Raw genomic sequence first — 53,646 nt, 5'->3', positions numbered from 1 at the left:
CGATGCGGCGTGCGGCTTCGAGAAAGATGGCCGGCTGCGGCTTGCCGGGCAGGCCCTCGTCGCCGCCGACGATCGCCAGCGGCGCGGGGTCCGGACGCAGGTGGGACATCGTGAAGGCGATGTTGTGCTTGTCGCCGGCGGTGCCGACCGCGACCTTCAGCCCACGCGCGACCGCGGCCCGGTTGAAGGCGCCGAAGCCCGGCACTTCGCGGAAATGGGCGCCGAAGAGCTCGCGGTAGATCGATTCCTTGTGGTGGGTGATCTCGGCGCTCTCGGCCTCGCTCACCTCGCGGCCCATGAGCTCGCAGGCGCACTCGAAGGCAGTGCGGCCGGTGGTCTGCCGCATGAACTTCGGGATGTCGATCTCGACCCCATGGCGGATGCCGTACTCGATCCATGCCTTGGCGTGCCAGGGCATGGAGTCGACCATGGTGCCGTCCATGTCGAAGATCAGGGCTTCCACCTTGCGGGTCGCGGCCTGCATCAGACGCCCTGCTTCAAGGACGCTTCGATGAAGGCATCGAGATCGCCGTCCAGCACCTTCTGCGTCGCCGAGATCTCGACGTTGGTGCGCAGGTCCTTGATGCGGCTGTTGTCCAGCACGTAGCTGCGGATCTGGTGGCCCCAGCCGACGTCGGTCTTGCTGTCTTCCAGCTTCTGCTGCTCTTCCTGGCGCTTGCGCATCTCGTGGTCGTACAGGCGCGAGCGCAGCCGCTTCCAGGCGACGTCGCGGTTGCTGTGCTGGCTGCGGCCGTCCTGGCACTGCACCACGATGCCGGTCGGGATGTGCGTCAGCCGCACCGCCGAGTCGGTCTTGTTGATGTGCTGGCCGCCGGCGCCGCTGGCGCGGAAGGTGTCGGTGCGCACGTCCGACGGATTGATGTCGATCTCGATCGAGTCGTCGATTTCCGGGTAGACGAAGATGCTCGCGAAGCTGGTGTGGCGGCCGCCCGAGGAGTCGAAGGGCGACTTGCGCACCAGCCGGTGCACGCCGGTCTCGGTGCGCAGCAGGCCGAAGGCGTAGTCGCCCTCGACCTTGATGGTCGCGCCCTTGATGCCCGCGGTATCGCCCGGGGTCTCGTCCTCGATCTGGGTCTTGAAGCCCTTGCGCTCGGCGTACTTCAGGTACTGGCGCAGCAGCATGCTGGCCCAGTCGCAGGCCTCGGTGCCGCCGGCGCCGGCCTGGATGTCGACGAAGGCGTTCAGCGGATCGGCCGGGTTGTTGAACATCCGGCGGAACTCGAGCTGCTTGATGTCGGCTTCGAGCTTGGCGGCGTCATCGGCGATCGCCTGCAGGCCGTCCATGTCGCCGTCTTCCTTCGACATCTCGAACAGCTCGGTGTTGTCCGACAGGCCGCTGGTGAGCCGGTCGAGCGTGACCACGACGTCGTCGAGCGCCTTCTTTTCCTTGCCCAGCTCCTGGGCCTTCTTGGGGTCGTTCCAGACGTTCGGGTCTTCGAGCGACGCGTTGACTGTCCTCAGTCGTTCAGCTTTGGCATCGTAGTCAAAGATACCTCCGTAAATCGACCGTGCGGGCGCTCAGGTCCGCGAGAGTTGCGCCGATTTGGTTGATTTGCTCTGCATCCATGGGGTGTCCTGATGGTGTTCGGGGGAAACCGCGTATTTTCTCATGCCCGGCATGGCCGGGTCCGGGGCAGGGGGAGCGCGCTCAGGCGGCGGTGAATTCTTCGATCAGGCGGGCCACGGCGGCGGGCTGGTCGTGGTGCAGCATGTGGCCGGCGTCCTCGACCCGCGCGATGCGGGCGTCGGGCACGCTTTTCAGGCGCTCGTGGTACTCGTCGAGCGTGTAGCGGCCCTTCCACCATCGGCCCAGGCTGTCGTCCGACGCCTCGACCGCCAGCAGCGGGGCCCGGATGGCGGCGTACAGCGCCAGCATCTCGTCGACCCGGAACAGGTTGGCGTTGATGATCTTGTGGGCCGGGTCGCCGAGGATCTCCCAGCGCTGCTCGCCCTCGGCGGTCGGCCGCGCCGCCGACCAATGGGCGGCCAGCCAGTCGGCCTTGTCCTGGCTGAGGCGCGGGTTGGTCTTCATGAGCCGGCGCGCCACGCCGTCGACCGCCGGGTAGGCGGCCAGCGCCATTTCGCCGCGGTGCAGGCGCTTGATCTCGTCGATCCACTTGCCGAAGCGCTCGGGCGCCTGCTCGGGCTTCAGGACCGGCATGCCGAAGCCTTCGAGGTTGACCAGCCGACGCACGCGCTGCGGCCGGACGCCGGCGTACTGCATGACCGCGTTGCCGCCCATGCTGTGGCCGACCAGGTCGACCGGGGTGTCGCCGGCGTAGTGGTCCAGCAGCCAGTCGAGATCGGCCAGGTAGTCCGGCATCCAGTAGTTGTCGACCGTCCCGCCGTCGGTGAGTCCGAAGCCGCGCCAGTCGGCGGCCACCACGAAGCGGTCTTCGGCCAGCGCGTCGACCACGAACTGCCAGGAGGCCGCGACGTCCATCCAGCCGTGCATCATGACCAGCGGCGGCCGGTCGGCCGATGGCCGGCCCCACAGGCGCACGTGGTAGCTCAGGTGGCGGACCGGGACGAATTCGCTGCGGGAGGGGCGGAGGGCTTGGTACATCGAATCCGATGATAAGGACCCCGGGCGGGCGGCGCAGTCGACTGCAAGACAGGCGTTGCATCCACCCTGTAGCATTTCGGCCATGCAAAAAATCCAACTCGGTCAGAGCGACCTCCATGTCACGCCGATCTGCCTCGGCACCATGACCTTCGGCGAGCAGGTGGACGAGCCCACCGCCCACGCGATCCTCGATCGTTCCCTGGAACGCGGCGTCGACTTCATCGATACCGCCGAGATGTACGCGGTGCCGGCGCGCAAGGAGACCTTCGGCGCCACCGAAACCATCATCGGGAACTGGTTCGAGAAAAACCCGGGAGCGCGCCAGAAACTCGTGCTGGCGACCAAGGTCGCGGGCCCGTCGCGTGGCATGCCGTGGGTGCGCGAGGGCAGCGGCATGACGCCGGCCGACATCGCCGCCTCCTGCGAAGCCAGCCTCAAGCGCCTGAAGACCGACGTCATCGACCTCTACCAGATCCACTGGCCCGAGCGCCATGTGCCGGCCTTCGGCCAGCTCTACTACGACCCGAAGCGGGAGACCTCGACCACCCCGATCCACGACCAGCTCGAAGCGCTGGGCAAGCTGGTCAAGGCCGGCAAGGTGCGCGCGATCGGCCTGTCGAACGAGACGCCCTATGGCGTGCACGAATTCGTGCGCCTGGCCGAACAGCACGGCCTGCCGCGCGTGGCGACTGTGCAGAACGTCTACTGCCTGATCAGCCGCGCGGCCGAGAACGGGCTCGACGAGACCATGCACCGCCTGGGCGTGTCGCTGCTGGCCTATTCGCCGCTGGCCTTCGGCCTCCTGACCGGCAAGTACGACCTGGGCGGCACCGAGGGACCGGACGCGCCCAGGGGCGCCCGCATCTCGAGCTACGAATCGGTGCGCAAGCAGCGCTGGGGCCGTCCCGATGCGCTGAAGGCGGCGCGTCGCTACAACGCGCTGGCCCGCGACCACAGCCTGACGCCCGTGCAGATGGCACTGGCCTTCTGCTACACCAAATGGCAGGTCGCGAGCACCATCATCGGCGTCACGTCGGTGGCCCAGCTGAACGAAGACCTGGACGCCTGGGGCACCACGCTGTCGCCGGAGCTGCTGGCCGAGATCGACAAGATTCGGTGGGAAATGCGGGATCCTGCTTCCTGAGACCTTGCGGGACAGACCAAGAAACTGCGCAGCAGTTTTTGCTCTGTCCTCGACCTGCTGAGACCTTGCGGGACAGACCAACAAACTGCGCAGCAGTTTTTGCTCTGTCCTCAACTGACTAGAGTGACCCGTGGCCAAAAAACCCCACGTCTCCGAAACCCCCGCCACCCAGCTGCTGCGGGCGAACGGCATCGCCTTCAGCGAGCACCCCTACGAGTACCTCGAGCATGGCGGCGCACAGCACAGTGCCGAGGTGCTCGGCCTCGACCCCTTCACGGTGGTCAAGACGCTGGTCATGCAGGACCAGGACGCCAAGCCGCTGATCGTGCTGATGCACGGCAACCGCACGGTGTCGACCAAGAACCTGGCGCGCCAGATCGGCGCCAAATCGATCGAGCCCTGCAAGCCCGAGGTCGCGAACCGCCACAGCGGCTACCTGGTCGGCGGCACCTCGCCCTTCGGCACGCGGCGCGCGATGCCGGTCTACATCGAGTCGACCATCCTCGACTTGCCGCGCATCGCGATCAACGGCGGACGGCGCGGCTATCTCGTGGGCATCGACCCGCAGGTGTGCCTCCAGTTGCTCGGCGCCCAGCCGGTGCAGTGCGCGCTGGCAGAATAGCCGGCTGCCTCGAACGGAGGCGCCCGGAGAAACCGTGAGTTCCTACATCCCCTCGTTGATCGCGATCGTCCTGTCCTACCTGGTCGGCTCGCTCTCGTTTGCCGTGATCGTCAGCAAGTCGCTCGGCATGGCCGATCCGCGCAGCTATGGCAGCAAGAACCCGGGTGCGACCAACGTGCTGCGCTCGGGCAACAAGGGCGCCGCGCTCGCGACCCTGCTGCTCGACGCGCTCAAGGGCTGGCTGCCGGTGTTCCTGATCCACCACTTCGGCGCCGCCCTGGGCCTGGGCGCGGGCACCGCCGCGGTGGCCGGCCTGGCGGCCTTCCTGGGCCACCTCTATCCGGTGTTCTTCGGTTTCCAGGGCGGCAAGGGGGTGGCGACCGCCGCCGGTGCGTTGGTCGGCATCGAGCCGCTGCTGGGCCTGGCGACCGGCGTCACCTGGCTGATCATCGCGGTCTTCTTCCGCTACTCGTCGCTGGCTTCCATCGTGGCCGCGTTCTTCGCGCCGGCCTACTACCTCATCGGCGGCCAGATCGCCTGGCCGCTCGACCTCGCGGTGCTGCTGGTGCTGGTGTCGATCAGCCTGCTGCTGGTCTGGCGCCACCGGGAGAACATCCGCCGACTGGCGGCCGGTACCGAGTCCAGACTCGGTTCGAAGAAAACATAGCAACCAACAAGGACACATCCCATGGCCACCCTCCAGCGCTTTCACGTCGGTCCGCGCCTCAGCGAGACCGCGGTCCACAACGGCACGGTCTACCTCGCCGGCCAGGTGGCCGACGACCTGTCGCAGGACATCCGCGGCCAGACCGCGCAGGTGCTGGCGATGGTCGACCGCCTGCTGGCCGAGGCCGGCAGCGACAAATCGCGTCTCCTGATGGTGCAGATCTTTCTTTCGGACATCACCGACATCGTCGCGATGAACGAAGTCTGGGACGCCTGGATCCCGGCCGGAAACACGCCGCCGCGCGCGACCGTGCAGGCCGCGATGGCCAAGCAGGGCTACAAGATCGAGATCGTCGTCACGGCTGCGGCAGCCTGAGTCAGAACCGCTTTTCCAGCACCATCTGGTCGGCATCGCGCCGCATCGAGAAGCGGCTGATGAAGCTGTTGCCGAGCAGGATGTAGGGCATGGGCTCCGGCGAGACGATGGCGTCGACGTCGTAGACCTCGACGTCGCCGACCCGGACCGAACCGAGCTTCACCCGATAGCCCTGCGACATGCCGTTGGCCGTGTTCATGCGCACCGGCTGGCCCTTGCTGAAATCGAGCCCGATGCGCTGCGCGTCGGCGGCCGACAGCGCGATGGTGGTGGCGCCGGTGTCGAGCATGAAGTTGACGGACCGGCCGTTGATGGCGCCCTGGGCCATGAAGTGCCCGCCGCTCGACGCCGGCAGCACGATGCGGGTGCCGCCGCCGCCCGCAGGCCCGCCGCCGCCGATGCTCACCGGCGTGTCCATGCGCAGCCCGACCCGCTTGCCCTCGGCCTCGACCGTGGCCTGCTCGCCCTGCAGCGAGACCAGCTTGACGCCCTGGAAGCTCTCGCCGATGGCCAGCGTCTTCGGTGCGCCGCCGTTCACGATCAGGATCGCGCGGCTGCCGATGGTGCCGGTCAGCGTGACCGACTGGGCCTGCGCCAGGGCGCAGGCTGCCGCGAACAGGAGTGCGAGCAGCGGCTTTTTCATGGGAGGGGATCAGTCTCTGAAGTTGTTGAAGCTGAGCGGCATGTCGGGCACGTCCTTCTTGATCAGTGCCATCGCGGCCTGCAGGTCGTCGCGCTTGGCGCCCGTGACGCGCACCGCGTCGCCCTGGATCGAGGCCTGCACCTTGAGCTTGCTGTCCTTGATCAGGCGCTGGATCTTCTTGGAGGTCTCGGTCTCGATGCCGCTCTTGACCTTGATGACCTGCTTGACCTTGTCGCCGCCGATCTTCTGGACGTCGCCCTTGTCGAGGAAGCGGACGTCGACGCTGCGCTTGGTCAGCTTGGCGCGCAGGATGTCTTCGACCTGCACCAGCTGGAACTCGGCGTCGCCGATCATGGTGATTTCCTTGTCCTTGAGCTCGACCGAGGCGGCGGTGCCCTTGAAGTCGAAGCGCGTGCCGATCTCTTTCGCGGTGTTCTCGACCGCATTCTTGACCTCGGGCAAGTTGGGTTCACAAACGGTGTCGAAGGACGGCATGGATGAAAGGCTCCGGCAGCAACAAAAAAGAAGGAAAGGGGACCGCGCACGAGTTCGCGCGGTGTGCGAATGCGACAATTCTCCCATGATCGTGGAGCACAACGTACCGCTGCAGCAGCACAACAGCTTCGGCATCGTCGCGCGCGCCCAGCACCTGGCGCGCATCAGCGGCGAGGCCGACGTCGCGGCGCTGCTGGCCGACGCGCAGTGGCGCGACGCGCCCAAGTTCGTGCTCGGCGGCGGCAGCAACATCGTGCTGACCGGCGACGTCAAGCCGCTGGTCCTGAAGGTCGAGATCAAGGGCCTGCGGCTGGTCGACGAGACGCCCCGGGCCTGGATCGTCGAGGCCGGCGCCGGCGAGGTCTGGCACGACACGGTGCGCTGGACGCTCGAGCAGGGCTTCCCCGGGCTCGAGAACCTGGCCCTGATCCCCGGCACGGTCGGCGGCTCGCCGGTGCAGAACATCGGCGCCTACGGGGTCGAGCTGCAAGACCGCTTCGAGTCGCTCGACGCCATCGACCTGCAGACCGGCCGCGTCTTCACGCTCGATGCGGCGCAGTGCGCCTTCGGCTACCGCGATTCGGTGTTCAAGCACGCGGCCAGCGGCGGCAACGATTTCGGGCTGGCGGGCCGGGCGCTGATTACGCGGGTGCGCTTCCGGCTGCCCAGGCCCTGGAAGCCGGTGCTGGGCTATCTGGACCTCGAGCGAAAGATGGACGAGACCGGCAATTTCCAGCCCGAGCCGATCGAGGTCTTCGACTGGATCTGCGCCATCCGCCGCGCCAAGCTGCCCGACTGGCGGGTGCTCGGCAATGCCGGCAGTTTCTTCAAGAACCCGACCGTGACGCCGGAGCAGTGCGCCGACATCATCGCCCGCGACCCGAAGATCGTGCACTACCCGATGGCCGACGGCAGCATCAAGCTGGCGGCCGGCTGGCTGATCGATGCCTGCGGCTGGAAGGGCAAGTCGGTCGGCAACGCCGGCGTCTACGAGCGCCAGGCGCTGGTGCTGGTCAACCGCGGCGGCAGCGCCAACCCGGTGACCGGCGGCGAGGTGATGACGCTGGCCAAGGCGATCCAGACCAGCGTCTACGAGCGTTTCGGCATCCGGCTGGAACCGGAACCGGTCGTGGTCTGACGACCACGACGGCCCGACTCACTTCGTTTCGTCGTTCTTGAGTTGGGGCAGCGACGCACCCTGCGTCGACGACAGCAGGCCGGTCTGCGTGTAGATCGCCAGCTTGGCGCGGGTGTCGACGATGTCCAGGTTGCGCATCGTCAGCTGGCCGATGCGGTCCAGCGGGCTGAACGGCGCGTCCTCGACCTTTTCCATCGACAGGCGCTCGGGCGCGTAGGTCAGGTTGGGGCTCACGGTGTCGAGGATCGAGTAGTCGTTGCCGCGGCGCAGCTCGACCGTGACCTCGCCCGTGACCGCGCGCGCCACCCAGCGCTGGGCGGTCTCGCGCAGCATGATGGCCTGCGGGTCGAACCAGCGGCCCTGGTAGAGCAGGCGGCCGAGGCGGCGGCCGTGGTCGCGGTACTGCTCGATCGTGTCCTCGTTGTGGATGCCGGTCACCAGCCGCTCGTAGGCGATGAACAGCAGCGCCAGGCCGGGCGCCTCGTAGATGCCGCGGCTCTTGGCCTCGATGATGCGGTTCTCGATCTGGTCGCTCATGCCCAGGCCGTGGCGGCCGCCGATGCGGTTGGCTTCGAGCAGCAGGTCGACCAGGCTGGCGTACTCGACGCCGTTGAGGGCGACCGGACGGCCTTCCTCGAAGCGGATGCGGACCTCTTCGCGCTTGACTTCCACTTCGTCCTTCCAGAAGGCGACGCCCATGATCGGCTGCACGATCTTCATGCCGCTGTTCAGGAACTCGAGGTCTTTGGCCTCGTGCGTGGCGCCCAGCATGTTCGAGTCGGTCGAATAGGCCTTCTCGGTCGACATCTTGTAGGCGAAGCCGGCCTTCTGCATGAACTCCGACATCTCCTTGCGGCCGCCGAGCTCGTCGATGAAGGTCTGGTCGAGCCAGGGCTTGTAGATCTTCAGCGCCGGGTTGGTCAAGAGGCCGTAGCGGTAGAAGCGCTCGATGTCGTTGCCCTTGAAGGTGCTGCCGTCGCCCCAGATGTGGACGTCATCTTCCTTCATGGCCGACACCAGCATGGTGCCGGTGACCGCACGGCCCAGCGGCGTGGTGTTGAAGTAGGTCAGGCCGGCCGTCGTGACGTGGAAGGCGCCGGCCTGCAGGGCGGCGATGCCTTCGGCGGCCAGCTGGGTGCGGCAGTCGACCAGGCGCGCCTTCTCGGCGCCATAGAGCATCGCCTTGCGCGGAATCTCGTCGTAGTCGGGCTCGTCGGGCTGGCCCAGGTTGGCGGTGTAGGCGTAGGGAATCGCGCCCTTGTTGCGCATCCAGTGCAGCGCGGCGCTGGTGTCGAGGCCGCCGGAGAAGGCGATGCCGACCTTCTGGCCGGCGGGAACGTTCTGGAGAATGGTGGAAGACATGCGCTGGATTCCGTTCAGCCGAAGTGGCAGATGTAGCTGTAGGGCTCGCCGCTGACGCGGATCTGGAAGCTGGAGTTGCCTGGCACGCTGAACTTCTGGCCGGCGCCCGAGGCCACCCATTCGGTGCTGCCCGCAAGCAGGTACTCGCACTGGCCGCCGGCACCTTCCATGGTTTCGGGCGCGCCGGTGTTGAAGGTCAGGGTCGACGGCAGGATCACGCCGACCGACTTCTTGCTGCCGTCGGCCAGCGTGAGGTTGTGGCTCACGCATTTGCCGTCGAAGTACACGTTGGCCTTGGTCGAGACCGTGGCGCTCAGGAGGGATTCGGTAGTGCTCATGGGTAGAAGGGCCTGGCATTGCCTGCGTCGCGGCAAGCAAAAGGCGCGTTCTGAGGAAACGCGCCCGGTTGGGTTGGCAAAGCCGTTGATTTTAGGCTTGCCGGCCGGCCTTCCGGCCCAAGTCAGGGATCAGCGCCAGCGGCCGCCCCAGCCCCGCGAGTAGCCGAAACCCAGCGAGATGCCGATCGGCGGGTAGGCGTAGGCGGGTGCCGGGTAGTAGGCCGGGGCCGGGTAGTACACCGGTGCCGGCTGCACGTAGACCGGTGCCGGCGCATACACCGGGGCTCCCTGGGCGTAGAGCGGGGCCGGGGCGGGCGCGCCGCCGCCCGACACCACCAGGCCCGGCTCGGGCACGACGTTGCTCCAGTCCTGCGGTTGCTGTTGCTGCTGTTGCCCGTACTGCTGCTGCCCGTACTGCTGGGGCGCCTCGACCGGACCGGCCGCCATCTGCGGCTGCGGCGCCACCGGCGAAGGGGTGGCGACGCCGTAGGCGCTCGAATCGACCCAGATGCTGGCACCTGGCGGGTTGCTGACCCGGGTGTTGTACTGGCGGCCTGCGTATTCGTAGGTCACGTTGTAGCGGATGACGCCGTTCGATTCGGTCACCGGCGAGCTCGTGATCACCCGTGCCTGCACCTGTTCGGCCTGGGCCAGCGTGCCGAAGCCGGCCAGCGCGGCCAGCAGCGACAGGGCGGTTGCGGTGCGTGCGCTTGTCTTGTTCATGTCAAATCTCCTGGATTCCCGGGGGGCGGGGCGCCCTCGCCAAAACGTTGGAGGCGTTCGGGCCTCGGCGGTTCCAACCCTTTACAAAGCGTGGCTTTTCCACTGGGCGGCGTCGAATCCAGTTGTAACGTCTCGCCCCGATCCCCAGTTGACCACCGGCCGCTTGATCAGGCTCGGGTTGGCCAGCAGCACCGCGCGGGCCGACGCGGCATCGACCACCGCGGCGCGGGTGGCGTCGTCCAGCCGCCGCCAGGTGGTGCCGCGGCGGTTGACCAGCGCCTCCCAGCCCGGTGCGGCCAGCCAGCGGTCGAGCTCGGCCTCGGGCACGCCGGCCTTCTTGAAGTCGTGGAAATCGTAGGCGATGCCATGGTCGTCGAGCCAGGCGCGGGCGCGCTTGACGGTGTCGCAATTCGGGATGCCGTAGAGGGTTGTCATGCGGCGATGATGCCCGCGGCGCCGGTCGGCGACAATTCCGGGCTCCATGAAAACCCTAGAAGACTGGTTGGCGCACGCCGAGCGCCTGCATCCCAAGAACATCGAGCTCGGCCTCGACCGGGTCCGCGCGGTCGCGCAGCGCCTGGGCCTGGCCTTCGACTGCCCGGTCATCACCGTGGCCGGCACCAACGGCAAGGGCTCGACCTGCGCCATGCTCGAGTCGATCCTGACCCATGCCGGCTACCGCACCGCGGTGTTCACCTCGCCGCACCTGGTGCGTTTCGAAGAGCGGCTGCGGCAGGTCGGCGAAGCGGTCGACGCCGGCGTGCTGGCGCCGTTCTTCGAGCAGGTGGAGCAAGGCCGGGGCGACGTCGCGCTGACCTACTTCGAATTCACCACGCTGGCGATCCTGCTGTGCATCGCTGCCAGCAAGCCCGACGTCGCGATCCTCGAGGTGGGGCTCGGCGGGCGGCTCGACGCGGTCAACATCGTCGATGCCGACTGCGCGGTCATCACCAGCATCGACCTCGACCACATGGAATTCCTCGGCAACGACCGCGAAGCCATCGGCTTCGAGAAGGCCGGCGTGATGCGCCCGGGCCGGCCGGCGATCGTCAGCGATCCGGTGCCGCCGCAGAGCGTGGTCGACCATGCCGAGGCGATCGGCGCCGACCTCTGGCGCGTCGGCCGCGACTTCAACGTGATGGGCGACCAGCAGCAATGGGGCTGGAGCGGCCGCGGCCGGCGCTACAGCGGGCTGGCCTACCCGGCGCTGCGCGGCGCCAACCAGCTGGTCAACGCGGCCGGGGTGCTGGCGGCGCTCGAGTCGCTGCGCCAGCGGCTGCCGATCACAGCCCAGGCGGTGCGCAACGGGCTGGCGATGGTCGAGCTGCCGGGCCGCTTCCAGATCGTCCCGGGCGAGCCGGCGCTGGTGCTCGACGTCGCCCACAATCCGCATGCGGTGGCGGCACTGGCCGAGAACCTCGACGCGATGGGCTTCTATCCGACCACCCACGCGGTGTTCGGCGTCATGGCCGACAAGGACCTGGCGCCGATGTTCGCGCGCATCGGGCCGATGATCGACCGCTGGTACTTCACCGACCTGCCGACCGCGCGGGCGGCCAAGGCCGACGACCTGATCGTGCGCTGGCAGGCCCAGAACAAGCGCAGCGACGTCTCGGCCAGCGTCCACGGCGCACCCATGGAGGCGCTGCAGGCGGCCATCGATCGCGCGGACCCCGCTGATAGAATCGTGGTCTTCGGATCGTTCTTCACCGTGGGTGGTGTGCTCGAGCACGGAACACCCCGTCTGGGCGCCAGGCACCTGGCTCCCGGCTCCTGAAACAGCCTGATTTCCGGCGCCTCCTGCTTCCGATTCTTCTCGTTTCAACCGCACGCTGCACCCCTCAGGAAAACGAATTTCATGGCGTTCTTCAAGTTCCGCACCCGCGGTCCTCAAGGCAACGAAGGGCGAAACACCGTCGCCGCCGCGCCGGCTGAGAGCATCGAGGCGATGCGCCGCCGGGCACGCCACCGGCTGCTGGGCGCGGCCGTCCTGGTGCTGATCGGCGTGGTCGGTTTCCCGCTGCTGTTCGACACCCAGCCACGCCCGATCTCGGTCGACATCCCGATCGACATTCCCGATCGCAACAAGGTCAAGCCCCTGGCTCTGCCGACGCCCGCGACCACCGCCGCACCGGGCACCGACAAGCCGGTCGCCGCCGCGCCCGCCACTGCGGGCTCCGGCGGCATGATCACCGAGGCGGCCGACGGCAGCGAGATCTCGCCGGGCAAGCTGGCTGCCGCGACGCCGGCCGCCGAAGCCGCGCCGGAGCCCAAGGCGGCCCCCAAGGCCGAGGCCCGGCCGGACCCGAAGCCCGAACCCAAGCAGAGGCCTGAAGCCAAAGCCGAGCCCAAGCCTGAGCCGAAACCCGAGTCCAAGCCCGCCGCGCCGAAGCCGGCCGCCGCTGCCGACGACGCTGCCCGGGCCCGGGCGTTGCTCGAAGGCAAGCCGACCACCGTGGCGGCGGCCGCCGCCGCGGCCACCAAGCCCGCCGACGACAACGGCCGCTTCGTGGTCCAGGTCGGCGCTTTCGCCGATGCGGACAAGGCCCGTGAAGTGCGCCAGAAGCTCGAAAAATCCGGCCTCAAGACCTACACCAGCGTCGCGAAGACGGCCGATGGCGAACGCACGCGTGTGCGTGTCGGCCCCTTCGCCAGCCGCGCCGAGGCCGACCGGGCCGCGGCCAAGGTCAAGGGCTTGTCTTTGTCGGCCGCCGTCCTCAGCTTGTAGGCTCGCGCAGCGACGTGGCCACGCTCGACTGGATCGCCGTCGCGCTGCTCCTGGTGTCGATGCTGCTGGGCTTGGTGCGCGGATTGGTGTTCGAGGTGATTTCGCTGGCCGGCTGGGTCGTGGCCTTCGTGGCGGCGCAATGGCTGGCCGAGGACGTCGGGCGCTGGCTGCCCTTCGGCGATCCGGCCGCGAGCTGGCGCTATGCGGCCGGCTTCGTGCTGGTGTTCGTCGGCGTGGCGTTCAGCGTCGGCTTGCTGGCGGCGCTCACGCGCAAGCTGGTCGCCGCGATCGGCTTGCGGCCGGTGGACCGGATCCTCGGCGGCGTGTTCGGCGTGGCGCGCGGCGCGGTGGCGATGCTCGCCGTCGCGGTGGTTGTTCATTTGCTGGCGTTGAGCGACAGTGCCTGGTGGCACGGATCGCGCAGCGCCATTGTTCTCGATGCGGCATTGCAGGGCCTGAAACCCGCCTTGCCAGATAAGTTGGCAAGCTACCTGCCCTGAGAGGATCGCTTCATGTGTGGAATCGTCGGCGTTGTCAGCAACGCTCCCGTCAATCAACTGCTCTACGACGCCTTGCTGCTGCTGCAGCACCGCGGCCAGGATGCCGCCGGCATCGTGACGCTGCTGGAGCGCAAGTTCTTCATGCACAAGGCCAAGGGCATGGTGCGCGACGTCTTCCGCACCCGCAACATGCGCGGCCTGCCGGGCGACGTCGGCCTGGGCCAGGTGCGCTACCCGACCGCGGGCAATGCTTACAGCGAGGAAGAGGCCCAGCCCTTCTATGTCAACGCGCCCTTCGGCATCGTGCTGGTGCACAACGGCAACCTGACCAACGCCCACGCGCTGCGCACCGAGCTGTTCTCCACCGACCACCGCCACACCAACACCGAGAGCGACTCCGAAGTGCTGCTCAACGTGCTGGCGCACGAACTCGACCGCGCCACCCGTGGCGGCCTGCTCAATTCGGCCACCGTGTTCGAGGCGGTGCGCAACACGCAGCGCCGCCTGCGCGGCTCCTACGCGGTGGTGGCGCTGATCGCCGGCCACGGCCTGCTGGCCTTCCGCGACCCCTACGGCATCCGGCCGCTGGCCATGGGCCGCGGCGCCGACGGCACGGTCATGGTGGCCAGCGAATCGGTCGCGCTAGAGGGCTCGGGCCATGTGTTCGAGCGCAACATCGCGCCGGGCGAGGCGGTCTTCGTCGACCTGCAGGGCCAGGTGCATTCCGAGCAATGCGCCGACTCGCCGACGCTCAATCCCTGCATCTTCGAGTTCGTCTACCTGGCGCGCCCGGATTCGGTGCTCGACGGCATCTCGGTCTACCAGGCACGCCTGAACCTTGGCGAGACGCTGGCCAAGCGCGTGGTCTCGACCGTGCCGCCGAGCGAGATCGACGTCATCATTCCGATCCCCGAATCGAGCCGGCCGAGCGCGACGCAGTTGGCGCATCTGCTGGGCGTTCCTTACCGCGAAGGCTTCGTCAAGAACCGCTATGTCGGCCGCACCTTCATCATGCCGGGGCAGGGCGTGCGCAAGAAGTCGGTGCGCCAGAAGCTCAACGTGATCGCCAGCGAGTTCAAGGGCCGCAACGTGCTGCTGGTCGACGACTCGATCGTGCGCGGCACCACCAGCCGCGAGATCGTCCAGATGGCGCGCGACGCCGGTGCCCGCAAGGTCTACCTCGCGAGCGCGGCGCCGCCGGTGCGCTACCCCAACGTCTACGGGATCGACATGCCGACCAAGGACGAACTGGTCGCGCACGACCGCACGGTCGAGCAGATCCGCGAACTGATCGGCTGCGACGCGCTGATCTACCAGGACGTCGACGCCATGAAGCGCGCCATCGGCTCGCTGAATCCGAAGCTCGACGGCTTCGATGCCTCCTGTTTCGACGGCGTGTATGTCACGGGCGATATCGACACCGAAGCCATCTCGCGCATGAACGGCAACCGGCCGCGCATCGAGGAGACCGGCGAAGACTCGTCGCGCCTCGCGCTGCCCAACCTCGCCGAGTGAACCCGTGACGACCGATCGATCCCTGCCCCCCGGACTGCACCGCGACACGCTGGCGGTGCGCACCGCGCTCGAGCGCAGCCAGTACGGCGAGAACTCCGAGGCGCTGTTCCTCACCAGCAGCTTCGTGCAGCCCGACGCCGAGACCTCGGCGCGCCGCTTCGCCGGCACCGAGGAAGGCTTCACCTACACCCGCACCTCGAACCCGACCGTGGCCAGCTTCGAGCAGCGCCTGGCGGCACTCGAAGGCACCGAGGCCGCGATCGGCGCCTCGAGCGGCATGGGCGCGATCCTCATGATGTGCATGGGCCTGCTGCGTGCCGGCGATCACGTTGTGTGCTCGCGCTCGGTGTTCGGCTCCACCTTGAACCTGATCGGCCGCGAGTTCGGCAAGTTCGGCGTCGAGACCACCTTCGTCTCGCAGACCGATGTCGCCGAATGGAAGGCGGCGATCCGCCCGACCACCAAGCTGCTGTTCGCCGAGACGCCGACCAATCCGCTGACCGACGTCTGCGACATCCGCGCGCTGGCCGACCTGGCGCATGGCGCGGGCGCGTTGCTGGCGGTCGACAACTGCTTCTGCTCGCCGGCCCTGCAGCGGCCGACCGAACTCGGCGCCGACCTCGTGATCCATTCGGGGACCAAGTACCTCGAAGGGCAGGGGCGGGTGCTGGCCGGTGCCATCTGCGGTTCGTCGAAGCTGATCAACGAAGTGTTCGGGCCGGTGGTGCGCACCGCCGGCATGGCGCTGTCGCCGTTCAACGCCTGGGTCGTGCTCAAGGGCCTCGAGACGCTGGGCATCCGCATGCAGGCGCATTGCGCCGGTGCGCTGGCGCTGGCCCAATGGCTGGAGACGCAGCCGGGCATCGCCCGCGTCTACTACCCGGGCCTGACCTCGCATCCGCAGCATGAACTGGCGATGCGCCAGCAGTCGGGGCTCGGCGGCGCGGTCGTGTCCTTCGACGTTCAGGGCGACGGCCCCGAAGCGGCGCGTGCCAACGCCTTCCACGTGATCGACAGCACGCGCGTGCTCAGCATCACGGCCAATCTCGGCGACACCAAGACCACCATCACCCATCCGGCCACCACCTCGCACGGGCGCCTCACCGAAGCCCAGCGGCAGGCGGCCGGCATCGGCCAGGGCCTGATCCGCGTCGCGGTGGGCCTCGACCATATCGACGACATCAAGGCCGACCTCCTGCGCGGCCTGAGCACCCTGGCATGACACAGAAGACCCGCACCCGTTTCGCACCGTCCCCGACCGGATTCATCCACCTCGGCAACATCCGCTCGGCCCTCTACCCGTGGGCCTTCGCGCGCTCGACCGGAGGCGATTTCATCCTGCGCATCGAGGACACCGACGTCGAGCGTTCGACCCAAGCCGCCGTCGACGTGATCCTCGAAGGCATGCAGTGGCTGGGCCTCGATCACGACGAGGGCCCGTTCTATCAGATGCAGCGCATGGACCGCTACAAGGCGGTGCTGGCCGAGATGCAGGCCGCGAACCTGGTCTACCCCTGCTACATGGGCATGGCCGAACTCGACGCGCTGCGCGAGAAGCAGATGGCCGCGAAGGAGAAGCCGCGCTACGACGGCACCTGGCGGCCCGAGCCCGGCAAGACCTTGCCGCCGGTGCCCGAGGGCGTGCAGCCGGTGCTGCGCTTCCGCAATCCGCAGGGCGGCGTGGTGGCGTGGGACGACAAGGTCAAGGGCCGCATCGAGATCGGCAACGACGAACTCGACGACCTCGTGATCGCGCGCCCTGACGGCACGCCCACCTACAACTTCTGCGTCGTCGTCGACGACATCGACATGGCGATCACGCACGTGATCCGCGGCGACGACCACGTCAACAACACGCCGCGCCAGATCAACATCTTCCGCGCGCTCGGCAAGGAGCCGCCGGTGTATGCGCATCTGCCCACCGTGCTCAACGAGCAGGGCGAGAAGATGAGCAAGCGCAATGGCGCCAAGCCCGTGACGCAGTTCCGCGACGAGGGTTTCCTGCCCGAGGCGATGGTGAACTACCTCGCGCGCCTGGGCTGGAGCCATGGCGACGACGAGATCTTTTCGCGCGCGCAGTTCGTCGAGTGGTTCAACCTCGACCACCTGGGCCGCAGTGCGGCGCAGTTCGACGAGACCAAGCTGCGCTGGGTCAACGCACAGCACCTGAAGGCGATGGCCGACGATGCGCTGGCACCGCTGGTGGCTGCCCAGTTGCACAAGCGCGGCATCACGGCCGACGAGCGCCTGCCTGCGATCTGCGGCCTCTTCAAGGACCGGTGCGACACGACCGTTGCGCTGGCCGGATGGGCTGCTGCGTTCTATGCCGACGTGCATCCGAGCGATGCCGATCGCGAACAGCATATTTCTGCTGCGGTGCGCCCGGCAATCGCCGAACTTGCGGATAAACTATCGGGCGTCGCTTGGGACAAGGCAGCGATCGCATCAGCCATCAAGGAAGTGCTGGTTGCGCAAGGTCTCAAGATGCCGGCATTAGCCATGCCGGTGCGAGTGCTCGTGATGGGCACGCCGCAGACGCCTTCTCTCGATTCGGTACTCGCGCTTTTTTCTCGCGAAACTATTTTGAAGAGATTGAAGGAGGCCTGATTTTCAGGCTATAATTTGAGGCTCGACACCCAGGGGGGTATAGCTCAGCTGGGAGAGCGCTTGCATGGCATGCAAGAGGTCAGCGGTTCGATCCCGCTTACCTCCACCAACATGGTGTCGAGTTGGAGATTTTGAAGAAACAAGCGCTGATCGCAGCGCGGTTCCTAAGGTTTTGACCCTATCGTCTAGAGGCCTAGGACACCACCCTTTCACGGTGGCTACCGGGGTTCGAATCCCCGTAGGGTCGCCAGTTTCACTGCAAGGTGAAGCAGGCACAAGTCGCAGCACTTGGCTCCTTGATGGAGTGAACGTTGTCTACCAGGAGTGGTAGTTCAGTTGGTTAGAATACCGGCCTGTCACGCCGGGGGTCGCGGGTTCGAGTCCCGTCCACTCCGCCAGATAAAGGCCCTTGTGAGTCAATGACTTGCAGGGGCTTTCCTCTTTCTGGCGCCGCGCGCGCTCACAGCGCCTTCAGCCGCAAGCGTCCATCCGCCGTCTCGAAGGTATCGGCGCCGGTCCTGTTGACGCTGGCGCCCGTCGTGAGCCGGTATTCGGTTTCGGCCTGTTCCACCCGCTCGCGCTCGACGCTCGCAGCGCCCGGGTCGACGAGATCGACATATTTCACGACGACGTGCCGCTTCCCGACCTGGTCGGTGACCGAGATGCGTTCCGCCGGCGTCTTCTTCCTGCTCGGCATTGAGGCCTCCTTTGCTGCAATGCAGCAATTTTGGCGGTGAATCATGACGTCGTGTGTAGGCAAAGCGCGCAGCGCGCATCCCTAGGCCTGGGGAGACGCGGAGGGTGCAACTGTCTCGTGGTTGAAGCACAATGAGCGGATGACGTGCGTGCGCACTATCGATGCCGTGACGGAGGCGTTGGACCGGGGTCCCGGTGCGGCGCTCGCGTACCTCAACGATGGCGTGCCGCATCGCTTCAGCGCCGTCTACCGGTTTGCCGGGCCGCTGCTCCACAACGTCCTGCTGCACGACAAGGCGGGTCGGATCCGGCCTGAGTTCCTGGCCGTCGTTCCGTTCAGCCGCAGCTACTGCCAGTATGTGGTCAGGGAAGCCGCCTTCCGCACCGACAACTCGCTTGCCGACCCCCGCCTGTTCGGCCATGCGCTGAGAGGCATCGTGGTCTCCTATCACAGCGTGCCCATGCTCGACCCCGTGTCCGGCCACCTGTGGGGAACGTTGTCCCATTTCGACATGCGCAGCCTGCCGCTCGCCGACGAGGAGTTCGAACTCCTCAAGCAGGCGGCCACGGTGCTCGCGCCGGTGGTGATTGCCCTCTGACGGGTCTTCTCGAGAGCGGCAAGGTCAGCAAGGTGGCGGTCACGCCCTGATCCTCGGATCAGCCGGCCCGTGCGTTCTCGTGGTGCGCGGCCAGGTGGGACCGGTCGTCGAGCGTCGAGAAGACGAGTGCGAAGGCGATGCCCACCAAGGCGCCGAGCACGGTGTCGAGGACGCGCGCCATCGGCATGCCGCCGCTGACGGAAGGCGCCGCGAGCGAGGTCATGAGCAGGGCCATCGGCGTGACGCAGATCAGGCCGAAGACATAGTTGAAGCCGATCACCAGTTCGGTGATGAACTGCAGCACGATCACGGCCGCCAGCAATGGCCAGAACGTTGGCTGGCTCTCGAGAATCCCCGACGCCAGGGCGGCGCCGATCACGGTGCCGACGGTGCGCTGCACCGCGCGATGCATCGTGATGTGCAGGTGGCTGCCTTGCAGCACTGCCGTGGCGCCGATCGCCGCCCACGCGGGATGCGGCCAGCCGGCGGCCAGGGCCAGCAGCGCGGCGCTGGCCGCGCAGAGCGCGATGCGCCCGGCTGCGTTCCATTGATGCAGCAGCGGCCGCTCGCTGCCCGGGGCCGCGGCCATTGGCGCGTCGGAACGCAGCCGGTCGGTCGCACGGCAGATGCACCAGGCGACGGCGGCGCCCGCCGCTGTGAAAAGCACGCGCTCGACGACGGTTCGCCACGCATCCATGGGCCCGACGGCGGCGCAGGCCGCGAACACGAAGATCACTGCGCCGGGGGCGCCGAGCCGCCAGTGGTTCGTCAACCAGGTCAGCACCCCGGCGAGCAGCGCCAGGCAGATCAGCATCGTCGCCGGCGTGGCGCCGGCGATCGAGGCCAACGACAGCGCGCCGACCGACGCGGCAAGGAGCAGGCCCGAGAGCAGCACGACGGACATCCGTCGGCCGGCGGGTGCGAAGCGCCCGAAGAGCGCCGCCAGGGCACCCAGCGCGGGAAAGCCTTCCATGTGCGCCCATGGCGACAGGTGGGTGGCGGCCACGGCGATCAGCACCGCCAGGGAGGTCTGCATGCCGGCCACCGCGGCGTTGCGCAACGAGGGCGGCCTCGCGACCGCGAAGCTCTCGCGCAGGCGCGCCGGTGCCAGCAGGCGGCCCAGCGATGCGCGGCGCGTGCGGACGAAGTCGTGAGGTGCGTGCATGGGGTGTCTCAGCTCATGGCGGCGATGCGGACCTCGATCCGCTCGAACACGCGCAGCACGACCTGCGCATCCTGCGCGTCGACGTCGGCCAGCAACTCGGATTCGATGGCATGCAGCCGCTTGCGGATCGATGCCACGGTGCGTCGACCGGCGGGGGTCAGGTGGACCACCTTCACGCGGCGGTCGACCGCGTGCGGACGGCGCTCGATCAGCGCCCGTTCGACCAGGATATCCAGCAGGCGCACCAGGCTGGAGCCGTCGAGGCCGACCGCGGCGGCGAGATCGCTTTGCGAGATGCCGCTGCCCAGTTCGTGCAGATGCATCAGCGGCGCCCAGGTGGCATCGGTCAAACCGACCGCCGACAGCCGGGAATCGAGCGCCTGTCGCCAGCGCCGCGCCAGGCCCACCAGGCGGATACCGATGCGCTGGTGCGGGTCGAGGGGGCTTTCGTTCTTCATGGAAAGCATTCTATCAAAATCATTTGAATGCAAACTAAACGGAAAATGATGGTCGGGAAACCGGCAACGCACGGCGGATGACGTCGCCTTCTAGCCGCCGACGGCGACAAGCTTGAGCACCTGCAGGAATGCGTCGGCCGCCGGCGACAGTGATCGCTCCCGCCGGAAATGAACGCCGATCACCCGCTCGATGGTGGGTCGGATGAGCCGCTGCATCACCAGCTTCGATTCGCGCGCCACGATGGATGGAGGCACCACGACCACGCCGAGGCCGTTCGCCGCCAACGCCACGGCCGTTGCGAGCAGGGAGACCTCATGCGCAATCTTGAGCTCGACCCCGGCTTCCTGCGCGGCGGTTTCGATACGGCCTCTGATGCCGTAGCCCGAGCGGACCGTCACCAAGGGAAGCGCGCTCAACTGCTTCCATGTCATCGGGATGCCGCCGGGGAACGAGGCCGAGGGGAGGGCGGCCGCGACCAGGGTCTCGCGGATCAGCACCTCCTCACGCAGGCTGGATCCGGATCCCTCGAGCGTTCCAACACCAAAGTCCACATGATTGGCTTCGATGGCGCTGGCAAAGTCCGCCGGCCCGACTTCGTCGATCTCCAGGCTCACGCCCGGGTGCTGGTCCAGAAACTTGCGCATCGCCGGAGGCAGCAAGGCCTGGGCGACGGCGGCGGTGGCCACCACGCGAACCCGGCCTGCATGCAGGCCGGCCAGTTCGCTCATCGAGGTCGACAGACCTTCCATTTCCGCCAGCGCCCGCTGGGCATAGCCGATCGCGTGGCTCGCGGCATCGGTCCGATGTACCGCCCGGGTGTGGCGATCGAACAGGCTCACGCCGAGCTTCGTCTCCAGTTCGCGCAGCAGCATGGTGACTGCGGGCTGCGTGAGGGAAAGCTCCTGCGCCGCGGCAGAGACGCTGCCGGTGTGATACACGGCCACGAAGGCACGCAGCTGCCGCACGGAAGGAAAGGAAGATAAGGGTTGCTTATGAATCGCCATAGAAGGATTCATTTTCCAACGAAAGGCCGTTGGCCTCTAATTGATGGCCCTTGCTGACCAACAACCGGCAGTTCCCGGCATCGACCGTCGGCCTGCTAAAGAGACATTTTCATGAACAGACGCAACGCGATCATCCGACTGGCAGGCTCCGTCGCCGCAGCCACGGCGGCGGCCAACGTATGGGCGCAGGGAGACAAGCCGATCACGCTCGTGGTGCCCTATGCCCCGGGCGGCACGACCGACTTGCTCGGGCGCATCCTGGCCAAGGAGATGGCTCCCCTCCTGGGCACCACCATCGTCGTCGAGAACAAGCCGGGCGCAGGCAGTGGCCTGGGGGCGACCTATGCCGCACGCGCCCCGGCCGATGGCCGCACCCTGCTCGTGGCGACAAGCACCACGCTGGCGATCAATCCGTGGCTCTACAAGCGTCTCGGCTATGACCCGATCAAGGATTTCGCACCCATCGGCATGATCGGCTCCGTACCGCTGGTCGCGGTGGTGAATGCGTCGGTGCCGGTTGGATCGATCGCGGAACTGATCGCCCTGTCGAAAGCGCAGGCGGGCAAGTTGAGCTATGGGTCGGCCGGAAGCGGCAGTCCTCAGCACCTCGCCGTCGAGATGTTCAAGTCCGCCACCGGCGCCGATCTCACCCACGTTCCCTATCGCGGCAGCGCGCCCGCGATGACCGACCTGCTCGGCGGGCAGATCCAGTTGATGTTCAGCGACATCCCGCCGGCGCTTGCGCATGTACGCGGGGAACGACTGCGGGCGTTGGGCGTCACCTCGCCCAAGCGGCAGATCGCGATGCCCGAGGTGCCCACGATCGCGGAGTCTGGCGCTGCCGGCACCAAGGACTTCCAGGCAGTCGCCTGGCAAAGCCTCGTGGCGCCGGCGGGAACGCCGCCGGAGTTGATCGCAAGGTTCGCGGTCGCCCTCGAAAAAGTCATGAAGCAGCCGCAGGTCCAGGAGCGCCTTGCCGCCGAGGGCGTCGAGGCGGCAACGCTGCCGCCGCAGCAACTCGCCGCGTACCTGAAGTCCGAGACCACGCGTTGGGGTGCGGTCGTGAAGGCGTCCGGCGCCACGATGGACTAGGGCGTGTTCACGCCCTATAGCACCGCGAGCATCCTGTCGATCTCGGCCGGCGTGCCGATGCTGATGCGAACCCAATCGGCCAAGCCGTAGGCCGTGACCGGGCGCACGATCAGGCCGTGCTTCTCCAGCCTGCTGGCGAACGCGGCCCCGCCGCCGACGTCGGCCAGGATGAAGTTGGTGTGGGACCCGATGCATCGATACCCCTTCGCGCCCAGGCCGCTGATGAGCGCGCTGCGGCCCTGGTCGGTCATCGCAACGGTCTGTTCGATGAACTCCACATCGTCGAGCGCCGCTATTGCGGCCACCTGCGCGGCGTCGGAAATCGTGAATGGCGAGCGGACCCTGCGCATCACATCCGAGAGGCCCGATTGAGCGATTCCATAGCCGATGCGCAATCCCGCGAGGCCGTAGGCCTTGGAGAACGTCCGGGTGACCACGAGATTGGGATGCCGGCGCACCCACGCCACCGAATCGCCACGAAGATCGGCAGGCATGAACTCGAAGTACGCCTCGTCCAGCAGCACGACGACGTGTGCGGGTACGCGGTCCAGGAATGCCCCGAGCGCGTCGGGATCGACCACGGTGCCGGTCGGATTGCCGGGATTGGCGATGTAGACAAGGGCCGTCGATGGGTGGATCGCGTCGGCGAGGCCCTCGAGGTCGACGCGGAAATCGGGCGATGGCACCACGGTCGACGTTGCCCCCAGTTTTTGCGCGGCGTTCACATAGGCCTGGAACGAATACTGCGAGTACGCCGTCGAGCGCCCGGGCTGCAGCAAGGTCGAGGCCAGGTTGCCGAGCACGCTCTCGGAGCCGGCGCCCACCACGATCCAGTCACGGGGAACATCATGGAACGCAGCGATCGCGTCGGAAAGCGCCGCACAGTCGCTGTCCGGATAGCGGGAAAGATCGATCGCGGCGCGCGACAGCGCGGCCAGCGCCTTCGGACTGGCGCCCAGAGGGTTCTCGTTCGACGCGAGCTTGACGATGCGGTCCTCGGCAATGCCCGAGCGAGCTGCTACCGCGGAAATCGGAAGACCTGGAACGTAGGGCTTGAGCGCGGCGACGTGCGCCGGATAGGAAATCGGTGAGTTCATCGTCCAATGGTCTTTCAGATCGATATACATTGGCTAGCGCACCTCGCGCTTCGCGATCGCCTTTGGCGATCAGGATCCACGACCTACCCTAGTGCCATGCGACTGCAGCAACTTCGCGATCTTCTGGCCGTGGTGTCCCACGGCGGCTACCGGGCCGCAGCGCGTGCCCTGGACGTCTCGCAGGCCGGCCTCACGAAGAGCGTCGCGAAACTGGAAGAGGAGCACGACATCGTCCTGATCGAGCGCACCTCGCAAGGCGTCGCGCTGAGCGCCGCGGGCGAGGAGTTCGTCTCCTACGCGCGTGCCGTCCTCCAGGAGGCGGACCGGGCGGAGGCGTGGCTCAACCGCGACAGGCGGCCGGTGCCCAAGCAGGTCAAGGTCGGCGCTTCGGTCGAGCCTTCGCTCAGGCTCGTGCCTTCGGTGTTGAAGGACTTCCGCAATGCATTTCCGAAGACGACCATCCACCTGACGCAGCGCTCTTCGAGCGAGCTCGTTGCGGCCGTGCTCGACAACCGGCTGGATTTCGCGGTGATGAGGCTCCCGCAGGACGTGGTCTCGGACGACCTGCAGGTACAGCCGCTCTACGCGACCGCCGCAGCCATTATGGCGCGCCGCGGGCATCCCCTCCGGGACGCCACGAGCGTGAGCGAACTGGTGGATTCGCACTGGATCGTGGTTGGCGATCCTGCGCGCCCCGGGCATCAGGACGAGAGCATCCAGGAACTCTTCCTGCAGCATCGTCTGGGTCGGCCCCGATTTGCCGCCGTTTCCGATTCCGTGTTCGGTGCCATTTCGATGCTGCTCGAGTCGGACTGCGTCGCGCGGCTGCCCGCGCAGTTGCTGCGGCATCCGCTCACTGCGGGCAGTCTGATCGAGATCCCGGTGCGCGAGCAGTCGATGCTCGTCTACCAGATCGGCATCGTGTCGAAGGCGACCCGCCGGCTCAGCCCGGAGGCGGCCCAGCTGGTCGCGATGCTGCGTTCCTACGCTCGCCTGACAGGGGTCCTCGAACGGGACGGCGTCAGTCGGGCTTGAAGCCGGAATCCCTCACCACAGGCGCCCACTGCTGAAGCTCGGCGGCCTGCAGCCGGGTGAAGTCCGCCGAGTCGAGGTAGGCGGTCTGGAGCACCAGCTTGTTGAGCTTTTCCTTCACCTCCGGGTTGGCGATCGCCTTCGCCATCGCCTGGTCGATCCGGGCGACCACCGGCGCGGGCGTCTTCGCGGGCAGGAAGGCACCGAACCAGCCTTCGACCGGGGCCATCTTGATGCCTTGCTCGGCAAGCGTCGGAATATCCGGTGCCAGCGAGTAGCGCTTGTCGCTGAAGATGCCGAGCACGCGGATCTTGCCGCCGCGCTGTTGCTCGATCTGGTCGACGAGTGCGTCGATCGCCACCGGCAGATGGCCGCCGATCAGATCGGTGACCAGGGGTGCGCCGCCCTTGTAGGCAATGTGCGTCCACTCGATGCCCGTCGTCTTGCCGAATTCCAGCCCGGCGAAGTGCGCGAGACCGCCGGCGCCCGAGGTCCCGTAGTTCGCGTCCTTCGAGCCCTTCATCGCCGCGACGAGCTGGGGTGCTGTCTTGAACGGGCTCGTGGCAGGCACCGCCAGGCCCATCGGAAAGCTCGACAGGCGCGACAAGGGGATGAAGTCTTCCATCACCTTGTAGTCGAGCTGCCCCTCGTACACGAGCGACTGGATGGTGGTCAGGGCATTGGGTGCGATGAGGATCACGCTGCCGTCCGCGGGCGATCGCTTGAGCTGCGACGCCGCGATCCGGCCGCCGGCGCCCGGCCTGTTGTCGACGACCACCGTGGCCTTCAGTTGCTCCTGCAGCGGCTGCGCGATGAGACGCGCCAGCGTGTCGGCGCTTCCGCCCGGCGGGTACGGAACGACGAGCTTGATCGTCGGAGAAAGCGCCTGGGCATGCGACACGCCGGCCAAGGCGACGAGGGAGAGACCACAGGCAAGCAGAGCGCGCCGAGCAGAGTTGGGCATGACGACTTTCAATGAGTTGGACCTTCGAGATGCTGTCGGCAACCGGCGCAATCTCCAAACCGATATCCCGAATCGCGATTCCTTTTGGTGATCGGATGTCGGGATCGGTCAGAACGAGATGCCGGCGCGCCTGAGCATCGTGTCGAAGATGACGCGGTGGACTTCGCCCTTGCCGGCGACGCGCGTCTCGGGCACGGTGCGCAGGATGGACTCGGGGATCGACCGGTTCGGTCCACTCGCGGCATCCGACGCGAGTTGGATCTCGCAGGCACGCTGCAGGACCCACAGGCGGTTGAAGGTGGTGGGGATGTCGGGGCCGACCACCAGCAGACCGTGGTTGCGCAGGATCAGGTGGTTGCGCTTGCCCAGCGACTTCACGAGGCGCGGCTGCTCGTCGAGATTGGTCGTCACGCCCTCGTAGTCGTGATAGGCCACGTCGTCGTACAGCATGGCGCTGTAGAAGTTGTCGTGGCGCAGTCCCGATTCCTTGGAGGCTACCGCGCAGCCCGCCGTCGTGTGGACATGCATGATGCAGTGCGCATCGTCGCGCGCGGAATGGATCGCGCTGTGGATGACGAAGCCCGCGCGGTTCACCTGTCCGGTGCTCCCGGCGCGGGGCGCACCATCGACATCGATGCGCACGAGGTTGTCGGGCGTGACTTCGGCGTAGTGCAGGCCGAATGGATTGATGAGGTACTCGGGCTTCCCCGCCTCTGGCGTGGGCACCCGGACCGTGATGTGGTTGAAGATCAATTCCGTCCAGCCGAGCCAGTCGAACAACCGGTAGCAGGCGGCGAGGTCTCTGCGGATCTTGGCTTCTGATGGCATCGTGATCATTCGTGGTGATTCGGATCGGTAAAGCAGCCGCGCACGCGATCGACAAGGGCGAGGGCATCATCCGGGCTGCGGTCGCCGCGCCATGCGACATGCTGGTCCGGCCGCGAAAGCACGAGCGCGTGGCGATAGGCGTCGGGCACCTCGTCGCTCTGCGCATCGAGCACGGTCAGCGGCAGGCCCCTGCGGGCAGCGGCTTCTCGAAGCGGACCGGCGTCGGCCGTCGGGTCGAAGCGCAGCAGCGTGTATTCCGGTCCCATGGCGTCGTAGAGCGATCGACCGTCGGCCAGCCAGAAGTGCGGCGTGCGGCATCCCGGCGCGGTGGATGGCGTGAACCGGTCCATCGCATACGAGGGTGCAGCCTCGCCGTCGTAGGCGATCAGCGGCGACGCGTCGTAGTAGTAGCCGAAGTTCAGGCCGGCGCAGCAATACTGCTTGACGTTGAGGTCGTACAGCGCCTGTCCGGCGACCCTGCGGGCTTCCTCGCCGGCGGGGCCGGGTGCCTCTATGCCGGCCGGCACGCCTTCACGCTCCTTCTGGAGTGCGATGGCGTGATTCATCGCGAACTTGGAGACCTGCTCGGTGATCGGCTGGCGCTCGGCTTCGTAGGCGGCGAGCACGCCTTCTGCGGCCCATCCGTTCAGGCGCGCAGCCAATTGCCACGACAGGTTCATCGCGTCGGCGATGCCGGCATTCATGCCGTAGCCCGCCATCGGCACCCACAGGTGCGATGCGTCCCCACAGATGAAGACGCGGCGATCGCGGAACTTGTCGGCGACCAGGCGGCGGCCGATCCAGTCTTCCTTGGAGAGGATCTCGTAGTTGAAGTCGTCGCCGACACCGAGGATGGTGCGGATCGCCCAGTCGCGGTCGACGGAGTCGAACTCCACTTCGTCGGAGCGCAGGTAGTTGTGCAGCAGGAAGGTCTCGCGGCCGTCGATCGCGTAGACATTGCCGCTGCGGCGCGGATTGAGCGAGAAGGTGGCCCAGGCCGGGGTGTTTCCGGTGCGCGACAGCAGATCGGGCGCGCGGAAGTAGGTCGACTGCACACGGCCCACGACATCGGTGCCGGAGAGCTTGGCGCCGATCGCCTTGCGGACGGCGGAGCGGCCGCCGTCGCAGCCGATCATGTATTGGCTGAAGACCCGCACTTCTTGCCCGGACTCGAGGTCGACGCCCTTGGCGTTCACGCCGTGCTCGTCCTGCGTGAACTCGTCGATGCGCGTGCGGCTGAGGATCGTCACGCCCTGGGTGGCCTCGGCGTGGGCGAACAGCACCGGCTCCAGGTAGATCTGGTTGATGCGGTGCGGTGGTTCCGCGGTGGGCCACCAGCCGTCCGGGCCGCTCTTGTCGGTGTAGCGGCTTGCGCGCGAAGGGATGTGGATGCGGGAGAGTTCTTCGCCCGTGAACGTCGTGCGGTACGACACGTCGTTGGCATGATCGGCCGGCAGGCCCGATTCGCGCATGGCCTTCGACAGGCCCAGCCGGCGGAAGATTTCCATGGTGCGCGACGAGACGTGGTTGCACTTGACGCTCGGCGGCTCGCCGCGGTGACGTGTTTCGGCGACGATGACGGAAATGCCTCGCTGCGCCAGGTCGGTGGCCAGCGTCAAGCCGACCGGCCCGCCTCCGACGATCAGTACTTGCGCCTCGATGTTCTTGGTCATGCTCTGTTCTGCGATAGGGTGGGATTGCCCTGATTACAGTCAAAGCAAGGGCGAAAGAAAAATCAATCTTTCGCCCTTGATTCATCAGCAAGTCTTATTCACCCGATCGCGCCATGAAAAAAGCCCGCTCGAGGCGGGCTTTCAGGAATGTGGCCGTGGGCACTTACGCGGCCCACGTTACGGCAAATGTTCACTTGCGGAAGTCACCTGTAGTTTTTCTCGTCGTGGTGGCTTCGACGCGCCGGCGTGAGATGCGGCTTGCCTGCGCAGGCAACCGAAAGAGGCCAGGGCATTTCGGGGAAGGGCGGATTATAGCAGAGTCGGCTTCGGGTTAACCTCGGGCTTCGATCAATGGCCGGAGGCGATCCGATGAAAGAGGGCAGGCTGGACAGCGGGGACAGGCCGCAGGGCCGCTCCCCGCGCGAGCCCGGACGGCTGCTGAAGCTTTTGTGGCTGGCCGCCGGCTGGCTGAGCCTGGGGGCCGGTTTCGTCGGCATCTTCCTGCCGTTGCTGCCGACCGTTCCCTTCGTGCTGCTCGCGGCCTTCTGCTTTTCGCGCGGCAGTGCGCGCTGCGAGCGCTGGCTGCTCGGGCATCCGCGCTTCGGGCCGTGGATCGAGGACTGGCGCGCGAATCGCGCGGTGCCGCTGCGTGCCAAGCAACTGGCCACGGTGATGATGGCCGTCGGCTCCGTGGTGGCCGGTTTCCAGTTGCCGCCGGCCTGGTGCTGGGTGCCGGCGGTGTGTTGCGCAGCGGTCGCGGCCTGGCTCTGGCGGCTGCCGAGCAAGGGCGCGGCCGCTCCCGCGGACGCTGCGAAGCCACGCTGACAGCGGAAAAAGGGCGCATTTCCAGGGGGAATGAGGTGAAGGCGCATGGTTTTCATGCAGGAGGGCTTGTAACCAAAAGTGTTAGTAGTCATAATGCCTTACATGCACTCCACCCGCTCCTCCCAACTGCAATGGTCCTCCAAGGGACTGCTGGGCATTCTTCGGGCCACCCGGGGGACGCCCGCGCCGCGTCCCGCGCGAACGGTGGAAGACCCGCCGGAGCCCTTGAGCGCCGAGGAGTTGAGCGAGGTCGCCAAGAACTGGCGCAGCCGGTCAGGCCAGGACGAGGGTCGGGCGGACACCGTGGCCCAGGCGCTCGAATCGTTGGCACACCACCGGCGGGTTGCCGCCACGCGCAGCCGCGCCCAGATCGTCGGCCAGCGGATCTCGGCGTTCATGAAGATCTGACCCGAAAGGGGCAGCCCGTCAGGGCGAGAACGAGTTCATTCGCATCCTCAACGCGGACGCTTCCAGCAGACATCGGCACCGGGTCTTCCTAGACTCGTCGGCCCATGATGAAGACGATGAAGAGAAGGGCGGTCGGCTGTCTGCTGGCCGCCGCCGCGCTGTCCACCAGCGGTTGTGGATCCCTCCTGACCGAAAGCGCCTCCGCCGGCGCCGGCATCGCCAGCGGCGCGCTGGCCAATGCAGTCACCGACAACCCCGGCGTGGCGACCGGCATCGGCATCGGCGTGCAGGCGGCGGTGCGCTCCGGGGTGCAGTACTACCAGCGCAAGATTCACGGCGAGGCGCAAGCGCAGATCGCCCAGGTTGCCGGGCCGCTCAAGGTCGGACAGGTCAAGCCATGGAAGACGACGTTGTCCCTGCCGCTCGAAAGCGAGGAGGCCGGTCGCGTCGTGGTCAGCCGGGTCATCAGCACCGGCGAACTCGACTGCAAGGAGATCGTCGTCTCGGTGGAACAAAGCGGTACCGGAGCATTGCCGGCGAGCGAGTTCTACGTGGCCTCGATCTGCCGCAACGGGAGCCGATGGGCGTGGGCCCAGGCCGAGCCCGCGACCGAGCGGTGGGGCTCGTTGCAATGAGGCACGCTTGCCTGGGGACCGCCGCCTGCGTGGTCGTTGCGCTCGGATGCGCAGTCGTCCTGTCGGCCTGCAGTTCGGTTGCCGGCATCACGGGTGCCGTCGCCGGCGTGGCTTCCGGCTCGGCATCCGCGAGTCCGGCCGTGGGCGTGGCTGTCGGCATCGGCGTGCAGGCGGGCATCGATGCCAGCATCAAGCTCGTGCTGCGCCGCTGGAGCCAGCAGGAGCAGGCGCGCATTGCGGACCTGGTCGGCGGCATGGCAGTCGGGCAGCGCGCACCCTGGGAAATTCGTCACGCCGTGCCCTACGGCGACGGCCAGGGCGAGGTGCAGGTGGTGCGCGCGTTCGCCACGCCGCTGGCGGACTGCAAGGAGGCCGTGTTCTCCGTCGAAGACGCCGCTGCCCAGGCCGCCGGGGCGGCGTCGCCGCGCTTCGTCACCACCGTCTGCCGCGGCGACCATGGCTGGAAATGGGCGGCAGCGGAGCCCGCGGTGGCGCGTTGGGGCGCGCTGCAATGAGACATCGCGGGCGAAAGTAAGCATTTCGCCTCACTGTAGTTTTCCGTTCGACGGTCGATATCCAGTTGCAACCCGAGATATCGAGCGCCGACGTGGCGTCCGGTCCTCGGGCTGTGCGGGGTCGAAGCGTTCCTCCTCGCAGAACCGTGCAACGAGGAGTAGAAGATGCGCTGCAGATCACGGGCGGAATCGCCGTGGAGTGCGGCCGCCATGCTGGCGGTCGCCATGTCCCTGTCCGCTTGCGGTGGTGGTGGCGGAGGCGGGGGCGGTGGCGGCATCGCGCTGCCGGTCGCGGCCGCGCCGCCCGCGAAGCCCGCGGATGGCGCACCGGTTTCGACCTCCTGCAGTTCCTGCAGCCAAGTGGAGGTCGCCACCTTTTCAGGTTCGGGGACCAGCATCTGGCAAGGCGTCAACAAGTCGCAGGTCTCGGCGGACGTCCCGGTGTCGATTTCGGGCCTGGACGGCCAGACCGTGACGCTGGTGCTGACCAACGAGAGTGCGGCCGACCAGTCGATGGGCGGCCTTGTGGTGCGATCGAACAGCGAGCGCAGCATCGTGGCCAGCAAGGCGGTCGTGCAGGCTGACGATGGCGCCGAAGCGCAGAACATGGCGATCGGCGAGTTCAATCGGACCGGCTTCGACAAACTGCTCGGTGCGCCGTCGAAGGACGCGATGGCGCTGTCGAAGTCGGTGGCGGCTTCCCCGCCTTATGCCGTCGCCGACCAGCGCCAGATCTACCTGTACGACCATTCGCAGCGAACCGTGAAGCTGGTGACCCAGCGCAGCGCGAGCGACGGCACCATGGTCAACCTCTGGGTCGAAGTCAGCGAACTGAGCCCGTCGCGCATCACGGCCGAGCTGGCCCAGCGCATGGAAGACAAGTTCGCCGCGCCGGGCGGCATCTACGACCTGCTGGTGCGCACCGGTGGTCCGCTGTGGGGGGAGCATCCCTATGGCGAGCTGATCGCGGGCAGCGGCCAGCCGGTGGACATCTTCCTGGTCAACTTCGACGGCAACGGCAAGCCCTACGGCACGATCGGCTATTTCTGGGGCATGAACAACTTCAAGAAGGACGCCGGCGACCGGGCCTGGAGCAATGAATCGCTGAGCCTCTACCTCGATACCGAGTCGCTCTATCTCGACGGTGAAGCCGGCGTGAAGCAGATCGCGACGACCATGGCACACGAGGGCATGCACATGCAGAACTTCTATCGCCGCAGCGTGAAGATGGGTTCGAAATACGCCTTCGCCACCTGGCTGGAAGAAATGTCGGCGCTGATGATGGAGGACTGGGCCAGCTTCAATATCGACCCCAGCCACAACGCGATTCGAGACTCGCGCTTTCCGTACTACCTGGCTTACAACGGCGCCGGCAGCTACAACTGCATGCTGTCCGAGTGGACGCCGATGGGCGCCAACTGCGAGAGCTATGCGCTGAACGGGTCGTTCGGCGGTTTCCTGAATCGCCAGCTGGGCCTCGACTTCTACAAGTCGCTGCTCAACAGCACGGGCATCGAGGACTCGACCGCCATCCTCGAGGCGGCCATCAAGTCGACGCGCCCGGCCTCCGGCACGGGGCAGGAACTGCGCCGGTTCTCGGCCACCGCGGCCGGTGTCATTCCGCTCGGCGCGGGCCTGGCCGAGTACAGCATGCCGGCGCGCAGCGAAGGCGGCTTCAGCCTGCCGGCGATCGACCCGTCGAGCCTCGGCCGCGACAAGCGGGCCCTGCCGCAGGCGGTGCCGGACTGGCTGCGCAAGACGGGCAGCTTTCCGGTGGCGCGCCCCAACGTCAAGGGCACCTACACCGAGACGGTGCGCGTGCCGGCCGGAACCACGCTGTCGGTGGTGGTCAACTAGGGGGACGCCGGGCGCGGGTCAGATCACGGCCCCGACCCGGGCCGGCCGGCCCCAGCCGCGCGGCAGCGCATGCAGCACCGCCCGCGCATCCAGCGAGGCGATCGCCACCCCGGTGTCGGCCGGGATCCGGCCTTGGGCCAGCAGCGCTTCATAGCGAAGCGCGCAGACCCGCAGGAAGGACGCGAAATTGCCGACCTCGCCGCGCGCGGCGACCAGCTCGTCGTAGAGCTTCTCGATCAGCTGCACCACCCCCATGCCGTCGCGCCCGGCGATCTCCTCGAGCACCTGCCAGAACAGGTTCTCGAGCCGGATGCTGGTGACCACGCCATGCAGGCGGATCGAGCGGGTGCGGCTGTCGTAGCTTTGCGGGTCGGCGCTGATGAACACTTCGCACATGGCCATCTCCTGGTGGTGGGGAACGCGTATCGGATGGGACTGTAGTGCCCTCAGCCCTCGATGCGGGTGCCGAGCACCCGAAGGAACTGGGCGATCCAGGCCGGATGCGCGGGCCAGGCGGGCGCGCTGACCAGGTTGCGATCGGTCACGGCCTGGTCGACCGGGATGTTCATGTACTCCGCCCCGGCGAGTTCGACCTCGGGCTGGCAGGCCGGGTAGGCCGAGACCTTGCGGCCCTTCAGCAGTCCGGTGACCGCCAGCAGCTGGGCGCCATGGCAGACCGAAGCCACTGGCTTGTCGGCGGCCAGGAAGTGCCGAGCGATCTCGACCACGCGGGCGTTCAGGCGCAGGTATTCGGGGGCGCGGCCGCCGGGGATCACCAGGGCGTCGTAGGCCTCGGGCCGGACGTCCGAGAAATTCGCATTGAGCGTGAAGCGGTGGCCCGGCTTCTCGCTGTAGGTCTGGGCGCCCTCGAAGTCGTGGATCGCGGTGTGGACCCAGTCGCCGGCCTTCTTGTCGGGAGCGACGGCGTGCACCGTGTGGCCCACCGCCTGCAGCGCCTGGAACGGCACCATGGTCTCGTAGTCCTCGGCGTAGTCGCCGCAGAGCATGAGGATCTTGCGCGTCATCGTTTGTCTCCATCAGGGATTCTGGAGACGCCATTGTTGGGAAGGTCAGGCTGCCGGTGGTAGCAATCGGCTGTGATCCTGCGCTCGGGCGCTACGAACCCAGCAGGTTGCGGCGCACGTGCAGCAGGTGATCCCGGGTGCAGGCCACGGCCCGCGCCAGGTCGCGGTCGGTCAGCGCACCGACCAGCCGGCGGTGTTCGATCTGGTAGGAGCGGCGCCGCTCCGGCGTCAGGCTGTGGCGCTTGAGCGCACCCCAGTCGTCCTGGGCGCGCGCCTGGTTGATCAGCCGGAAGATGTGGGTGACGAGCGAGTTGTGGGCGGCCAGCGCGATGGTTTCGTGCAGTTGACCGTCCCAGAGCTCGAACGCTTCCATGCTGTCCGCGGCCTCCGCCATGTCGCAGCAATGCGCCATCTTCGCGAAGTCGCTCTGGGAGGCGTTGCGGATGATCATCTCGACGATGCTCGGCTCGATGGCGAGCCTGGCCTCCATGAGTTCCGCGGGGCTGACCGAGCCCGAACCGTTCGCCAGCGCCGCGGCCGCTTCAAGGGGCGAACCGTGGCCCAGGCTGTCCGGCGCGAAGTCTTCGCTGACGTAGGTGCCGCTGCCGACGGTCTGGGTGATGAGTCCGGCCGCCTTGAGCTGTGCCAGCACGCGGCGCACGGTCGAGCGGCCGATCCCGAATGATTCGCTGAGCTGGCGCTCGGTGTCGATCCGGTGCCCCTGGCGCCATTCGCCGGACTTGAGCTTGCCCAGGATTGCGTCCCTCAATACCGCCGCGTGGTCCATCGTCGTTCCCTTGAATCGGCGAATCATACCAATTAAGCCCAATTATTCGAGTGCCTTGTCAATAAAGTTCGGCAAAATCCAAGACCAATTTGGTTCTAGAATCAACCAATCGAGCCGAATTGGGTCGGCTCACTCAACCAATTGGAGTGTCATGAAAATCGGACGTGTTTCCCATCAGGGTCGGGTGCGGATGGTGGTGGTCGACGAGGCGAGCAGCAGGGTCGCGTTCATCGGCGGCAGCTTGTCGAACCACCCGAATCCGGTCCAGGCCGTGATAGAGCGCCGCATCACGGCGAGCGAACTCGACGCGCTCAAGGAGGGCGAGGCCTCGTTCTCGGAAGTCGGCTTTCTGGCGCCGATCTCGGTGCCGGTGCGCAACATCTTCGCGGTCGGCAAGAACTACACCGAGCATGCGGCGGAGTTCGACAAGAGCGGCTTCAACGCCACCAGCAGCGGCGCCGCCGCCGTGCCGGCGTTCCCGCAGATCTTCACCAAGGCGACCACCTCGCTGGCCGGCCCGACCGACGACATCCGCTTCGATCCGGCCCACACGGCGTCGGTCGACTACGAGGGCGAGATCGGTGTCGTGATCGGCGCCGAGTGCCGCAACGTCGCCCCGGCCGATGCGCTCGGCAAGGTCTTCGGCTTCATCGCCCTCAACGACGTGACGGCGCGCGACCTGCAGAAGAACCATGCGCAATGGTTCCTGGGCAAGTCGCTCGACACCTTCTGCCCCCTGGGGCCATGGATCTCGACCGCGGACGAATCGCCGGTCGAATCGCTCGAAGTCCGCACCTGGGTGAACGGCGAACTGCGCCAGACCGGCGTGCTGACCGACCTGATCTTCGACGTCCCGACCTTGATCGCGACCTTGTCGAGGGCGATGACGCTGCTGCCGGGCGACATCATCGCCACCGGCACGCCGGTCGGGGTGGGCATCGGCCAGACGCCGCCCAAGTTCCTGCAGGACGGCGACCTGGTGCGGGTGGCGGTCAGCGGACTGGGTGAGTTGAACAACCGCGTGCGCACCCGCTGAGTGGCGGATTCCAAGAACAACGGAGACAACCGATGACCGATTCCAAGAAGCCCTGGGGGCTGCTCGCCCTGGCGGCGGCAGCACTGCTGGCGGCCGCGCCGGCCGGCGCCGAGGAAGCCTATCCCGCCAAACCGATCACGATGATCGTGCCCTTTCCGCCTGGTGGCGCCGCCGACATCGCGGCGCGGCCGGTGGCGGAAGCCATGGGGCGCTACCTGAAGCAGCCGATCGTGATCGAGAACAAGGCCGGCGCGGGCGGCGGCATCGGCATGGCGCAGGTCGCCAAGGCCAGGCCCGACGGCTACACCGTGCTGATGGCCCTGTCCTCGATCGTGGTGCTGCCCGAGGCCGACGCCATCCTCCAGCGGCGGCCGATGTTCGAGCTGTCGCAGTTGCGGCCGGTGGCGCGCTTCACCGCGGACCCGGTGGTGCTGGTGGTCCAGGCCGACAGCCCCTGGAAGGACTTCAAGCAATTCACGGCGGCACTGCGGCAGAAACCGGGCCGCTACACCTTCGGTTCGTCCGGGAACTACGGCACCATGCATGTGCCGGTCGAGCAGATGAAGGCCGCGACCCAGACCTCCATGCTGCACATCCCCTACACCGGCGCCGGTCCCGCGGTGGTGGCGCTGCTCGGCGGGCAGGTGGATGCGGTGGCGACAGGGCCATCGACGGTGGCGGCCCACATCCAGGCTGGCAAGCTCCGTCCGTTGGCGCAGTGGGGCGAAGGGCGCATCCCGACACTGCCCGACGTGCCCAGCCTCAAGGAACTGGGGGTTCCGGTGAGCTACTCGCAATGGACCGGTGTGTTCGTTCCCGCGTCGACGCCGGATGCCGTGGTGGCCAGGCTGCGGGAAGCGGCGAAGTTCGCCGCCGGCGATGCGCGTGCGGCGCAGTCGCTGCAAGCCGCCGGGACCTACTTTCAGTACCTCGATGCGCCCGAATTCGAGCCCTTCGTGACCCGGGACGCGCAGTCGATGGCCAAGGTCGTCCAGCGGATCGGCAGGGTCGAGTAGGGGCCGATCGGCGCCCCTGTCGGCCGCTGCCTATTGCGCGGACGCGACCGAGGTCGTGCCGCCGGTCGGCGTGGTGGGTGCCGCGGCGTCCGCCACGGCGGTCACGGCCTCGACCAGGCGAAGCTCGCCTTTCGCGGCCTCACCGCTGACGATGCCTGCCGCCGATGCCAGGGTCACTGCCCCGGCCAAGATGAAGTTCCATGTCGTGTTCATTGCTGCCTCTGTAGGCATCGATTGTGCGACCGGCAACCGGCGCTGAAACGGCACAAAGAGAACAGCAGTGTTCGCTCGATAGAAACAATGACAGGGTGGCGCGGCGGCTCACTGGGTCGGCGCCGCCGCCAGCTTGGCGCAGGTGTAGCCAGGCTCGACCGAGCGGAAGCGCTCGACCACCATCTGCTCGCGCGCCGGTCCTTCCATGGCTTCGCGCACTTCGAGCCGGCCGTCGAAATTGACCAGCAGCGGGGCCGCGGGCTCCTTGCGCCATGCGAGATAGCTGCGCTGCAGGGCGGCCGCGTCCGCCGTCATCGCCAGCGGCCAGCGCTGGCCGCTGGCGCAATCGGTGAACAGGGCGGCATCCGCGAAGTAGACCAGGTCGCCGCGCCAGTGCGCGGGTTCGGCATGCAGGCTCGCCGCCAGCGAAAGGAGGGCGCCGGCGGTCCAGGCCGCGATCGGGTGGGGTCGGGTCATCCGGGTCTGCCTTTCAGGTTGCGTGCGCAAGGATTTGCGCGAACAGCGCAATTTACCTCCGGGCGCGGACACCGGCGATGCGCGGGAGAATTCGACGGCGCACCGTTGTTGCGGCGCGCCGTCAGGCGGATGATGCCGTTCGAAGGAGGCCAGTCGATGAGACACGGATGGGACCACTGTGCGGCGCCCCGCGCGCTGTCGAACAGGCCATGAGCGCGGCGGCAGGCGATCTCGGGGGGCTCGATGCGCCCGACCCGACCGATCGCGCGCGTGCGCTCGCCACGCTGGTGGTCGCCGGCCGGGCGTCGACGGCGGTGCTGCTCGACGCGCTTGGAAGCGGCGATGCCCGGGTGCGCGAAAAGGCGGCGCAGGGCCTCGCCGAGATCGCCGACCCGCGGGCCGCCGACGCCCTGCGCGCCGCGCTCGCCGACAGCGATCCGCTGGTGCGCGGTCGCGCCGCCCAGGCGCTGGCCGCGATCGGCACGCCCGATTCGCTCGACGCGCTCGCCCGCACCTTCGACGACCATCCCGACGAACTGCGGACCCCGCACACGCTCGCCACCTACGTGCTGATGGCGCGCGGCGCCGATGCGCTGCCGGTGATCGCCCCGCTGCTGGATGCGCCTGCGCCGCTGACCCGCCAGCGCGCCTTCGCGGTGCTGCAGGCGGTGGTCCCCATGCTGCCCGGCGTCGACGAATGGGGCCCGCTCTGGCGCTCGCTCGGCGCCTTCGACCCGAACGACCCCGACGCCGCCGCGCGCAGCGCCGCCGCGGCCCAGTGGCGGCGCTGGATCGAGGCCCGCGAACCCTAGCCATTGCGGCCCACGCAGGCAGGTCGGCGGGTACATTGCGTGATCCACCATCGAAGCCGAAGGCCAACGCATGCGTCGTGTCGCGTCCCTGATCCTGCTGGTCGTCCTGCTCGCCGCCTGCACGACCGTCGCCCTCCAGCGCTTCGACGAACTCTACGGGCCGGCCGACCCGAAACGCTTCGACCACCCCCTGGCCCCGCCGCCCGGCGAGTCGTATGCGCAGACCGTGCAGCCGATCCTCGACCGCCGCTGCGTGGTCTGCCATGCCTGCTACGACGGCCCCTGCCAGCTCAAGGCGACAGCTTGGGAGGGGCTGGCGCGCGGTGCCAGCAAGACCCCGGTGTACGACGCCTCGCGCCTGCTGGCGGCGCAGCCGACGCGGCTCTTCGTCGATGCGCAGCAGCCCTCCGAGTGGCGCGACCTGGGCTTTTTCCCGGTGCTCAACGAGCACACGCCCACGCCCGAGGTCAATCGCACGGCGGGCCTGATGCACCGCCTGCTGATGCTGAAGGAAAAACACCCGCTGCCGACCCGCGGCACGGTGGGTGGCGGGCTCGATTTCTCGATCGACCGCGCCGCGATGTGCCCGGCGGGCGCCGAGATCGACGACTACGAGCGCAAGACGCCGCTCGGCGGCATGCCCTTCGGCCTGCCGGGGCTGAGCCCGTCCGAGCTGGGCGTGCTGACCCGCTGGATCGAGCGCGGCGCACCCTTCGAGGGCGCGCCGGCGCTGCCGCCGCCGGCTCGGCAGCGGATCGCGATGTGGGAGCGCTTCCTGAACGGCGATTCGCTGAAGGAGCGGCTGTTCAGCCGCTACGCCTACGAGCACCTGTTTCTCGCCCACCTGTACTTCGACGACGATCCGCAGCGGCAGTACTTCAAGCTGGTGCGATCGGCGACGCCGCCGGGCGCGCCGGTGCAGCTGATCGCGACCCGACGCCCGGTCGACGACCCGGGCGTCGAGCGCGTCTACTACCGCCTCGTGCCCGAGCGCGAGACCATCGTCGCCAAGACCCACATGCCCTACGCGCTCGGGGCGGCGCGCATGGCCCGCTGGCGCTCGCTGTTCCTCGACGTGCCCTACACGGTCGATCGGCTGCCGGGCTACAGCGCCGACACCGCGGCCAATCCCTTTGCGACCTTCGCCGCGCTGCCGGTGAACGCGCGCTACCGCTTCATGCTCGACGAGGCGGAGTTCACGATCATGGGGTTCATCAAGGGTCCGGTGTGCCGCGGCCAGATGGCGCTCGATGTGATCGAGGATCGCTTCTGGGTGACCTTCCTCGCGCCCTCGGAGGGCAACGACAAGGCACAGGCGGACCTGCTCACGCGCGACGCCAACCTGCTGCGGCTGCCGACCGGCCGCAGCACCGAAGAGGTGGTCACGCCGTGGCTGCACTATGCGCGGCTCGAGAACGAGTACCTGCGCGCCAAGTCGGCGTTCCTGGCCCGCAGCCTGGGCAGCCCGCAGAACCTCGACCTGCGCCTGCTGTGGGATGGCGATGGCCGCAACGGCAACGCCGCGCTCACCGTGTTCCGGCACTTCGACAGCGCCAGCGTGGTCAAGGGGCTGGTCGGCGAGGCGCCGAAGACCGCCTGGGTCATCGGCTATCCGCTGCTCGAACGCATCCACTATCTGCTGGTCGCCGACTACGACGTCTTCGGCAACGTCGGGCACCAGCTCAACTCGCGTCTCTACATGGATTTCCTGCGGATGGAGGGCGAGTTCAATTTCCTGGTCCTGCTGCCGCAGGCACAGCGCATCGCGACCCGCGACCTCTGGTACCGCGCCGACAGCGAGGCCACGCGCGAGCAGGTCTATGGCGGGCCGTCGACCACGCTGGCGCTCGACACCGGCATCCGCTACCAGAGCGCCGATGCCCGGCTCGAACTGCTCGGCATGATCAAGGCGCGGCTGGCGCCGGTGCTGGACCGGGGCTTCGAGCTCGACCGCGCGCCGCCGGACTGGCGGGCGCCGCTGCAGGAACTCGGCGCGGTGCGCGGCGCGTCGCTGCAATGGCTGCCGGAGGATGCCGCACTGGTGGTCGAGGCGCCCGGCGGCGCGCCGGCCACCTTCAGCCTGCTGCGCGACACCGGGCATGCAAGCGTGTCGCACCTGCTCGGCGAGCGCAAGGAGCTTCGTCCCGACGAGAACGCATTGACGCTGGTGCCCGGCGTGATCGGCGCCTATCCGAACGTGTTCCTGCGCGCCAGCCCGGCGCAGCTGCCGGCCATGGCCGAGGCGATCCGCGGCCTGAAGTCCGAGGCGGACTATGCGGCCTTCGCCGAGCGCTTCGCGGTGCGGCGCACCAACCCCGGCTTCTGGACCGTCAGCGATGGGCTGGTCGAGCGCTACCGGCGCGACCAGCCGCTGCAGGCGGGCGTGCTCGACCTCAATCGCTACGAGAACCGCTAGCGCCCAGTTCGTCGAGGATCGGGCAGTCGGGCCGATGGTCGCCATGGCAGCAGTCCGCCAGGCGCTCCAGCGTCCGCTTCATCGCCGTCATCTCCTCGATCCGCCGGTGCAGGTCGGCCGCATGGTCGAGCGCGATGCGCTTGACGTCGGCGCTGGCGCGGCCCTTGTTCTGCCACAGCTTCAGCAGCTCGGCGATCTCGCCCATGCTGAAGCCCAGGTCGCGCGCCCGCCGGATGAAGCGCAGCGTGTGCACGTTGCTGTCGGTGTACTGCCGGTAGCCGGCGTCGGTGCGGGCCACGTCGGGCAGCAGGCCGAGCGACTCGTAGTGCCGCACCATCTTGGCCGACACCCCCGAGCGGGCCGCCGCCTCGCCGATGTTGAAGGGTTCCATGGCTACCGGACCTGTCCTTTCCAGCGCCGCAGCAGCAGCGCATTGCCGACCACGCTGACGCTGCTGAAGGCCATCGCGGCGCCGGCGATGACCGGGTTCAGCAGCCCGAAGGCCGCCAACGGAATGCCGACCACGTTGTAGGCGAAGGCCCAGAACAGGTTCTGGCGGATCTTGGCGTAGGTGCGGCGCGAGATGTCGATCGCATCGGCGACCAGCGCCGGGTCGCCGCGCATCAGCGTGATGCCGGCGGCGTGCATCGCGACATCGGTGCCGGTCGACATCGCGATGCCGACGTCGGCCGCGGCCAGTGCCGGCGCGTCGTTGATGCCGTCGCCCACCATGGCGACGCGCGTGCCGTCGGCCTTCAGCTGTCCGATGATGGCGGCCTTGTCCTCCGGCAGCACCTCGGCGCGCACCGTGTCGATCTTCAGCAGCCGGGCCACCGCCTCGGCGCTGCCGCGGTTGTCGCCCGACACCAGCGCGGTGCGGATGCCTTGCGCATGCAGCCGCGCGATGGCGGCCGCGGCGCTGGCCTTGGGCTGGTCGCCGAAAGCCAGCAGGCCGACCAGGGTGGGGCGGTCGCTCAGGTCGGCCAGCCAGGACACGGTCCGCCCTTCGGTCTGCAACTGCTGCGCCCGCTCGCCGAGCCTGCCCAGCGGCACCGAGAGCTCGCGCATGTAGCGGCCGCTGCCCAGCCGCAGTTCGCGCCCGCCGACCTCGGCCGAAACACCGCGCCCGGCCACTGCGCGCACCGCGTTCGCGCGCCCTGGTTCGATGCCGGCCTCGCGGGCCGCCGCCAGCACCGCGCGGGCGAGCGGATGCTCGCTGCCCGACTGCAGTGCCGCGCTGGCCCGCAACAGGCCATCGCGATTGCCGTCGACCGCCTCGCAGGCCACGAGCTCGGGCCGGCCCTCGGTCAGTGTGCCGGTCTTGTCGAAGGCGACGATGCCGACCCCGTGCGCCACTTCCAGCGCCTCGGCGTCCTTGATCAGCACGCCATGGCGGGCGGCGACGCCGGTGCCGGCCATGATCGCGGTCGGCGTCGCCAGCCCGAGCGCGCAAGGACAGGCGATGACCAGCACCGCCACCGCGTTGAGGATGGCGCTTTCCCACGCGCCGGTGCCGAGGCCCCAGGCCAGGAAGGTCAGCAGCGCGATGCCGATCACCACCGGCACGAAGACGCTGCTCACGCGGTCGACCAGGCGCTGGATCGGCGCCTTCTTCGCCTGCGCCGACTCGACCAGCCGGACGATCCGCGACAGCGTCGTCTCGGCGCCGATCGCGGTGGTTCGCACCAGCAGCAGACCTTCGCCGTTGACCGAGCCGCCGGTCACGCGGTCGTCCACCTGCTTGGCGACCGGCAGCCCTTCGCCGGTGATCAGCGATTCGTCGACGTCGCTCCGGCCTTCGACCACCCGGGCGTCGACCGGCACGCGCTCGCCCGGCCGGATGACCACCAGGTCGTCGATGCGCACTTGCGCCAGCGCGACGTCCTGCTCGACGCCGCCGCGCCGCACGCGGGCGTGCTCGGGGCGCAGCGCGTGCAGCGCGCGGATCGCCTCGGTGGTCTGGCGCTTGGCCCGCGTCTCGAGCCACTTGCCGAGCAGGACCAGGGTGACGACCACCGCCGAGGCCTCGAAGTACAGGTGCGGCGGCATGCCATGGCCGGCATGGGCGAAGAGCAGGTACATGCTGAGCCCGTAGGCGGCGCTGGTGCCGAGGGCCACCAGCAAGTCCATGTTGCCGGCGCCCGCCTTCAGCGCCTTCCAGCCGGCGCGGTAGAAGCGGGCGCCGAGCCAGAACTGGACCGGTGTCGCGAGCACCAGCTGCATCCAGGCGGGCAGCATCCAGTCGCCGCCGAAGAGCAGCCCGGCCATCGGCAGCACCAGCGGCGTCGACAGGATCGCCGCGGTGGCGACTCGCCAGCCTTCGTTGCTGCGGCGCGGCGGCGCGGCCGCGTCCCCGCCATCGTCGGATGTCGGCGCTTCGCCCTCGAGATGCGCCTGTCCGACGCCGTAGCCGGCTTTCTCGATGGCGGCACGCAGGCTGGCGAGCGCCACCGAGCCGTCGGTGTGCACGCTCGCCTCCTCGGTCGCCAGGTTGACGCTGGCCTCGGTGACGCCGGTCACGGCGCCCAGCGCCTTCTCGACCCGTGCCACGCAGGATGCGCAGCTCATGCCCTCGATCGGCAGCGACCATGCCTGCAGGCCGGTCGCGGCGGCCGGCATCGCCAGGGTGGTGTTCATTCGGAAATCCTGTCCTTCACAAGCCGCCTTCGCGGAATGAAAGGAAGTGTCAACCTTACCATGATGGGAGGGTCAAGCGACTGGCGTGCGGATATCTGCCTTTTGGCGTAGTCCAAACAGAAACTAGTAGGTTTTAGTTACAGGACGTATCCTGCTTGCGTCTCGATCCGGAGGTTTCCCCATGGGCGCAAGCGACATCGACAAGATGGCCAACCTGACGACCGATTGCCGCCTGTGGGTGGACGATCCGGCCGGCTTCACCACCAGCAAGGTTGGCAGGCTGCATCACACCTACCACCACCATCCGCTGTTCCAACTCCCCGAACTCGAGGCGCTGGCCGAGGAGTTGATGCCGCTGAAGCAGTGCCGCTTCATCAGGCCGGGCATCAAGCAATCTTCGGCCTTCGCGCATGCGCCGGAGCATCCTGAGGGGCGCAGCATCGCCGAGGTTTTCCGGCGCATTGAGGAGCCGGGCTCCTGGATCGCGCTCTACAACGTCGAGGTGATTCCGCGCTACAAGGCCCTGCTCGAGAACATCCTGGGCAATGTGCAATCGGTCATCGACCGGGAGCAGCCCGGCATGTTCCTGGTGACCGGCTTCATCTTCATCTCGGCGCCGCCTTCGGTGGTGCCCTTCCACATCGACCGCGAGAACAATTTCTGGCTGATGCTGCGGGGACGCAAGGTGATGAACGTCTGGGACCGCACCGACCGCGTGGTGGTGCCGGCCAAGACGGTGGAGGACTACATCGTCGCCCACGTGGCGCGGGACGTTCGCCTGAAGGACGGCTTCACCGAGCGCAGCCACGAGTTCGAGACCCGGCCGGGCGACGGCGTCTACTTCCCGAGCACGTCGCCACACATGACGCGCACCGATCCCGGCTGGGCCGAGGCCGGGGAGGGCGTTGCGGTTTCGGTCGGCGTCAACTTCTATACCTCGGTCACGCGCCGGACGGCGCGCCTGCACCAGGTCAACCGCCTGCTGCGCAAGTGTGGGCTGTCGCCGAGCTATCCCGGAGAGTCGCCGCGGGTCGATGCGATCAAGGCGCCGATCGGCAGGCTGGTCGGCGCCACGCGCTGGAAGCTCACGCAGCTGCGCAAGCCCGAGAAAAGAGGCGAGCTGCCGCCCCCCGGCTCGTTCTGAGCGGGTTCAGCGGCGCAGCATTTCGCGCCCGCCGACCGCCGGCGCGTCGTTGCCCCACGAGCCGCGCACGAAGGTCAGCACCGCGGCGACCTCGTCGTCGTCCAGCGCCTGGTTGAAGGGCGGCATGCCGTAGGGGCGCGGGTTGCCCGCGGTGGCCGGCAGGAAGCCGCCGTGGCGCACCACCTGGATCAGGTTGGCGGTCGATGCCATGAGCACGGCCCGGTTGCCGGCCAGCGGGGGATAGGCGCCCAGGGCACCCTGGCCGACGTCGCCGTGGCAGTAGGCGCAGCGCTGGTCGTAGATCTTGCCGCCGCGTTCCATCACGCGGGCGTCGCGGCGGATCGGCGCCCCGCCCGCCGTTGCCGCCTCCGACGCCGGCAGCGCCTTCAGGTAGACGGCCATCGCGTGCAGATCCGCTTCGTCGAGGTACTGGGTGCTGCGGAAGACCACGTCGGCCATCGGCCCCATGACCGAGCCGCGCGCCGAGGTCCCGGTCTTGAGCAGCGCCACGATGTCGCGCGGGTCCCAGTCGGCGACGCCGGCTTCGCGCTTCGAGGTGAGCGAGGGCGCATACCAGTTCTCGACCGGGATCAGCCCGCCCGAGAGGCCGAGCTTTTCTTCGGTGGCGCCGAGCACGTTGCGCGTGCCGTGGCAGGCGATGCAATGGCCCAGGCCCTCGACCAGGTAGGCGCCGCGGTTCCATTCGGCCGGCCGCGCCGGATCGGCGACGAAGCCGCCCGGCGTGAAGGACAGCGCCCGCCAGACCGCCAGCGCGGCCTGGGTGTCGTAGGGGAATCGCAGCTGGTGCGCCAGGTTGGGCGTCGGGGCGGGCGCGACGCTTCGGAGGTAGGCGAAGAGGGCGTCTGAATCCTCCCGCGTCACCCGCGTGAAGTTCGGGTAGGGGAAGGCGGGGTAGAGCAGGCGCCCGTCCTTCGAGCGGCCGTTGTGCATCGCGCGCCAGAAGTGCGCGGCATTCCAGCTGCCGATGCCGGCCTGGGGGTCGGGCGTGAGATTGCTCGAGAACACCGTGCCGAACGGCGTCTCGATGCCGACCCCGCCGGCATAGGCGGCGCCGCCGCGGGTCGTGTGGCAGCCGGCGCAGTTGCCGGCCAGGGCCAGGTAGCGGCCGCGCTCGACCTGCGCCGCGCTTGGCGTGACCGGGGCGGCGGCCATATCGGCGGGCAGCGGATCCTCGCCGCGCGTGTTGAGTGCCACCACGGCCACCACGCACAGCAGGGCGAGGCTCGCCAGGACGGCCAGCAGGATGAGGAGACGTCGCATGGCGGGCTTCATCGGTCCAGGGCGCTGCAAGGGATCGGCAGGGGGCCCGGGAGGGTGGCCGCCGGATGGCTGTCGGCCGGCACCGGCTGCAGCGCCAGCCAACTGGTCACGGCATTGATGTCGGCGGTCGTGAGTTTCCTGCCGACCTCGGCCATGCAATCGGGCGCCAGCGCGTGGCGGTCGTTGGTGAGCCAGGCGCCGAGCTGGGACGAAAGATAAAGGCGCGGCAGGCCGAGCAGGCCGGGGATGCCCGGCAGGACGCCGGTCAGCGCCTGGCCGTGGCATTGCGCGCAGGCCGGGATGCCGCGCGTCGCGTCGCCCTGGTAGGCCAGCGCCAGCCCGCGCGCCAGCATCGCGGGGGTGGCGTCGGTCGCGGCCGGCGTCGGCGGGTAGGGCAGGTCGAGCCCGGCGAAGTAGGCCGCGAGCTCGCGCAGGTAGGCGTCCGACAGGTGCTGCACCATGTGCGTCATGTCGGTGTTGAAACGGCGGCCGTCCCGAAAGCTGCGCAGCTGGTTGAACAGGTAGACCTCGGGCTTGCCCGACAGGCGCGGGAAATAGCCGTCGGCGCTGGCGCCCTCGCGGCCGTGGCAGGCGATGCAGGCCGCGGCCCGCTGGGCGATGGTGTCGGGAACCTGCATCGGGGGCGTGGCGGCGGATGCCGCCAGGCTCCAGGCGGCAAGCAGCAGGCTTTGCAGGAGGCGGGGGATTTTCATGCGTGGCGCTTTGATTCTCAGCCCCCGACTGTCGGCGATCGGCGCCCAAAAGAACAGGCTCAGTGCGACGCCAATCGATGGGATCAGTTGAGCCGCTACAGTCGGTGCATGCAATGGCGATACCTTCAGATGCCAGGGTGGCTGCGGCTGCTGTGCGGCGCCGCGGTGGGCGTGGCGGTCGGCTTCGGGCTCGGCCTGCTGCCGAAGCCGATCGATGGCGTCGCGCGGGGGCTGCTGGGCTGGTGCGTCGGGGCCGCGGCCTACCTGCTGCCCGCCTGGTGGCTGGCCGAGACCTGCGACCCCGATCGCACCCGCGCGCGGGCCCAGGCGCAGGACCAGCCCAGCGCCCTGATCCTGGCCATCATGGTGAGCGTGATCGGCGTCAGCATGGTGGTGATCGCCATGCTGCTGCAGAGCGTGCCGCAGCTGAGCGGCGCCCAGCGCATCGGACATATCGCGCTGGGCCTGGTGGCGCTGACCGGCTCGTGGCTGATGATCCATACGATCTACGCCTTTCACTACGCGCACCGCTACTACCAGGCGGAACTCGCGCCGAAGCCGCAGGGGCCGGGCCTCAAGTTCCCGGGCAAGCTGCCCCCCGACTATTTCGACTTCCTCTATCACTCCTTCGTGGTCGGCATGACCTCGCAGGTGTCGGACGTGCAGGTGACCTCGCACGAGATGCGCCGCATCACGCTGGTGCACGGCGTGCTGTCGTTCGGCTTCAACATGCTGGTGCTGGCGCTGTCCATCAACGTCGTGGCCTCGTCGATGCAGGCCGGCGCGGGGTGACGCCGCGTCAACCGGCGGCCACGCGGCGACGGCCCAGCTTGACCAGTCCGGTCGATAGCGCGACGCCGCAGACGATCACCAGCGCGCAGACCAGCATCCACTGCGTGATCCGCTCGCCCAGGAACACCGCGCCGTAGAACAGCGCGAACACCGGCACCAGGAAGGTCACGGTCAGGGCGCGTGCCGGGCCGGCCCGCTCGATCAGGCGGAAGAACAGGACGTAGGCCAGGCCGGTGCAGGCGGTGCCGACCGCCACCAGCGCCAGCCAGGCCTTGAGGCTCGGCATCTGCGCCGGCCACAGCCAGACTGCGGGCAGCACCAGCGCCAGGGTGGCGCCGACCTGGCTGCCCGCAGCGGTCGCCATCACCGGCACGCCGGTCAGGTACTTGCGCGTCAGGCTGGCCGAGAAGGCATAGCAGATGCAGGCCGCGAGGCAGGCCGCGATGGCCCAGCGCGCGGCGCCCTCGTCGGCGCCGGAATGGAAGCCGGCGGTGCGGCCGGCCAGCATCGCCACCCCGGCGAAGCCGATCACCAGGCCGAGGATGCGCGAGCCGTCGGGCCGGTCCTTGAACCAGCCCCAGGCGACCAGCGCGCCGAACATCGGCACCGTGGCGTTGATGACCGCCGCCAGCCCGCTGTTGAGGGTCAGCAGCCCGAAGGCGAAGAAGGCGAAGGGCAGGCCGGAATTGAGGACGCCGATGCCGAGCGCGGGCTTCCAGTGCTGCTTGAAGGCCGGCCATTGGCCGCGCAGGAACATCAGCGGCAGCAGGCACAGCATCGCGATCCCGACCCGCACCGCGGCGGTCGGCAGCGCGCCGAACTCGGCCGCGCCGATGCGCATGAACAGGAACGATGCGCCCCACAGCGCGCCGAGCAGCAGCAGGTCGACCAGCCAGGCACGGCTCGCGGTCGGGGGGCTGGTGGTCTGGCTGATCGTGGGAGTCGCCGCGGTCGTTCCGCCTGCCGTGCATTCGCCTTCGCTCACAGAGCCCCTTCCAGTTCCAGCAGCGCGGTCTTGCGCTCGAGCCCGCCAGCATAGCCGGTGAGCGAACCGTCGGCGCCGAGCACCCGGTGACAGGGCACGATGACGCTGATCGGGTTGCGCCCGACCGCCGCGCCGACCGCGCGCACCGCGGCCGGCTTGCCGACGCCGGCGCTCAGCGCGCCATAGCTGGTGGTCTGGCCGGCCGGGATCGCGCGCAGCGCCTGCCATACCGACTGCTGGAAGGCGGTGCCGTGCGACAGGTCCAGCGGCAACTCGAAACTGTCGCGGCGGCCGGCGAAATAGTCGTCGAGCTGGGCCGCGGCCTGGCGCAGCACCGGGTGGGCATCGTCGGTCACCCAGCCGCGGGTGTCGGGCCAGTGGCGCTGGTGATCGAACCAGGCGCCGGCCAGGCCCTGGTCGGTGGCCGCCAGCGTGATGCCGCCGAGCGGGCTGTCGATGTGGGTAGTGAAGAGGGTCGAGGTCTTGAACTTCATGGCAGTCAGGCGATGGCGCCGGTGCGGGTTCGGGGTTCTTCGGCGGGCGCAGCGGCTTTCGGGGCGGACGTGGGGCGGTGCCAGGCGCGCAGCACGGCATAGCCGCGCCACGGCCGCCAGGCCTGCGAGGCGTCGGCCGCGGCGCGCGCCGAGCCGACGCCGAGGGCTTTCTGCAGCGCCACGTCGCCGGCCGGGAAGGCATCGGGCCAGCGCAGCGCCCGCATCGCGATGTATTGCGCGGTCCAGTCGCCGATGCCCGGCAGCGCCTGCAGCGCCGCCAGCGTGGTCGGCACGTCGGCGCCGGCGTGGAGCGTGAGCCGGCCGGCGAGCATCTCTTGCGCCAGCGCGAGCAGCGCGGCCTGCCGCTGGCGCACGATGCCGAGCCGGCCGAGTGCGTCGCCGCTGGCGCCGGCGATGGCCGCCGCCGTGGGGAACAGGCGGTCGAGGCCGTCGATCGGCGTCGCGATCGGCTCGCCGAAGGCCTCGACCAGGCGCGAGCCCAGCGTGCGCGCGGCAGCCACGGTGATCTGCTGGCCCAGCACCGCGCGCACCGCGAGTTCGAAGCCATCGACCGTGCCGGGGACGCGCAGTCCGTCGCCGTCGGGAAAGCTGGCGTGCAGCACGCTGTTGATCACCATCGGCTCGGCATCGAGGTCGAACAGCGCTCGGACCCGGCTGATGACCGTCGGCAGCACCGCGGCGAGCGACTCGCCGACCTGCAGCAGGACCTGCTCGCGCGCGGGGTCGAAGCGCAGCTGAAGCCAGCCCGCGTGGCTGCGGCCGGCCTGGGCGACGCGCAGGGTCCGCGCGAACTGGGACTGGCCGGCGCGCTCGGTCATCTGCTCGACGCCGCGCAACGCCCGGCGGCCGAAAAAGCCGAGCATCGCCTCGCTGTCGCAGGGCGGCCGGTAGCCGAGCCGCACGCTGACCGAATCGCCTTCGCGCCCGGCGCTGGCGGCGCCGGCGCGGCGCAGGGCGCTCGGGTTCAGGCCGTAGTGGGCGACGAAGGCGGCGTTGAAGCGGCGCACGCTGGCAAAGCCGCTGGACATCGCCACCTGCGTCATCGGCAGGCGGGTGTCGGCGATCAGCTGCTTGGCGGCCAGCAGGCGGCGGGTCTGCAGGTATTGCAGCGGCGAGACGCCGAACTGGGTCTCGAAGATGCGGCGCAGGTGGCGATCGCTGACGCCGAGCCGGGCCGCGATGCGCGCGGCGCCCGGTCCGTCGTCGCTCCAGGCGTCGGGCTCGTCGATCAGGCGCGCGGCCTGCAGCGCCAGGATGCGCGAGGCGTCCTCGGTCGACCAGCTCGCGGCCCGCGGCGCCAGCTCGGGACGGCAGCGCAGGCAGGGCCTGAAGCCGGCCGCCTCGGCCTGCGCGGCATGCCTGAAGAAACAGCAGTTCTCGCGCCGCGGCAGCTTGACCCGGCAGACCGGCCGGCAATAGATGCCGGTCGAGGTCACGCCGGTGAAGAAAGACCCGTCGAAGCGTGCATCGTGCGCCTTCATGGCCAGGTAGCAGGCATCGCTTTCGAGTCCGGCGGAAGGGGCGGGGGCGGCTGGCATGCGGAGATGATAGGGCTGCGCTTTGAGCAAGAGTAGCCGTTTCCGGACATCTGGCTCGCTGGGGCCATGCCTACAATGTTCGACGTTTTAGGAACTTTCAGGGGATATCCTTCATGCAGCTCAGTGCGTCGATCTTCAAGGCCTATGACATCCGCGGCGTCGTGCCCGCCACGCTCGACGCGGAAGTCGCCGAGGCCCTCGGCAGGGCCTTCGGCAGTGCGGCGCGCGCGGCCGGCGAGACGACGGTGGCGGTGGGGCGGGACGGACGCCTGTCGGGCCCGGCGCTGGCCCAGGCACTGATCCGCGGCCTGGTCGCCACGGGCATCGAAGTCATCGATGTCGGTGCGGTGACCACGCCGATGCTCTATTTCGCGGCCCATACGCTGTGCCGCAGCGGCATCCAGGTGACCGGCAGCCACAACCCGAAGGACTACAACGGCTTCAAGATGGTCCTGGCCGGCCGCGCCATCTACGGCGACGAGATCCAGGGCCTGCGCCAGGTCATGGAGGCGGGCAGCGCGGCATTGGCCGATGGCGGCAGCGTGCGCAAGGTCGACGTCACCGAGGCCTACACCCGGCGCATCGTGGGCGACATCAAGCTCGCGCGGCCGCTGAAGATCGTGGTCGATTCGGGCAACGGCATCGCCGGCGCGTCGGCACCGGCGATCCTGCGTGCCATCGGCTGCGAGGTCACCGAGCTGTTCAGCGAAGTCGACGGCAATTTCCCCAACCACCATCCCGACCCGAGCAAGCCCGAGAACCTCAGGGACCTGATTGCCGCGCTGAAGGCCGGTGACGCCGAACTCGGCCTGGCCTTCGACGGCGACGGCGACCGCCTGGGCATCGTCACCAAGGACGGCAGCAACATCTACCCCGACCGCCAGATGATGCTGTTCGCGCAGGACGTGCTGTCGCGGGTGCCGGGCGGCACCATCGTCTACGACGTCAAGTGCTCGCAGCGCCTGGGCCCGGCGATCGCCGCCGCGGGCGGCCAGCCGCTGATCTACAAGACCGGCCATTCGCTGATCAAGGCCAAGATGAAGGAGATCGATTCGCCGCTGGGCGGCGAGATGAGCGGCCACATCTTCTTCAAGGAGCGCTGGTTCGGCTTCGACGACGGCACCTATGCCGGCTGCCGGCTGCTCGAGATCCTGAGCAAGAGCCCGAACGCGAGCGACGTGCTCAACGCGCTGCCGACCAGCTTCTCGACGCCCGAGCTCAACGTTGCCTGCGCCGAGGGCGAGCCGCATGCGGTGGTCGCCAAGCTGGTCGAGAGCGCGAAGTTCGCGCCGCCGGCGCAGGTCTCGACCATCGACGGCGTGCGGGTCGACTGGCCCGACGGCTTCGGCCTGGTCCGGGCATCGAACACGACGCCGGTGCTGGTGCTGCGTTTCGAGGGCCAGACCGAGGCCGCGCTGCACCGCATCGAGGGCGAGATGCTGGCGCTGCTGCGCAGCGTCAAGCCCGACGCGAAGCTGGCCGAGGCCGCGCACTGAGGCCGGCCCGAGCGTGCGTTCGCTGCTGCTGCGCCTCTACGGCGCCTTCACCACCCTGGCCCAGCCGCTGGTGCGGCGCAAGCTGCGGCGCCGCGCCGCGGCCGAGCCCGGCTACGCGCACGCCGTCGAGGAGCGCTTCGGCCACTACGACGCCGAGGCCGTCGGCACCGGCTGGTGCTGGATCCATGCGGTGTCGCTGGGCGAGGCGCGGGCCGCCGGCATCCTGATCGAGGAACTGCGCCGGCAGTACCCGGGCATTCCGATCCTGCTCACCAACGGCACCGCCACCGGTCGCGAGGAGGGCGCCAAGCTGCTGCAGCCCGGCGACCTGCAGGTCTGGCAGCCCTGGGATTCGCCGGGCGCCGTGGCCCGATTTCTCGATCGCTTCCGGCCGCGCATCGGCGTGCTGATGGAAACCGAGGTCTGGCCCGAGATGACCGCCGCCTGCACCGAACGCGGCATTCCGCTGGTGCTGGCCAATGCGCGGCTCAACGAGAAGTCGCTGGCCGGGGCCGAGCGGCTCGCCTGGCTGGCGCGGCCCGCTTACTCGGCGCTGGCCGCCGTGTGGGCCCAGACCGAGGCCGATTCGCATCGGCTGGTGTCGCTGGGCGCCAAGGTCGCGGGCGTCTACGGCAACCTCAAGTTCGACGCCACGCCGGACATGCGGCAGCTCGCCGCAGCGGCCAAGCTTCGCGGGCAGCTGCCCAAGCCGATCGTGGTCTTCGCAAGCTCGCGCGATGGCGAGGAACGGCAGCTGCTCGAGGTGCTCAAGCGCTTCGGCGCGCTGGCGCCGGTGCCGCCCGAGCAGGAGGCCGTCCGTTCGATCGCCCGCCGCGTGCACGACGTGCAGTGGATGATCGTGCCGCGGCACCCGCAGCGCTTCGACGAAGTCGCGGCGCTGGTCGAGTCGCATGGCTTCGCGGTGGCGCGGCGCAGCGCCGCCGGCGCTCCGGCCGAGTCCGAGATCTGGCTCGGCGATTCGCTGGGCGAGATGGCGCTCTACTACGGCCTGGCCGATGTCGCGTTGCTTGGCGGCAGCTTCGAGGCGCTGGGCGGCCAGAACCTGATCGAGGCCGCGGCCTGCGGCTGCCCCGTGATCATGGGTCCGTCGACCTTCAACTTCGCGGAGGCGGCCGAGCTGTCGCTGGCGGCCGGTGCCTCGCAGCGGGTGCCGGACATGGAGCACGCCGTGACGGCGGCGCTCAAGCTGACCGAGAACCCCGAGCGCCGCGAGGCGATGTCGCAGGCCGCGCTGGCCTTCGCCAACGCCAACCGCGGGGCGGCCGAACGCACCGCCACGGCACTGCTGGCGATCGCGGAGGCGGCCTCGCCGGTGGGCGAGGAGCGGGCGGAGCCGCGGCTGGAGTAGGGACAGGCCGTTTGCGGCAAGGGCCTTGCCGCAAGCGGCCGGCCGGTTTCTTGAAAGGGTTGCCCGGTCGGCGCGCGCTGTGGTGACCGATCCCGGAATACGTGTCCCGCCGCCACGCAGGACCCGGTGATGCGGCGCTCTCCTACGGGAACGGGATTTGACGGCGCCTAGGCTCGCGCTCTCATTGAACGAGACCGCCATGGCCAAAAAACTTCCCTCCCCCTCAGCCGAACTCGACGCCGCGCGCGCCGCGGCACGAAACACCGACAGCGGTCCTGCCACGCCCGCTCCGCCCGCTGCGGGCAAGGGCGATCCGCCAGCCCAGAGGGCGATCGACACCCAGGCTCTCGCCGACGGCATGCCGGCCAATCCGAACAAGTCCCTGGAATATGGTGAAGCAAACGCACCGACGCCGCCCGTCGGCGCCAGAGTGAGCCCGCCTTCGAGATTGCCTACCGGCAGCACGTTGTCCGAACGGAACTTCTCCGGCAAGACCGGCACTGTCGCGTTGGAAGGCGTCAACGCCACGATCGACACCCTCGATCGCGTTCGCGTGGACGCCGGTGGACAGCAACTGACCACCAACCAGGGCGTTCCGATCGCCGACAACCAGAACTCGCTCAAGGCAGGCGCGCGGGGCCCGGCCTTGCTCGAGGACTTCATCCTGCGAGAGAAGATCACGCACTTCGACCACGAGCGAATTCCCGAGCGCATCGTTCATGCGCGGGGCTCCGGCGCACACGGCTTCTTCGAATGCTACGAGCCGCTCACGCGATACACCAAGGCCGCGCCCTTCAAGGAAGCTGGCAAGGTCACGCCGGTGTTCGTGCGGTTCTCCACCGTTGCGGGCGAAAGGGGCTCCAAGGACACGGCGCGCGATGTGCGCGGCTTCGCGGTCAAGTTCTACACCGACGAAGGCAACTGGGACCTGGTCGGCAACAACATGCCGGTCTTCTTCATCCAGGACGCGATCAAGTTTCCCGACCTGGTGCATGCGGTCAAGCCCGAGCCGCATCACCAGATGCCGCAGGCGGCCAGCGCCCACGACACGTTCTGGGATTTCGTCTCGCTGATGCCGGAGTCAACGCACATGCTGATGTG

General features: G+C 68.4%; 57 protein-coding genes and 3 tRNA genes (1 of these 60 only partly in view). 31 read left to right on the top strand and 29 right to left on the bottom strand.

Annotated features, from left to right (window positions below):
* From AC1DF3_RS27995 to AC1DF3_RS27985, 3 genes are all read right to left on the bottom strand, one after another.
* Nucleotides 1-484: the 5' portion of an HAD family hydrolase gene (locus tag AC1DF3_RS27995; RefSeq protein WP_286527118.1), read on the bottom strand. The gene continues 203 nt to the left of window position 1, outside the view; 484 of the gene's 687 nt are visible here — the first part of the coding sequence; it begins with the start codon at nt 482-484; its stop codon lies off the left edge, out of view.
* A protein-coding gene (gene prfB, locus AC1DF3_RS27990; RefSeq protein ID WP_286503760.1) for a peptide chain release factor 2 occupies nt 484-1,588 on the bottom strand; the annotation gives its coding sequence in 2 pieces (ribosomal slippage) (nt 484-1,506 and nt 1,508-1,588; 1,104 coding nt in all). Before prfB ends, AC1DF3_RS27995 begins: the two co-directional genes overlap by 1 nt.
* Before the next feature lie 81 nt (nt 1,589-1,669).
* Nucleotides 1,670-2,587, bottom strand: a complete 918-nt coding sequence (locus AC1DF3_RS27985; protein ID WP_286536403.1) for an alpha/beta fold hydrolase — start codon at nt 2,585-2,587, stop codon at nt 1,670-1,672.
* Between the two features lie 82 nt (nt 2,588-2,669).
* Between AC1DF3_RS27985 and AC1DF3_RS27980 the strand changes: the two genes are divergently transcribed.
* The 4 genes from AC1DF3_RS27980 (at nt 2,670) to AC1DF3_RS27965 (ending at nt 5,395) form a co-directional block, all read left to right on the top strand.
* Nucleotides 2,670-3,731, top strand: coding sequence for an aldo/keto reductase (locus tag AC1DF3_RS27980; RefSeq protein WP_478141542.1), 1,062 nt, complete (start codon nt 2,670-2,672; stop codon nt 3,729-3,731).
* 130 nt (nt 3,732-3,861) lie between these two features.
* Entirely contained in the window at nt 3,862-4,353 is a 492-nt protein-coding gene (locus tag AC1DF3_RS27975) for an aminoacyl-tRNA deacylase (RefSeq protein WP_478141541.1), read from the top strand.
* Between the two features lie 34 nt (nt 4,354-4,387).
* Entirely contained in the window at nt 4,388-5,020 is a 633-nt protein-coding gene (gene plsY / locus AC1DF3_RS27970) for a glycerol-3-phosphate 1-O-acyltransferase PlsY (RefSeq protein ID WP_286536408.1), read from the top strand.
* Nucleotides 5,021-5,041: 21 nt separating this feature from the next.
* Nucleotides 5,042-5,395, top strand: a complete 354-nt coding sequence (locus tag AC1DF3_RS27965) for a RidA family protein (RefSeq protein WP_478141540.1) — start codon at nt 5,042-5,044, stop codon at nt 5,393-5,395.
* Between the two features lies 1 nt (nt 5,396).
* Here the strand turns inward: AC1DF3_RS27965 and AC1DF3_RS27960 are convergent, their stop codons facing one another.
* Together AC1DF3_RS27960 and AC1DF3_RS27955 are read right to left on the bottom strand one after the other, a co-directional pair.
* Nucleotides 5,397-6,038, bottom strand: coding sequence for a retropepsin-like aspartic protease family protein (locus AC1DF3_RS27960; protein ID WP_478141539.1), 642 nt, complete (start codon nt 6,036-6,038; stop codon nt 5,397-5,399).
* Nucleotides 6,039-6,047: 9 nt separating this feature from the next.
* Entirely contained in the window at nt 6,048-6,533 is a 486-nt protein-coding gene (locus AC1DF3_RS27955) for a YajQ family cyclic di-GMP-binding protein (protein WP_286503767.1), read from the bottom strand.
* Nucleotides 6,534-6,618: 85 nt separating this feature from the next.
* Between AC1DF3_RS27955 and murB the strand changes: the two genes are divergently transcribed.
* Nucleotides 6,619-7,671: a UDP-N-acetylmuramate dehydrogenase gene (gene murB / locus AC1DF3_RS27950; protein ID WP_286536412.1), complete on the top strand. Its 1,053-nt coding sequence runs from the start codon at nt 6,619-6,621 to the stop codon at nt 7,669-7,671.
* Nucleotides 7,672-7,689: 18 nt separating this feature from the next.
* Here the strand turns inward: murB and argG are convergent, their stop codons facing one another.
* The 4 genes from argG to AC1DF3_RS27930 form a co-directional block, all read right to left on the bottom strand.
* A complete protein-coding gene (argG, locus tag AC1DF3_RS27945) occupies nt 7,690-9,033 on the bottom strand; it encodes an argininosuccinate synthase (RefSeq protein WP_286527128.1) in 1,344 nt (447 codons plus the stop codon).
* A gap of 14 nt (nt 9,034-9,047) precedes the next feature.
* Nucleotides 9,048-9,371, bottom strand: a complete 324-nt coding sequence (gene ppnP / locus AC1DF3_RS27940) for a pyrimidine/purine nucleoside phosphorylase (RefSeq protein WP_286527130.1) — start codon at nt 9,369-9,371, stop codon at nt 9,048-9,050.
* A gap of 129 nt (nt 9,372-9,500) precedes the next feature.
* A complete protein-coding gene (locus tag AC1DF3_RS27935) occupies nt 9,501-10,094 on the bottom strand; it encodes a hypothetical protein (protein ID WP_301815183.1) in 594 nt (197 codons plus the stop codon).
* A gap of 81 nt (nt 10,095-10,175) precedes the next feature.
* A complete protein-coding gene (locus AC1DF3_RS27930) occupies nt 10,176-10,529 on the bottom strand; it encodes an ArsC family reductase (RefSeq protein WP_286536414.1) in 354 nt (117 codons plus the stop codon).
* A gap of 34 nt (nt 10,530-10,563) precedes the next feature.
* Here AC1DF3_RS27930 and folC point away from each other — a divergent pair, with 34 nt between their 5' ends.
* The 9 genes from folC (at nt 10,564) to AC1DF3_RS27885 (ending at nt 17,842) form a co-directional block, all read left to right on the top strand.
* Nucleotides 10,564-11,871: a bifunctional tetrahydrofolate synthase/dihydrofolate synthase gene (gene folC, locus AC1DF3_RS27925; protein ID WP_478141550.1), complete on the top strand. Its 1,308-nt coding sequence runs from the start codon at nt 10,564-10,566 to the stop codon at nt 11,869-11,871.
* A gap of 81 nt (nt 11,872-11,952) precedes the next feature.
* Nucleotides 11,953-12,822: an SPOR domain-containing protein gene (locus AC1DF3_RS27920; protein ID WP_286536415.1), complete on the top strand. Its 870-nt coding sequence runs from the start codon at nt 11,953-11,955 to the stop codon at nt 12,820-12,822.
* Nucleotides 12,823-12,836: 14 nt separating this feature from the next.
* Nucleotides 12,837-13,322 carry a CvpA family protein gene (locus AC1DF3_RS27915; RefSeq protein ID WP_286527134.1) on the top strand — a complete coding sequence of 162 codons (486 nt, stop codon included), beginning with the start codon at nt 12,837-12,839 and terminating at the stop codon, nt 13,320-13,322.
* Between the two features lie 12 nt (nt 13,323-13,334).
* Nucleotides 13,335-14,837, top strand: a complete 1,503-nt coding sequence (gene purF, locus AC1DF3_RS27910) for an amidophosphoribosyltransferase (protein ID WP_286536416.1) — start codon at nt 13,335-13,337, stop codon at nt 14,835-14,837.
* Between the two features lie 4 nt (nt 14,838-14,841).
* Complete coding sequence (locus tag AC1DF3_RS27905) at nt 14,842-16,059, top strand: O-succinylhomoserine sulfhydrylase (RefSeq protein WP_286536418.1); 1,218 nt, start codon at nt 14,842-14,844, stop codon at nt 16,057-16,059.
* Nucleotides 16,056-17,444 carry a glutamate--tRNA ligase gene (gene gltX / locus AC1DF3_RS27900; protein WP_286536419.1) on the top strand — a complete coding sequence of 463 codons (1,389 nt, stop codon included), beginning with the start codon at nt 16,056-16,058 and terminating at the stop codon, nt 17,442-17,444. The genes AC1DF3_RS27905 and gltX overlap by 4 nt, the downstream gene beginning before the upstream one ends.
* Nucleotides 17,445-17,477: 33 nt before the next feature.
* Nucleotides 17,478-17,553 (top strand) — tRNA-Ala (locus AC1DF3_RS27895).
* A 65-nt stretch (nt 17,554-17,618) separates the two neighbouring features.
* Nucleotides 17,619-17,694: transfer RNA gene (locus AC1DF3_RS27890), tRNA-Glu, on the top strand.
* A 71-nt stretch (nt 17,695-17,765) separates the two neighbouring features.
* A tRNA-Asp gene (locus AC1DF3_RS27885) sits at nt 17,766-17,842 on the top strand.
* Nucleotides 17,843-17,904: 62 nt separating this feature from the next.
* Here the strand turns inward: AC1DF3_RS27885 and AC1DF3_RS27880 are convergent.
* Nucleotides 17,905-18,141 carry a hypothetical protein gene (locus AC1DF3_RS27880; protein ID WP_286536420.1) on the bottom strand — a complete coding sequence of 79 codons (237 nt, stop codon included), beginning with the start codon at nt 18,139-18,141 and terminating at the stop codon, nt 17,905-17,907.
* A gap of 148 nt (nt 18,142-18,289) precedes the next feature.
* On the opposite strand from AC1DF3_RS27880, the gene AC1DF3_RS27875 reads away from it, so the two are divergent.
* Nucleotides 18,290-18,739: a GAF domain-containing protein gene (locus tag AC1DF3_RS27875; RefSeq protein ID WP_286536421.1), complete on the top strand. Its 450-nt coding sequence runs from the start codon at nt 18,290-18,292 to the stop codon at nt 18,737-18,739.
* 58 nt (nt 18,740-18,797) lie between these two features.
* On the opposite strand, the gene AC1DF3_RS27870 is transcribed toward AC1DF3_RS27875, so the two are convergent.
* The 3 genes from AC1DF3_RS27870 to AC1DF3_RS27860 form a co-directional block, all read right to left on the bottom strand.
* Nucleotides 18,798-19,904: an FUSC family protein gene (locus AC1DF3_RS27870; protein WP_478141538.1), complete on the bottom strand. Its 1,107-nt coding sequence runs from the start codon at nt 19,902-19,904 to the stop codon at nt 18,798-18,800.
* Nucleotides 19,905-19,912: 8 nt separating this feature from the next.
* Complete coding sequence (locus AC1DF3_RS27865) at nt 19,913-20,362, bottom strand: MarR family winged helix-turn-helix transcriptional regulator (RefSeq protein ID WP_478141537.1); 450 nt, start codon at nt 20,360-20,362, stop codon at nt 19,913-19,915.
* Between the two features lie 90 nt (nt 20,363-20,452).
* Nucleotides 20,453-21,367, bottom strand: a complete 915-nt coding sequence (locus tag AC1DF3_RS27860) for a LysR family transcriptional regulator (RefSeq protein WP_478141536.1) — start codon at nt 21,365-21,367, stop codon at nt 20,453-20,455.
* Nucleotides 21,368-21,478: 111 nt separating this feature from the next.
* Here AC1DF3_RS27860 and AC1DF3_RS27855 point away from each other — a divergent pair, with 111 nt between their 5' ends.
* The gene (locus AC1DF3_RS27855; RefSeq protein ID WP_478141535.1) at nt 21,479-22,459 is read left to right on the top strand and encodes a Bug family tripartite tricarboxylate transporter substrate binding protein; all 981 of its coding nucleotides are present in this window, start codon (nt 21,479-21,481) and stop codon (nt 22,457-22,459) included.
* Between the two features lie 14 nt (nt 22,460-22,473).
* Here the strand turns inward: AC1DF3_RS27855 and hisC are convergent, their stop codons facing one another.
* The gene (gene hisC, locus AC1DF3_RS27850; protein ID WP_478141534.1) at nt 22,474-23,586 is read right to left on the bottom strand and encodes a histidinol-phosphate transaminase; all 1,113 of its coding nucleotides are present in this window, start codon (nt 23,584-23,586) and stop codon (nt 22,474-22,476) included.
* A gap of 66 nt (nt 23,587-23,652) precedes the next feature.
* On the opposite strand from hisC, the gene AC1DF3_RS27845 reads away from it, so the two are divergent.
* Nucleotides 23,653-24,591: a LysR family transcriptional regulator gene (locus tag AC1DF3_RS27845; protein ID WP_286536427.1), complete on the top strand. Its 939-nt coding sequence runs from the start codon at nt 23,653-23,655 to the stop codon at nt 24,589-24,591.
* Here AC1DF3_RS27845 and AC1DF3_RS27840 read toward each other — a convergent pair.
* The 3 genes from AC1DF3_RS27840 to AC1DF3_RS27830 all read right to left on the bottom strand — a co-directional run bounded on the left by AC1DF3_RS27840 (nt 24,578) and on the right by AC1DF3_RS27830 (nt 28,053).
* A complete protein-coding gene (locus tag AC1DF3_RS27840; protein WP_478141533.1) occupies nt 24,578-25,552 on the bottom strand; it encodes a Bug family tripartite tricarboxylate transporter substrate binding protein in 975 nt (324 codons plus the stop codon). The two genes, AC1DF3_RS27845 and AC1DF3_RS27840, sit on opposite strands and share 14 nt — an antisense overlap.
* Before the next feature lie 108 nt (nt 25,553-25,660).
* On the bottom strand, nt 25,661-26,380 hold the full coding sequence (locus AC1DF3_RS27835; RefSeq protein ID WP_286536430.1) for a class II aldolase/adducin family protein: 720 nt from the start codon (nt 26,378-26,380) through the stop codon (nt 25,661-25,663).
* A 5-nt stretch (nt 26,381-26,385) separates the two neighbouring features.
* Nucleotides 26,386-28,053: an FAD-dependent oxidoreductase gene (locus AC1DF3_RS27830; protein ID WP_286536431.1), complete on the bottom strand. Its 1,668-nt coding sequence runs from the start codon at nt 28,051-28,053 to the stop codon at nt 26,386-26,388.
* Nucleotides 28,054-28,422: 369 nt separating this feature from the next.
* Here AC1DF3_RS27830 and AC1DF3_RS27825 point away from each other — a divergent pair, with 369 nt between their 5' ends.
* The 5 genes from AC1DF3_RS27825 to AC1DF3_RS27805 all read left to right on the top strand — a co-directional run bounded on the left by AC1DF3_RS27825 (nt 28,423) and on the right by AC1DF3_RS27805 (nt 32,293).
* The gene (locus AC1DF3_RS27825) at nt 28,423-28,878 is read left to right on the top strand and encodes a YbaN family protein (protein ID WP_286536432.1); all 456 of its coding nucleotides are present in this window, start codon (nt 28,423-28,425) and stop codon (nt 28,876-28,878) included.
* Between the two features lie 102 nt (nt 28,879-28,980).
* Entirely contained in the window at nt 28,981-29,286 is a 306-nt protein-coding gene (locus AC1DF3_RS27820; RefSeq protein ID WP_286536433.1) for a hypothetical protein, read from the top strand.
* Between the two features lie 104 nt (nt 29,287-29,390).
* Nucleotides 29,391-29,921, top strand: coding sequence for a hypothetical protein (locus AC1DF3_RS27815; protein ID WP_478141532.1), 531 nt, complete (start codon nt 29,391-29,393; stop codon nt 29,919-29,921).
* Nucleotides 29,918-30,436 (top strand): hypothetical protein, encoded by a 519-nt coding sequence (locus AC1DF3_RS27810; RefSeq protein ID WP_478141531.1) that lies wholly within the window; start codon nt 29,918-29,920, stop codon nt 30,434-30,436. The genes AC1DF3_RS27815 and AC1DF3_RS27810 overlap by 4 nt, the downstream gene beginning before the upstream one ends.
* A gap of 165 nt (nt 30,437-30,601) precedes the next feature.
* Nucleotides 30,602-32,293, top strand: coding sequence for a M30 family zinc metallopeptidase (locus tag AC1DF3_RS27805; protein WP_478141530.1), 1,692 nt, complete (start codon nt 30,602-30,604; stop codon nt 32,291-32,293).
* Between the two features lie 18 nt (nt 32,294-32,311).
* On the opposite strand, the gene AC1DF3_RS27800 is transcribed toward AC1DF3_RS27805, so the two are convergent.
* From AC1DF3_RS27800 to AC1DF3_RS27790, 3 genes are all read right to left on the bottom strand, one after another.
* Nucleotides 32,312-32,689 carry a ribbon-helix-helix domain-containing protein gene (locus AC1DF3_RS27800; protein WP_286536437.1) on the bottom strand — a complete coding sequence of 126 codons (378 nt, stop codon included), beginning with the start codon at nt 32,687-32,689 and terminating at the stop codon, nt 32,312-32,314.
* Between the two features lie 50 nt (nt 32,690-32,739).
* Nucleotides 32,740-33,318, bottom strand: coding sequence for a DJ-1/PfpI family protein (locus AC1DF3_RS27795; RefSeq protein WP_286536438.1), 579 nt, complete (start codon nt 33,316-33,318; stop codon nt 32,740-32,742).
* Nucleotides 33,319-33,409: 91 nt separating this feature from the next.
* Nucleotides 33,410-34,132 (bottom strand): FadR/GntR family transcriptional regulator, encoded by a 723-nt coding sequence (locus tag AC1DF3_RS27790; protein ID WP_478141529.1) that lies wholly within the window; start codon nt 34,130-34,132, stop codon nt 33,410-33,412.
* Between the two features lie 124 nt (nt 34,133-34,256).
* On the opposite strand from AC1DF3_RS27790, the gene AC1DF3_RS27785 reads away from it, so the two are divergent.
* Both AC1DF3_RS27785 and AC1DF3_RS27780 read left to right on the top strand, forming a co-directional pair.
* Nucleotides 34,257-35,141: a fumarylacetoacetate hydrolase family protein gene (locus AC1DF3_RS27785; RefSeq protein ID WP_478141528.1), complete on the top strand. Its 885-nt coding sequence runs from the start codon at nt 34,257-34,259 to the stop codon at nt 35,139-35,141.
* A gap of 32 nt (nt 35,142-35,173) precedes the next feature.
* A complete protein-coding gene (locus tag AC1DF3_RS27780; RefSeq protein ID WP_286536441.1) occupies nt 35,174-36,157 on the top strand; it encodes a tripartite tricarboxylate transporter substrate binding protein in 984 nt (327 codons plus the stop codon).
* A 30-nt stretch (nt 36,158-36,187) separates the two neighbouring features.
* Here the strand turns inward: AC1DF3_RS27780 and AC1DF3_RS27775 are convergent, their stop codons facing one another.
* Both AC1DF3_RS27775 and AC1DF3_RS27770 read right to left on the bottom strand, forming a co-directional pair.
* A complete protein-coding gene (locus AC1DF3_RS27775; protein WP_286536443.1) occupies nt 36,188-36,370 on the bottom strand; it encodes a hypothetical protein in 183 nt (60 codons plus the stop codon).
* A 108-nt stretch (nt 36,371-36,478) separates the two neighbouring features.
* Entirely contained in the window at nt 36,479-36,847 is a 369-nt protein-coding gene (locus tag AC1DF3_RS27770) for a hypothetical protein (RefSeq protein WP_478141527.1), read from the bottom strand.
* Nucleotides 36,848-37,056: 209 nt separating this feature from the next.
* On the opposite strand from AC1DF3_RS27770, the gene AC1DF3_RS27765 reads away from it, so the two are divergent.
* Entirely contained in the window at nt 37,057-37,659 is a 603-nt protein-coding gene (locus AC1DF3_RS27765) for a HEAT repeat domain-containing protein (protein ID WP_478141526.1), read from the top strand.
* A 70-nt stretch (nt 37,660-37,729) separates the two neighbouring features.
* On the top strand, nt 37,730-40,075 hold the full coding sequence (locus AC1DF3_RS27760) for a fatty acid cis/trans isomerase (protein ID WP_478141525.1): 2,346 nt from the start codon (nt 37,730-37,732) through the stop codon (nt 40,073-40,075).
* Here AC1DF3_RS27760 and cueR read toward each other — a convergent pair.
* Nucleotides 40,053-40,466, bottom strand: a complete 414-nt coding sequence (gene cueR, locus AC1DF3_RS27755; RefSeq protein WP_478141524.1) for a Cu(I)-responsive transcriptional regulator — start codon at nt 40,464-40,466, stop codon at nt 40,053-40,055. The two genes, AC1DF3_RS27760 and cueR, sit on opposite strands and share 23 nt — an antisense overlap.
* A gap of 2 nt (nt 40,467-40,468) precedes the next feature.
* The gene (locus AC1DF3_RS27750) at nt 40,469-42,712 is read right to left on the bottom strand and encodes a heavy metal translocating P-type ATPase (RefSeq protein WP_478141523.1); all 2,244 of its coding nucleotides are present in this window, start codon (nt 42,710-42,712) and stop codon (nt 40,469-40,471) included.
* Nucleotides 42,713-42,893: 181 nt separating this feature from the next.
* Here AC1DF3_RS27750 and AC1DF3_RS27745 point away from each other — a divergent pair, with 181 nt between their 5' ends.
* Nucleotides 42,894-43,856: a cupin domain-containing protein gene (locus tag AC1DF3_RS27745; RefSeq protein WP_286536449.1), complete on the top strand. Its 963-nt coding sequence runs from the start codon at nt 42,894-42,896 to the stop codon at nt 43,854-43,856.
* A gap of 6 nt (nt 43,857-43,862) precedes the next feature.
* On the opposite strand, the gene AC1DF3_RS27740 is transcribed toward AC1DF3_RS27745, so the two are convergent.
* Together AC1DF3_RS27740 and AC1DF3_RS27735 are read right to left on the bottom strand one after the other, a co-directional pair.
* Nucleotides 43,863-45,137 carry a c-type cytochrome gene (locus AC1DF3_RS27740; protein WP_286536450.1) on the bottom strand — a complete coding sequence of 425 codons (1,275 nt, stop codon included), beginning with the start codon at nt 45,135-45,137 and terminating at the stop codon, nt 43,863-43,865.
* 8 nt (nt 45,138-45,145) lie between these two features.
* Entirely contained in the window at nt 45,146-45,850 is a 705-nt protein-coding gene (locus AC1DF3_RS27735; protein WP_286536451.1) for a c-type cytochrome, read from the bottom strand.
* Between the two features lie 108 nt (nt 45,851-45,958).
* Here AC1DF3_RS27735 and AC1DF3_RS27730 point away from each other — a divergent pair, with 108 nt between their 5' ends.
* On the top strand, nt 45,959-46,642 hold the full coding sequence (locus tag AC1DF3_RS27730) for a DUF1345 domain-containing protein (RefSeq protein ID WP_286536452.1): 684 nt from the start codon (nt 45,959-45,961) through the stop codon (nt 46,640-46,642).
* Between the two features lie 7 nt (nt 46,643-46,649).
* Here AC1DF3_RS27730 and AC1DF3_RS27725 read toward each other — a convergent pair whose 3' ends face one another.
* Genes AC1DF3_RS27725 through AC1DF3_RS27715 form a run of 3 tightly spaced genes read right to left on the bottom strand, consistent with a single transcriptional unit; the run spans nt 46,650 to nt 49,680 of the window.
* Nucleotides 46,650-47,576, bottom strand: a complete 927-nt coding sequence (locus AC1DF3_RS27725; protein WP_478141549.1) for a DMT family transporter — start codon at nt 47,574-47,576, stop codon at nt 46,650-46,652.
* 47 nt (nt 47,577-47,623) lie between these two features.
* Nucleotides 47,624-48,121 (bottom strand): methylated-DNA--[protein]-cysteine S-methyltransferase, encoded by a 498-nt coding sequence (locus tag AC1DF3_RS27720; RefSeq protein ID WP_286536453.1) that lies wholly within the window; start codon nt 48,119-48,121, stop codon nt 47,624-47,626.
* 5 nt (nt 48,122-48,126) lie between these two features.
* A complete protein-coding gene (locus AC1DF3_RS27715; protein ID WP_286536454.1) occupies nt 48,127-49,680 on the bottom strand; it encodes a DNA-3-methyladenine glycosylase 2 family protein in 1,554 nt (517 codons plus the stop codon).
* A 113-nt stretch (nt 49,681-49,793) separates the two neighbouring features.
* Here AC1DF3_RS27715 and AC1DF3_RS27710 point away from each other — a divergent pair, with 113 nt between their 5' ends.
* The 3 genes from AC1DF3_RS27710 to AC1DF3_RS27700 form a co-directional block, all read left to right on the top strand.
* The gene (locus AC1DF3_RS27710; protein WP_286523018.1) at nt 49,794-51,176 is read left to right on the top strand and encodes a phosphomannomutase/phosphoglucomutase; all 1,383 of its coding nucleotides are present in this window, start codon (nt 49,794-49,796) and stop codon (nt 51,174-51,176) included.
* A 13-nt stretch (nt 51,177-51,189) separates the two neighbouring features.
* Nucleotides 51,190-52,545: a 3-deoxy-D-manno-octulosonic acid transferase gene (locus AC1DF3_RS27705; protein WP_286536456.1), complete on the top strand. Its 1,356-nt coding sequence runs from the start codon at nt 51,190-51,192 to the stop codon at nt 52,543-52,545.
* A gap of 199 nt (nt 52,546-52,744) precedes the next feature.
* On the top strand, nt 52,745-53,646 hold a 902-nt coding region (locus tag AC1DF3_RS27700), incomplete at its 3' end, for a catalase (RefSeq protein ID WP_478141522.1).

This window comes from Variovorax sp. 10N432, from assembly GCF_056394465.1.
The sequence above is the reverse complement of the archived record's forward strand: the minus strand, read 5'-3'. Positions and strand labels throughout refer to the sequence as shown.

What these genes read in the sequence shown, in the direction of transcription:
- AC1DF3_RS27955 (WP_286503767.1), bottom strand. Translation starts at nt 6,533, where the DNA reads ATGCCGTCCTTCGACACCGTTTGTGAACCCAACTTGCCCGAGGTCAAG.
- AC1DF3_RS27880 (WP_286536420.1), bottom strand. Translation starts at nt 18,141, where the DNA reads ATGCCGAGCAGGAAGAAGACGCCGGCGGAACGCATCTCGGTCACCGAC.
- AC1DF3_RS27790 (WP_478141529.1), bottom strand. Translation starts at nt 34,132, where the DNA reads ATGATTCGCCGATTCAAGGGAACGACGATGGACCACGCGGCGGTATTG.
- AC1DF3_RS27965 (WP_478141540.1), top strand. Translation starts at nt 5,042, where the DNA reads ATGGCCACCCTCCAGCGCTTTCACGTCGGTCCGCGCCTCAGCGAGACC.
- AC1DF3_RS27795 (WP_286536438.1), bottom strand. Translation starts at nt 33,318, where the DNA reads ATGACGCGCAAGATCCTCATGCTCTGCGGCGACTACGCCGAGGACTAC.
- AC1DF3_RS27765 (WP_478141526.1), top strand. Translation starts at nt 37,057, where the DNA reads ATGAGCGCGGCGGCAGGCGATCTCGGGGGGCTCGATGCGCCCGACCCG.
- cueR (WP_478141524.1), bottom strand. Translation starts at nt 40,466, where the DNA reads ATGGAACCCTTCAACATCGGCGAGGCGGCGGCCCGCTCGGGGGTGTCG.
- ppnP (WP_286527130.1), bottom strand. Translation starts at nt 9,371, where the DNA reads ATGAGCACTACCGAATCCCTCCTGAGCGCCACGGTCTCGACCAAGGCC.
- AC1DF3_RS27740 (WP_286536450.1), bottom strand. Translation starts at nt 45,137, where the DNA reads ATGCGACGTCTCCTCATCCTGCTGGCCGTCCTGGCGAGCCTCGCCCTG.
- AC1DF3_RS27830 (WP_286536431.1), bottom strand. Translation starts at nt 28,053, where the DNA reads ATGACCAAGAACATCGAGGCGCAAGTACTGATCGTCGGAGGCGGGCCG.
- AC1DF3_RS27865 (WP_478141537.1), bottom strand. Translation starts at nt 20,362, where the DNA reads ATGAAGAACGAAAGCCCCCTCGACCCGCACCAGCGCATCGGTATCCGC.
- AC1DF3_RS27935 (WP_301815183.1), bottom strand. Translation starts at nt 10,094, where the DNA reads ATGAACAAGACAAGCGCACGCACCGCAACCGCCCTGTCGCTGCTGGCC.
- AC1DF3_RS27770 (WP_478141527.1), bottom strand. Translation starts at nt 36,847, where the DNA reads ATGACCCGACCCCACCCGATCGCGGCCTGGACCGCCGGCGCCCTCCTT.
- AC1DF3_RS27745 (WP_286536449.1), top strand. Translation starts at nt 42,894, where the DNA reads ATGGGCGCAAGCGACATCGACAAGATGGCCAACCTGACGACCGATTGC.
- AC1DF3_RS27960 (WP_478141539.1), bottom strand. Translation starts at nt 6,038, where the DNA reads ATGAAAAAGCCGCTGCTCGCACTCCTGTTCGCGGCAGCCTGCGCCCTG.
- AC1DF3_RS27845 (WP_286536427.1), top strand. Translation starts at nt 23,653, where the DNA reads ATGCGACTGCAGCAACTTCGCGATCTTCTGGCCGTGGTGTCCCACGGC.
- purF (WP_286536416.1), top strand. Translation starts at nt 13,335, where the DNA reads ATGTGTGGAATCGTCGGCGTTGTCAGCAACGCTCCCGTCAATCAACTG.
- hisC (WP_478141534.1), bottom strand. Translation starts at nt 23,586, where the DNA reads ATGTATATCGATCTGAAAGACCATTGGACGATGAACTCACCGATTTCC.
- AC1DF3_RS27980 (WP_478141542.1), top strand. Translation starts at nt 2,670, where the DNA reads ATGCAAAAAATCCAACTCGGTCAGAGCGACCTCCATGTCACGCCGATC.
- AC1DF3_RS27860 (WP_478141536.1), bottom strand. Translation starts at nt 21,367, where the DNA reads ATGGCGATTCATAAGCAACCCTTATCTTCCTTTCCTTCCGTGCGGCAG.
- AC1DF3_RS27780 (WP_286536441.1), top strand. Translation starts at nt 35,174, where the DNA reads ATGACCGATTCCAAGAAGCCCTGGGGGCTGCTCGCCCTGGCGGCGGCA.
- AC1DF3_RS27735 (WP_286536451.1), bottom strand. Translation starts at nt 45,850, where the DNA reads ATGAAAATCCCCCGCCTCCTGCAAAGCCTGCTGCTTGCCGCCTGGAGC.
- AC1DF3_RS27750 (WP_478141523.1), bottom strand. Translation starts at nt 42,712, where the DNA reads ATGAACACCACCCTGGCGATGCCGGCCGCCGCGACCGGCCTGCAGGCA.
- AC1DF3_RS27710 (WP_286523018.1), top strand. Translation starts at nt 49,794, where the DNA reads ATGCAGCTCAGTGCGTCGATCTTCAAGGCCTATGACATCCGCGGCGTC.
- AC1DF3_RS27730 (WP_286536452.1), top strand. Translation starts at nt 45,959, where the DNA reads ATGCAATGGCGATACCTTCAGATGCCAGGGTGGCTGCGGCTGCTGTGC.
- AC1DF3_RS27715 (WP_286536454.1), bottom strand. Translation starts at nt 49,680, where the DNA reads ATGCCAGCCGCCCCCGCCCCTTCCGCCGGACTCGAAAGCGATGCCTGC.
- AC1DF3_RS27840 (WP_478141533.1), bottom strand. Translation starts at nt 25,552, where the DNA reads ATGCCCAACTCTGCTCGGCGCGCTCTGCTTGCCTGTGGTCTCTCCCTC.
- murB (WP_286536412.1), top strand. Translation starts at nt 6,619, where the DNA reads ATGATCGTGGAGCACAACGTACCGCTGCAGCAGCACAACAGCTTCGGC.
- AC1DF3_RS27800 (WP_286536437.1), bottom strand. Translation starts at nt 32,689, where the DNA reads ATGTGCGAAGTGTTCATCAGCGCCGACCCGCAAAGCTACGACAGCCGC.
- AC1DF3_RS27805 (WP_478141530.1), top strand. Translation starts at nt 30,602, where the DNA reads ATGCGCTGCAGATCACGGGCGGAATCGCCGTGGAGTGCGGCCGCCATG.
- AC1DF3_RS27815 (WP_478141532.1), top strand. Translation starts at nt 29,391, where the DNA reads ATGATGAAGACGATGAAGAGAAGGGCGGTCGGCTGTCTGCTGGCCGCC.
- gltX (WP_286536419.1), top strand. Translation starts at nt 16,056, where the DNA reads ATGACACAGAAGACCCGCACCCGTTTCGCACCGTCCCCGACCGGATTC.
- argG (WP_286527128.1), bottom strand. Translation starts at nt 9,033, where the DNA reads ATGTCTTCCACCATTCTCCAGAACGTTCCCGCCGGCCAGAAGGTCGGC.
- AC1DF3_RS27920 (WP_286536415.1), top strand. Translation starts at nt 11,953, where the DNA reads ATGGCGTTCTTCAAGTTCCGCACCCGCGGTCCTCAAGGCAACGAAGGG.
- AC1DF3_RS27720 (WP_286536453.1), bottom strand. Translation starts at nt 48,121, where the DNA reads ATGAAGTTCAAGACCTCGACCCTCTTCACTACCCACATCGACAGCCCG.
- AC1DF3_RS27810 (WP_478141531.1), top strand. Translation starts at nt 29,918, where the DNA reads ATGAGGCACGCTTGCCTGGGGACCGCCGCCTGCGTGGTCGTTGCGCTC.
- AC1DF3_RS27930 (WP_286536414.1), bottom strand. Translation starts at nt 10,529, where the DNA reads ATGACAACCCTCTACGGCATCCCGAATTGCGACACCGTCAAGCGCGCC.
- AC1DF3_RS27870 (WP_478141538.1), bottom strand. Translation starts at nt 19,904, where the DNA reads ATGCACGCACCTCACGACTTCGTCCGCACGCGCCGCGCATCGCTGGGC.
- AC1DF3_RS27785 (WP_478141528.1), top strand. Translation starts at nt 34,257, where the DNA reads ATGAAAATCGGACGTGTTTCCCATCAGGGTCGGGTGCGGATGGTGGTG.
- AC1DF3_RS27760 (WP_478141525.1), top strand. Translation starts at nt 37,730, where the DNA reads ATGCGTCGTGTCGCGTCCCTGATCCTGCTGGTCGTCCTGCTCGCCGCC.
- AC1DF3_RS27855 (WP_478141535.1), top strand. Translation starts at nt 21,479, where the DNA reads ATGAACAGACGCAACGCGATCATCCGACTGGCAGGCTCCGTCGCCGCA.
- AC1DF3_RS27985 (WP_286536403.1), bottom strand. Translation starts at nt 2,587, where the DNA reads ATGTACCAAGCCCTCCGCCCCTCCCGCAGCGAATTCGTCCCGGTCCGC.
- AC1DF3_RS27835 (WP_286536430.1), bottom strand. Translation starts at nt 26,380, where the DNA reads ATGCCATCAGAAGCCAAGATCCGCAGAGACCTCGCCGCCTGCTACCGG.
- AC1DF3_RS27775 (WP_286536443.1), bottom strand. Translation starts at nt 36,370, where the DNA reads ATGAACACGACATGGAACTTCATCTTGGCCGGGGCAGTGACCCTGGCA.
- AC1DF3_RS27820 (WP_286536433.1), top strand. Translation starts at nt 28,981, where the DNA reads ATGCACTCCACCCGCTCCTCCCAACTGCAATGGTCCTCCAAGGGACTG.
- AC1DF3_RS27825 (WP_286536432.1), top strand. Translation starts at nt 28,423, where the DNA reads ATGAAAGAGGGCAGGCTGGACAGCGGGGACAGGCCGCAGGGCCGCTCC.